Raw genomic sequence first — 57,671 nt, 5'->3', positions numbered from 1 at the left:
GGTGACGGGGCCGCGCTCGAAGAAGCCGATCTCCTTCGGGTGGGAGGAGTCGGTGAAGTCCCACACCGAGACGCCCCCCTGGTACCAGGCCTGGACCATCAGGTCGCGGCCCTTGACCGGGATGATCGAACCGTTGTGGGCGACACAGACCTCGGTGTCGGCCTGCGGACGGTCGATCTTGAAGTAGCTGCGGAAGACGAGCTTGCGGTGGTCACCCTTGCCGACGATGTCGTAGATGCCGTCGGCACCGCGCTTGGGACCGATCTCCTCGTTGCAGGTCGCCGCGCCACCGCCGCCGAGCTCATCGGTGAAGACGACCTTGTCCGCCCGCTGGTTGAACGTGGCGGAGTGCCAGAACGCGAAGTTCACGTTGTCCTGCACCCGGTCGATGATCTTCGGGTTCTCCGGGTCCTTGATGGAGAAGAGCAGACCGTCACCCATGCAGGCACCTGCGGCCAGGTCCTTGGACGGCAGCACGGTGATGTCGTGGCAACCGGTGGTCTTGGAGACGCCCGGGTTGGTGGGACCGCCCGGGTTCCCGCCGTCCGGGAAGAGGACCGGGAAGTTCACGATGCGGGCTTCCTCGGGTGCCTTGCGCGGCACCTTGATGACGGATATCCCGTCGTGCGGCGGCTGGCAGTCGGGGAAGGTCTCGCTCGGCGAGTACGAGGAGACGTACACGTAGACGTTGTTGCGCTCGGGAACCAGCGTGTGGGTGTGCGATCCGCACGAGGTCTCGACGGCGGCGACGTACTTCGGATTGCGCTTGTCGCTGATGTCGAAGACCTTCATGCCCTCCCAGGACGACTTCTCCGTGGCGGGCTGGGTGGTGCTGGTGCACGAGTTGTCGCTGCGCGAGGAGTCCGTGGAGAGGAACAGCAGGTTCCCGGAGACGGAAATGTCGTTCTGCGATCCGGGACACAGCACCTGGGCGACCGTGCGAGGTGCCTTCGGATTACTGATGTCGAAGATCCGGAAGCCGTCGTAGTTTCCGGCGAAGGCGTACTTCCCCTGGAAGGCCAGGTCCGTGTTCAGCCCCTGGAGGGCATCCTTGGGGACATTGGCGAGGTGGGTGATGTTGCTGCTGTGGACGATCTCGTCCACGCCGGGTACCTCACCGCTTGCGATCGCGGCGGTCGCCTCCGCCTCCTGACTCGCGGAGAGTTCGGTTCGGCTCGCGGTCGCGTCACCTGGGTCGGGTGTCGCGGCCGCGGGCCCGGCCATCAGCAGAGTGGCGAAGAGCCCGGCGGCGGCTGCCGCCACGCCCAGACGTCTGCGCCGCACCGGGGTGGTGTGCAACGAGGTCACTGCGTCCTCCCATGGATCCGTATGTAGTTGACCGGTTCACGGACTCCGGCAGTATCGTCCTTGCCATGGGCATCTCAACAGATGGCAACAGAGACGTAATGAAAGTTTTTGATCAAAGCTGTGCGTTGACGTGCTAGGACAGAGCGCAACCACTCCTGTATCAACGGAGGTCGCTTTGTTGATTCGTCGTCAGACCCTGCGGTTCCGCGGATTCGCCCTCGGCGCGGCCGTCGTGGCGGCCGTGCTCACCTCGGCCGGCTGCGACGACGGCAGCGGTGGAAGCGGCTCGAAGTCCGGTGCCCACCAGGCCGGTTCGGTCGTGGCGCCCGGGAAACCGGGCGAACCCGCACGGACGCTCTCCCCGTCGGAGGCCGTCAAGGAGGCCGGGGTGGACACTCCCAACTCGGCCGACGTCCGGTATGTGCAGATGATGATCCAACACCACGCACAAGCGCTGGAGTTGACGGAACTCGTCCCCACCCGGTCCCGCTCGGCCCAGGTCAGGAGACTCGCCGAACGCATCACCGCCGCCCAGCAGCCCGAGATCGGCGCGATGGAGGGCTGGCTCAGCCGCCACGGCCGGCCCGGGCAGTCCGGCGGACACGACCACGCGGCGATGCCCGGCATGGCGACGGCCGGCCAGCTGGAGAAGCTCGGGGCCGCGAAGGGGAAGGATTTCGACCAGTTGTTCCTCAAGCTGATGATCACGCACCACCAGGGGGCGGTCACCATGGCGACCGACGTCCTCTCGGAGGGGAACAACGTGCAGGTGGAGGAGATGGCCGGTGATGTGGTGGCCCAGCAGACCACCGAGATCAGCCGGATGCGCGCTCTCTCCTCCTGAGGCCCGACGACTCCCCCGGACCCCCGACAGCCCCCCATAAGGACGCACCGCCGACAGGAGCACGGGGCGCGCCTCTCCCTCACCGGCCCCTCCGGTGCGATGCTGGAGACACCCTCAGGGAAGAGGTGCGCCGTGCTTCGTGTCGCCGTCGTCGGCTCCGGCCCCAGCGGGGTCTACACCGCCCAGGCCCTGGTCGCTCAGACCGCGGTGCCCGACGTGAGGGTCCATGTCCTGGACCGGCTGCCCTGTCCGTACGGCCTCGTGCGGTACGGCGTCGCACCGGACCACGAGAAGATCAAATCGCTGCAGCAGAGTCTGCGGGCCGTACTGGAGCATGAGCGCGTCACCTTCGTCGGCCATGTGGCCGTGGGCGGGAACGGGGTGCCGCCCGAGCGGCTGGCCGAGCTCTACGACGCCGTCGTCTACTGCGTCGGAGCCGCCACGGACCGCCCCCTGGGCATCCCCGGCGAGGAGCTGCCGGGCAGCCACTCGGCGACCGAGTTCGTCTCCTGGTACAGCGCCCACCCGGATGCGGCGGGCGGCCTCTTCGCGCTCCGTGCCCGTTCGGTCGTCGTGATCGGTGTCGGCAACGTGGCGGTCGACGTGGCACGGATCCTCGCCCGGGGCGCCGATGAGCTGCGGCCCACCGACGTGCCGCAGCCCGCTCTCGGCGTGCTGGCGGACAGCCGGGTGCGCGAGGTGCACATGGCGGGCAGGCGGGGCCCCTCCCAGGCGCGGTTCACCACCAAGGAGCTCCGCGAGCTGGGCTCGCTGCCCGGGGCCCGGATGGTCGTGGATCCCGCGGAGCTCGCCCTGGACCCGGTGTACGGCGGCATCGCACCGGACGCCCCGCCGCTGCCGGCCCTGGTCCGGCGGAACCTCGACGTGTTGCGCGGATGGGCGCGCGAGGCACCCCGGGCCGGTAACGACCGGCCGAGGACCATCGGACTGCGGTTCTTCCTGCGCCCGGTCGAGATGCTGGAACGCGACGGCCGGGTGGCCGGCGTCCGGTTCGCCCGAACGGCTCCGGACGGCAAGGGCGGGGTGCGCGACACCGGGACGTACGAGGAGATCGGCGCCGAGCTCGTCCTGCGGGCGGTCGGCTACCGGGGCATCCCCCTGCCCGGACTTCCGTTCGACGCGGCGCACGGAACGGTTCCCCACCGGGCCGGCCGCGTGCTGCGCGACGGGGTGCCGTCTCCCGGGGAGTACGTCGCGGGGTGGATCAAGCGGGGTCCCACCGGAGTCATCGGGTCGAACCGTTCGTGCGCGAAGGAGACGGTCGCGTCGCTGATCGAGGACGCACCCCTGCTCACGGGACGCGCGTCGGCCCCGGACCCCTTGGCCGTGCTCCGGTCCTGGGGGCTGCGGCCGGTGGAGTGGGACGGCTGGCTGTCGATCGAACGGGCGGAAGCGACCCTGGGACGCTCGCTCGGCCGAGGGCCGGTGAAGATCCCGGACTGGCCGGGGCTGATGGGAGCGGCGCGCGGCGGCAGCCAGGCGTGACCGCGGGACATTGGGCCCGGAGCAGCCTCGGGGCGGGGGCCGGGCCGCAGCGGCTCCGGGCGGTCAGCCCTCGCCGAGGCGGTCCGCCTGGAGGTTCGCCGCTTCGAGCATCCGGTCGAGCAGCCCGGGGAAGAGCGCTTCCAGGTCCTCACGCCGGAGCCCGTTCATCTTGGCCGTGCCGCGGTAGACCTGCTGGACGATGCCGCTCTCGCGGAGCACGCGGAAGTGGTGGGTGCTGGTGGACTTGGTCACCGGCAGGTCGAAGCGGGAGCAGGTGAGTTCGTCCTCGGCAGCGGCCAGTTCGCGGACCACACTCAGGCGCACCGGGTCCGAGAGCGCGTGCAGGACCGATTCGAGCCTGATCTCGTCCCGCGAGGGATGGGCCAGCGTGCGGGCGCCGGCTGCCGGATCGGTGGCGCTGGCAGGGGTCACGGTCGCTCCGCATCGTCGCTTCGTCCGGGGCTCACCATAATACGAGACCCGTCGTAGTTCGATGGTTCAGGACAGAATCCGTCCTAGAGGCTGGTTAGCCTGGCGCAGCAGCCGGGCACGGGCCCGGCCCCTCAGGAGGCGCAGCCGGATGACGGACACCCTGGACACCCCGGAGAACGCACGTCCCTTCGCGCGGGCCGCCCAGCTCGAATCATGGCTGGAGCAGCACCACACCGACCGGACCGGGCTCTGGCTGAAGATCGCCAAGCGCGATTCCGGCGTGGAGTCGGTGAGCGCGGCCGAGGTCATCGACTCGGCTCTGTGCTTCGGATGGATCGACGGGCAGCGCAAGTCCTTCGACGAGGTGTACTACCTCCAGCGGATCACGCCGCGCCGACGCCGGAGCGTGTGGTCGCAGATCAACGTGGAGAAGGTCGAGGCGCTCCTCGCAGCCGGGCGGATGCGTGAGTCCGGCCTCGCCGAGGTCGAGGCGGCACGATCCGACGGGCGGTGGGACGCCGCGTACCCCTCCCAGAGCAGGGCCACCGTCCCGGCCGACCTCGCCGCGGCCCTGGCGGCGGACGAGCCGGCGCGGCTCTTCTACGAGGAGCTCGGCAGATCGGACCGCTATCTGGTGCTCCTGCGCCTCATGACGGCATCGACCCCCGAAGTCAGGGCGGCCCGCCTCCGGAAGGCGGTGGCCTCCCTGGCGGCGGGCCGGAAAGTGCGCTGACGTCGAGTCAGCCGCTCAGCAGCTCCGGGTCCTTGGCGAGTGAGGCGAGCCGGCCGGCCGGATCGGCGACGAGCCTGCGCGTCGTCAGGTCGAGGATGCCCGCCACGCCTGTGATCTCGGCCGCCACCGTGCCGTCCTCCTTGAGGATCTGCTGGGCGACCGTGAACGTCTTGCCCTCTCCGTAGTCGAACCGGCAGGAGACCCGCACCCGCTCCCCGCCCCGCAACTCCCGGAGGAACTTGACCGTGGCTTCCAGCGCGACGGGCCCCACTCCGTCGGCGAGCAGCTTCTCCTGGGGCAGTCCGGCGGCCCGCAGCAGCTCCCAGCGCGCGTGCTCGGCGTACTGGAGGTAGACCGCCTGGTTGAGATGGCCCTGCGTATCGAGCTCGTAGCCCCGAACGGTCACGTCCACGAAAAAGGTCATGGACGTCGAAACAGGCGGCCCCGTTCCCGCATTCCCGCATCCGCCCGGCCGGTGGCGCGTCGGTCAGTCCGTCGCCGCGGCAAGGTGCGGGAACCTCAGCTCGGTGCGGCTGGAGAAGACGTCGTCCGGACGCAGGACGGTGCTGGGGTGGCCGGGCCGGTTGGGCGAGTCGGGCAGGTGCTGGGTCTCCAGGCAGACGGCGCTGTGACGTTCGTGCCGCCCGCCGCCGGGCGCGGCCAGGGTGCCGTCCAACTGGTTGGCGGTGTAGACCTGGATGCCCGGTTCGGTGGTCCACACCTCCATGACCCGCTCCGCCCCGGGGGCGGTGAGCCGGGCTGCCCGGCGCAGGCCGGCCGGCGTGCCGGGCTCGTGAAGGATCCAGCAGTGGTCGAAGCCGCCGGCCCGGCGCAGTTGCTCGTCCGGCAGCGCGAGGCGCTCTTTGATGCCGTGCGGGGCAGTGAGGTCGAACGGGGTCGCGTGTACGGCCGTGGCCGGGCCCTCCGGAATGCCGTCCTCGTCGACGGGGAGGTAGCTGTCCGCGTCCACCTGGAGTGTGTGCCCGAGGATGTCGCCCTGTCCGGTGAGGTCGAAGTAGGCGTGGTTGGTGAGGTTGACGACGGTGGGCCGGTCCGTGGTGGCGGTGTAGTCGAGGGCGAGGGTGCCCGCCCTGTCGAGGGTGTAGGTGACGGCGACGTCCAGCGCGCCGGGGAAGCCCATGTCTCCGTCGGGGCTGTGCAGGGTGAGCCGGAGGGTCGCGGCCGTGTCGGTGGCCTCCCCCTCGGCCTGCCAGACGCGGGTGTGGAAGCCGTCGGGGCCGCCGTGCAGGGCGTGGCCCCGGTCGGTGGCCGGAACCCGGTACGCCGTTCCGTCGAGGGTGAAGCGGCCGTGCGCGATGCGGTTGGCGAAGCGGCCGATGAGGGCGCCGAAGAACGGGTTCTTCCCCGTGTAGTCGTCGAGGGAGACCAGCGACCGCACGACCGAAGCGGGCGCTCCCCCGGCATCCGGCACGGTGAGACGGTGCAGGATGCCGCCGTAGGTGAGGATCTCGGCCCGGACTCCTGTTCCGGAGTCGAGGGTCCAGACATCGACGTCCGTGGGCCCGTGGGCTCCGAACGGTGTGCGGTTCACGGTGGGGCGAGGCATCAGAGATCCTTGGGACGAGCGGACGGCCGGGCGAAGCAGGTACTGCGCCCTGAACACGGCGCCGGGCTCCCCTCCAGGAGAGGGAAGCCCGGCGTCGCGCCTACGCGGGCGGCCGGGGAACGGTGGATTCGCGGACGACGAGCCGGTAGCCGGGCCGGGGGCGCCGGGGTTCGGACACCGGGTTGCCGGAGAGGCGCTCGACGAGGCTGTCGACGGCCAGCCGGGCGATGGCCTCCTTGTCGGGGGCCACCGTGGTGAGTGTGGTGGCCCCGTAGAGGCTCTCCTCGATGTTGTCGAAGCCGACGACGGCCACGTCCTCGGGGATGCGCAGTCCCCGTTCGGAGAGGGTGCGCATCGCGCCGATGGCGATGAGGTCGTTGTAGGCGAACACGGCGTCGGGCCGTTCGCCGCGGTCCAGGAGGGCCGCCATGGCGGTGGCACCGTCCTCGCGGCCGTAGCCGTCGGTGACGACGACGAGCGACTCGTCGGCCTCGATGCCCGCCGCGGCGAGCTCCTCGCGCCAGCCGCGCAGCCGGAGGTGGGCCGGCTGCCGTTCGCGGCCGGTGCGCGAGCCGAGGAAGGCGATCCGGCGGTTTCCCTGGTCGATGAGATGGCGCACGGCCTCGCGGGACGCCGCCACGTTGTCGATGGCGATGTGGTCGTAAGGGGCCTCGTACTCGCGCTCCCCGAGCAGCACCAGCGGCGCGGTCTCGGTGCGCGCCATCAGGTCCTCGGTCTCCAGATGGATCGGACTGAGGATGAGGCCGTCGATCACATGGGACCGGAATCCCTGGCTGACCAGGAGTTCCTTCTCCCGCAGTCCGCCGGTGTGGTCGACCAGCACGGTGTAGTCGTGCCGGGCTGCCGCGTCGACGACCTCTCCGGCCAGCTCCGCGAAGTAGGGGTTGCCGAACTCGGGGACGGCGAGGGCGATGATGCCCGTACGGCCCTTGCGCAGATGGCGTGCGGTGAGGTTCGGCCGGTAGCCGAGCTCGTCGATGGCCTGTTGCACCTTGGCCCGCATCTTCGGTGTGACGTGCTGATAGTTGTTCACCACGTTCGACACGGTCTTGATGGACACGCCCGCCCGTTGCGCAACGTCCTTGAGGCTGACGCCCACGGCACTCCCTGAATCGACTTGTCGCGCGTTGACGCGCGGTGGCCCGGCTCCGCCGGTTCGGCTCTGCCGGTGCCGGGGCCCGCGGCCCCGGCACCGGTTCAGGTGGTTCTGCGGCTGCGCGCCAGATAGCGCTGGGCCACGACGACAACGATAAGGAACCCTCCGCTGACGACCGACTGGTACGAGGAGTTCAGCGAGCCGATCTGGTTGATCAGATTCTGGATGACGGCCAGCAGCAGTACGCCCCAGAGCGTGCCGCTGATCGATCCCGCGCCGCCGATCAGGAGGGTGCCCCCGATGACGACGGCGGAGATCGCGTCGAGCTCCATGCCCACGCCGACGATGGTGACGCCGGAGGAGAGCCTGGCGGCGTTGAGCGCGCCGGCGAGTCCGGCCAGGAGTCCGCTGAGCGTGTAGACGAGGATCTTGGTACGGGCGACGGGCAGGCCCATCAGCGTCGCCGCGTCACTGCTGCCGCCGACCGCGAAGAGCGTCTGCCCGAACGAGGTGCGCTGGAGTATCAGTCCGCCGATGCCGAACAGCACCAGGGCGATGAGGATCGGGTAGCCGAAGCCCCATACGCTGCCCTGTCCGAGCTCGGCGAAGGCGGAGCCCTTGGGGACCAGGTAGGTGGTGGCGCCCTCGTCGGTGAACGCGAGGAGCAGGCCGCGCGCGCCCAGCAGGGTGGCGAGCGTGACGATGAAGGGTGCCATCCCGGCGCGGGCCACGAGGAAGCCGTTGAGCAGTCCGATCGCACCGCACACCACGAGGGGGACGAACAGGGCGGCCAGGAAGCCCCATTGGGAGGCCCAGGCGGCGAGCACACCACCCAGGGCGAAGACGGAGCCGACGGACAGGTCGATGCCGCCGGTGATGATGACCATGGTCATGCCGAGTGCCACCACGGCCAGGAACGAGGCCTGGATGGTCACACCCCGGGCGTTGTCCAGCGTGGCGAACGTCGGGTAGATGAAGGACGCGACGATCACGACGGTCAGCAGGACCGCGAGCACGCCCTGGCGCTGGAGGAGTTCGGCGACGCGCTGCCCGGCCGCGGGGCGGATCGCGCCGCCGCCGGCCGCTGTCGGAGTCGTGCGCGGTGCCTGGGCCACGGGTGCGGGTGCGGGTGAGGTTTCGTTCATCGGGACCGACGCTCCCGGGCGACGTAGACGGCGGCGATGATGATGGCCGCCTGGGCGATCTGTGCGGTGGAGTCGGGCAGGTCGTGCTTGACGAGGGTGGCGCGCAGCAGTTGCATCAGCAGGGCGCCGGCGACGGTGCCGAGGACCCGGATGGAGCCGCCGTTGAGCGGGGTGCCGCCGACCACGACCGCCGTGATGGCGGAGAGTTCCATGAGGGTGCCGAGCGAGGAGGGGTCGCTGGCGGTGAGCCTGGCCGTGGCGAGGATGCCGGCCAGTGCCGCCAGGACCCCGCAGAGCACGTACACACCGATGAGCACGCGCCGCACCGGAAGTCCCGCGAGGGCGGCGGCGGACCGGTTGCCGCCGATGGCGACGACCTGCCGGCCGAAGGTGGTGCGCTGAACCAGGAAGGCGACGGCGACCGCGAGGACGGCGGCGATGAGCACGACCAGAGGGATGCCGAGGAAGGATCCGGTGCCCAGCGACAGCAGGTCGGGGTTGACGATCTGCTTGAGCTGACCGTCCGCCATGACCAGGGCCAGACCCCGGCCGCCGACGAACAGGGCGAGGGTGGCGACGATGGGCTGCAGCCCGACGAGGGAGACCAGCGAGCCGTTGATCGCTCCGACCAGGGCGCCGGCCAGCAGCGCCATGACGAGGGCGGCCACCAGCCCGTACCCGAGATAGAGCGGCAGCAGAGCGGTGGCCAGCGCCATGGTCGAACCGACGGAGAGGTCGACGCCCTCGGTACCGATCACGAGCGCCATGCCGAGAGCGACGATGACGATGGGGGCGACCTGCACGAGCTGGGTGCGGAGGTTGTCCGCGGTCATGAAGTGCTCGGTGAACAGGGCGTTGAAAAGGAGGACGACCGCGACGGCGAGATAGACGCCGTACTCCTGGTACCAGGCGGGGTCGCGGAGCCGGGCCAGCGGCCGGGCTGCGGGGGCGGAGACTGTGGCCTGTGTCATCGGGGGTCCTCCTTGGCGGCCGGGGCCTTCCCTGCGGGCGCCGGTGAGTGGTCGGCGAGCACTTCGAGCAGATGGCTCTCGGCCACCTCGTCGCCCGACAGTTCGCCCGCGACCGCGCCGCCGCGCAGGACGACGATGCGGTCGGCGCCCTCGATGAGTTCCTCGATGTCGGAGGAGATGAGCAGGACGGCGAGGCCCTCGCGGGCGAGGTCGTCGATGAGGCTCTGCACCTCGGCCTTGGCACCGACGTCGATGCCACGGGTGGGTTCGTCGAGCAGCAGGACCTTGGGCTCGAGGCAGAGCCAGCGGGCCAGCAGAACCTTCTGCTGGTTGCCGCCGGAGAGCTCGCCCACCTTCTGTTCGGGGCTCGCGGCCTTGATCCGCAGCCGCTTCATGAAGATGTCGACGACGCGGTCCTGCTTGGCGCGGGAGACGATGCCGGCGCGGGAGAGACGGGGCATCGCGGCCAGCACGATGTTCTCGCGGACCGAGAGGCCGGGCACGATGCCCTCGGCCTTGCGGTCCTCGGGCAGCAGGCTGATGCCTGCCCGGATGGCGCCGGCGGAGGTGAGGCGGCGCAGGGTGCGTCCGCCGATGCTGAGTTCGCCGGAGTCCAGGCTCAGCGCGCCGGACAGTGCCTTCGCGGTCTCGCTGCGGCCGGAGCCGAGGAGCCCGCCGAGGCCGAGCACCTCGCCCGCGTACAGCGACAGGGATATGTCGTGGAGCTGGTGGTCGCGGGAGAGGCCGGTCGCGGTGAGCACGGGGGTCCGGGAGGCGTCGTGTCCTTCGGAACCGAAGCTGGTGACGCCGTCGCGGCGGACCTCGGCCATGTCGCGGCCGAGCATCATCGAGACGAGCTGCATGCGGTCGAGGTCGGCGAGGTCACCGGTGTGGATGTGGCGGCCGTCGCGGAGCACGGTGACGCGGTCGCAGATCCGGTAGAGCTCGTCCATGCGGTGGCTGACGTAGAGCACGGCGATGCCGCGTGCGCGCAGGTCCTCGATGACCCGGAAGAGGGTCTCGACCTCGCGCGGCTCCAGCGAGGAGGTGGGCTCGTCCATGATGACGACCTGGGCGTTGACCGAGACGGCGCGGGCCAGCGCGACCATCTGCTGGGTGCCGATGCCGAGGGTGTGCAGGGGCCTCTTCGGGTCGACGCGTACGCCGAAGCCGTCGAGCAGTTCCGTCGTCTCGCGGTGCATGCGGGCGAAGTCGATCAGGCCGAGCCGGTTCTTGGGCTCCCGGCCGAGGAAGATGTTGCGCGCCACACTCATCAGCGGGACGAGGTTCACCTCCTGGTAGATCGTGGAGATGCCTGCCTGCTGCGCCTCGAACGGCCGGGCGAAGGTGATCTGTTCGCCGGCCAGCCGCAGCTCGCCCTCGTCGGGCCGGTAGACGCCGGTCAGCACCTTGATCAGGGTGGACTTCCCGGCTCCGTTCTCCCCGACGAGTGCGTGGGTCTCCCCGGCGCGCAGGGAGAAGGAGACGTCGTCGAGGGCGACGACGCCGGGGAACCGCTTGCTCACCGAGCGGGCTTCGAGGACGGCCGCGGCCGGTGCGGGGGCCTGCGGTACGCCGGTGACCGGCGCAGCGGCATCCGGCCCACCGGCGCCCGGCGCGGATGTGTCCTGCGCGTCGGCGGCCGGCTGCGGCGGCTGCGGTACTGCTTCGGGTGGTGCCATGGCTGTTCTTGGCCTTCCGCTCTTCCAAGGGTGGGGGCCCGGGGCCGCCGTGACGGGTGGCGACGTCACGGCGGCGGGTGGTCCGACAGGTCCGGTGCGGGCCGGGGCCGCGTACGGATCAGTACGCGGCCGGCGCCGGCCGGCGATCCGGGCGGGTGGGGCTGGGTCCGGTCAGAACGCGCCGCCGAGCGAGGCCTTGGCGTTGGACTCGTCGTAGGCGCGGTCGGTGATGATGACGTTCTCCGGGATCTCCTCGCCGCCGTAGAACTTCTGGGCGGTCGCGAAGGCCAGCGGGCCGAAGCGCGGGTTCGACTCGATGACGGCGTTGTACTCGCCGTTGACCAGGGCCTGGACGGCGTTACGGGTGCCGTCGACGGAGACGATCTTGACGTCCTTGCCGGGCTTCTTGCCGGCGGCCTTCAGCGCGGTGACGGCACCGAGGCCCATCTCGTCGTTCTCGGCGTAGACGGCGGTGATGTCGGGCTTGGACTGGATCAGCTGCTCCATGACCTGCTGGCCCTTGTCGCGGGCGAACTCGCCGGTCTGCTGCGCGACGATCTCCAGTCCGGGGGCCTTGGCCTTGAGCTGGTCGACGAAGCCCTTGGTGCGGTCGGTGGTGACGTTGTTGCCCGAGGCGCCGAGGAGGATGGCGACCTTGCCCTTGCCACCGGTCGTCTTGATCATCGCGTCCGCTGCGCGCTTGCCCTGCTCCACGAAGTCGGAGCCGAGGAAGGCCACGTAGTCCTTGCAGGCGGTCGAGTTGACCTTGCGGTCAATGGTGAGGACCGGCACCTTCTTGGCTGCGGCGGCCTTCAGCGCCGGCTCCAGACCGTCGGAGTTCAGCGGGGCGACGATGAGGAACTGGGCACCCTGGGAGAGCATGTCCTGGATGTCGCTGATCTGCTTCGACAGCTGCGACTGGGCGTTGGTGGTGAGCAGCTTCTTGACGCCGACCTTCTTGGCCTCGTCCTTGATGGACTGGGTCTCGGCGATACGGAACGGGTTGGCCTCCTTCTCCGACTGGGAGAAGCCGACCACCGCGTTCTTCAGGTCCAGCTTCGGCGCGCCGTAGGTCTGCAGCGAGCAGCCCGAACCGGAAGAGGACTCCGGGGACTTAGCCGCCTGCGCGCCCTGGCTGCTGTCGGCGGTCGCGTTGTCCGAGGTCTCCGACTTGGAGCAGCCGGAGGCGGCCAGCGTGGCGGTGGCGGCGAGGAGGCAGGCCACGGCGAGGGTACGGGTTCGGCGCTGGATGATCATGCGCGGGAGCTCCTTGGCGGGGATGACGGCACGCCGATGGGCGTGCGGTCGGGCATGGCTGGACGATGCATCGGCTGCCGCTCGGCGGCTGATGTCACTGCATTACTCACGACCCCGCCACCTGGACGAACTGCGGTCGTGAGAGTCTGCGCGGCCTCTCGGCGGCTCGGTTTACAACGTTATATAGGCGCCGCGGCGCAGGCGGCAAGAGCGTTGTCGATGCGTTTCCAAAATGTGTCGGAGTTGCCCGGCACCGGCGGACTACTCCTGCGGCCCGGTTACCGCCGCACCCCTGGACAGCCGCCCGACACCGTGCTGTCATACCGCCGGTACCCAATTTTCCAACGTTGCAAGCACGGTGTCGCGCCGGCCCTCCGGTCGCGACGGCGTGCCGTGCCGTACGCACGTCCCGCATCCGCCCGGGTGAGGTGAGCCTCATGGCCGGTCCCACCGGGCCGATGGCGAACCCCGAAGTGTCATGTGCCGTCCCCCCAGCCGGAGCCCCGCCCGGCCGGCCCAGAGCAGGAGCCCTTCCATGCCCCTGAACCGCAGACAACTCATGGCCGGCGCGCTGGCCACCGTCGCCGCCACCACGGCCGCCTCCGGCCGTTGGGCCACCACGGCGACGGCGGCCGAGCACCGCGCGAAGCCCGCCCACGGCGGCCACTACTCCCCCAACGCCGCGCCACTGCACCCCACCGCGTTCCTGAAGCTCCCGCCCGGCAAGGTCACCGCGCGCGGCTGGCTGGCCGGACAGCTGAAGCTCCAGCTGGACGGCTTGTGCGGCCGCTACGAGGAGTTCTCGCACTTCCTGGACTTCACCGGCACCGGCTGGGTCCGCCCCGACCTGGGCGGCTGGGAGGAGGTCCCGTACTGGCTGCGGGGATACACCGACCTCGCGATCGTCACGGGTGACGCGAAGGCACTCGCCGCGGTCCGCCGCTGGTTCGACGCGATTCTCGCCACCCAGCAGGCCGACGGCTTCTTCGGACCGAAGGCGCTGCGTACGTCCCTGAACGGCGGCCCGGACTTCTGGCCCTTCCTGCCGCTGATCCAGGCCCTGCGCTCCTGGCAGGAGTACGCGGGTGACACCCGGGTCATCCCCTTCCTGAGCCGGTTCTTCCGCTACATGAACGCCCAGGGGCCCGGTGCCTTCAACACCAGCTGGATAGCCCTGCGTTGGGGCGACGGCCTGGACAGCGTCTTCTGGCTGTTCAACCGCACCGGCGACACCTTCCTGCTGGACCTCGCCGACAAGATCCACGCGAACGGGGCCGACTGGGGCGACAACCTGGTCAACCTGCACAACGTCAACATCGCGCAGGGCTTCCGCGAGCCCGCCCAGTACGCGCTGCGCAGCGGCTCGGCCGACGACACCCGGAACACGTACGGGACGTACGGCAAGGCCATGGACCAGTACGGGCAGTTCCCCGGTGGCGGTTTCGCCGGGGACGAGAACGCGCGTCCCGGGCACGGCGACCCCCGGCAGGGCTTCGAGACCTGCGGGATCGTCGAGTTCATGGCCAGCCACCAGCTGCTCACCCGGATCACCGGGGATCCGCTGTGGGCCGACCGCTGCGAGGATCTGGCCTTCAACTCGCTCCCCGCCTCGCTCGACCCTTCGGGCAAGGCGATCCACTACGTCAGCAGCGCCAACAGCGTGGATCTGGACAACGTCCCCAAGAGCGGCCGGCAGTTCCAGAACGGTTTCGCCATGCAGGCGTTCCTGCCCGGCGTCGACCAGTACCGCTGCTGCCCGCACAACTACGGCATGGGCTGGCCCTACTTCGTCGAGGAACTGTGGCTCGCCACACCCGACGGAGGTCTCGCCGCCGCCATGTACGCGAGCTGCGAAGTCACCGCGAAGGTCGCGGACGGCACCGAGGTCACCTTCGCGGAGGAGACCGACTACCCCTTCACGGACACGGTCACGCTGACCCTGAAGGCACCGAAGCGCCTGGCGTTCCCGTTGGTACTGCGCGTTCCCGCCTGGTGCGACAGCCCGGAGATCAAGGTCAACGGACGTCCGGTCGACGCCCCCGCGGGTCCGGCCTTCACACGGGTCGACCGCACCTGGTCCGACGGCGACAAGGTGACGCTCCGCTTCCCGCAGAAGACCACCGTCCGCACCTGGGAGCACAACCACGCTTCCGTGAGCGTGGACCGCGGTCCGCTCACGTACTCCCTGCGCATCGATGAGGAGTACCAGCGCATCGGCGGCACCGAACAGTTCCCGGAGTACGCGGTGCACGCCACGAGTCCGTGGAACTACGGCCTCGTACTCGACGACCGGGAGCCGGCCGCCTCGCTGCGCCACCACGCGGTACGTCACGTGAAGGACGCCAATCCGTTCACGCTCGAAGGCTCCCCGCTGACCATGACCGCGCAGGCGCGGAGGATCCCGGAGTGGACGGCGGACGACGAGCACGTCGTCATGCCGCTCCAGGACAGCCCGGCCCGCAGCACGGAGCCGGTGGAGGAGGTCACGCTCGTCCCCATGGGTGCGGCGCGGCTGCGCATCACCTCGTTCCCCACGGCCGCTCCGGACGCGGAGCCCTGGCTCTCCGACCGCTGGTACCGCGTCCGCAACCGGCACTCCGGCAAGGTCCTCGGCGTCGACACCATGTCCACGGCCAACAGCGCCCACGTCGTGCAGTTCGGTGACACCGGCACCGACGACCACGACTGGCGGCTCGTCCCGGAGGGCGACGGCTGGTACCGGATCCGCAACCGCCACTCCGGCAAGGTCCTCGGCGTCGACACCATGTCCACCGCCGACAGCGCCCACGTCGTCCAGTTCGACGACAACGGCACCGACGACCACCTCTGGCAGCTCGTCCCCGACGGCGACGGCTGGTACCGGATCCGCAACCGCCACTCCGGCAAGGTCCTCGGCGTCGACACCATGTCCACCGCCGACAGCGCCCACGTCGTCCAGTTCGACGACAACGGCACCGACGACCACCTCTGGCAGCTCGTCTGACCTCTGACCGTTCCACGCACGTCCCGCACCGCTCCCCGCGCCACCCGGCGCGGGGAGTTCCCCGTACCGGGGCAGCACCCGACGAAGGAGACGAACCGAATGAGCCGTTTACGTGTGCCCGGCCGTAGGCCGTGGTGGAGACGAGCGATCGCCACGACCGGACTGCTGGCGCTGGTGTCCTCGGCACTGGTGGGAGTCGGCTCCGCGCCGGCAGGTGCCGCTTCCTGGACGCCGAAGCCGTCCCCCATGACGACGCCGTGGACCGGCCAGGTCCCGGTCGACAAGCCGTTGCCGGAATACCCGCGCCCGCAGTTGACCCGGCCCGACTGGGCCAATCTCAACGGCATCTGGGACTTCGCGGTGACCGGCCGGGACGCCGGACAGCCGTCCTCGTTCCCCGATCAGATCCGCGTGCCCTTCGTCGCGGAGTCCGCGCTCTCCGGCATCCAGCGGAAGATCACCGAGAACGACAAGCTCTGGTACAAGCGCACCTTCACCGTGCCGTCGAACTGGAACGGCCGCCGGGTCGAGCTCAACTTCGGCGCGTCCGACTGGCAGACCACGGTCTGGGTCAACGGCACCCAGGTCGGCGCCCACAAGGGCGGGTACGACTCGTTCGCGTACGACATCACCCCGCAGCTCAACGGGGGTACGAACACGGTCGTGGTCTCGGTGTACGACCCGACGCAGACGGGCGGCCAGGCCGTCGGCAAGCAGCGCATCAATGACGTGCAGCCGCACAACGGCGGCGGCATCTTCTACACCGCGGCCTCCGGCATCTGGCAGACGGTCTGGCTGGAGCCGGTCGCGGCGGCCCACATCACCCGCCTCGACATGACGCCGAACCTCGGCGACAGCACGCTGCGGGTGAAGGTGCAGGGCGCGTCCGCGTCCGGCCGCAGCACCCGGGTCACCGTCTCCAGCGGCGGGAACGTCGTCGGCACGGCCACCGGAACGGTCGGCTCCGAGATCTCCGTCCCGGTGCCGAACGCGCATCTGTGGACTCCGGAGGACCCGTTCCTTTACGACGTGAAGGCGGAGCTGCTCGACGGTTCGGCCGTCACGGACTCGGCCGGCAGCTACGCGGGTATGCGCTCGATCGCCGTGGCGAAGGTCGACGGCGTGCTGCGTCCGGTCCTCAACGGGAAGTTCGTCTTCCAGACCGGCACCCTGGACCAGGGCTACTGGCCGGACGGCATCTACACCGCGCCGACCGACGCCGCCCTGAAGTCGGACCTCCAGGCGCACAAGGACCTCGGTTTCAACATGGTCCGCAAGCACATCAAGGTGGAACCGCAGCGCTGGTTCTACTGGGCGGACAAGCTGGGTCTGCTGGTCTGGCAGGACATGCCGGCCATGGACACCGGCAAGAGTCCCGACACGGCGGCCCGCACCCAGTGGGAGGCCGAGTTCCACGCGATCATCGACCAGCACCGCAGCTCGCCCTCGCTCGTGATGTGGGTCGACCAGAACGAGGGCTGGGGGCAGTACGACCAGGCGAGGATCGCCAACGAGGTGAAGGCGTACGACCCGTCCCGGCTGGTGAACAACATGAGCGGGGTCAACTGCTGCGGTTCGGTGGACGGCGGCAACGGGGACGTGGTCGACAACCACATCTACGTCGGCCCCGGCAACACCGCGCCGACCGCGACGCGCGCGGCCGTGCTCGGCGAGTTCGGCGGCCTCGGCTACAAGGTCCCCGGGCACGAGTGGTTCCCCGGCGGCGGCTTCAGCTACGAGGACCAGGCGAGCGTCTCCGCGTTGAACAACCGGTTCGTCGGGCTGCTCGACAGCATCCGTGTGGGCCAGCTGCCCGCCGGCCTCTCCGCCTCGGTCTACACGGAGATCACCGACGTCGAGAACGAGGCGAACGGGCTGCTCACCTACGACCGTCAGGTCGTCAAGGTGGACACCGCCCGGGTGAAGGCCGCCAACCAGGCCCTCATCAACGCCTCACGCAACCCGGCCCCGCCGGTGACGCTGCCCACCGGGCAGTACAAGTCGCTCCGCGTCACGACGCCCGGGTACACCAACAAGTACCTGCGCCATCAGGACGCGCTCGCCTTCACCGAGGTCGTCGACAGCGGGAGCAGCGCGCTGCTGAAGAACGACGCCACCTGGAAGATCGTCACCGGGCTCGCCAACAGCAACTGCTACTCGCTGGAGTCCCGCAACTATCCCGGTGAGTACCTCCGGCACCGGGACTTCCGGGTCCGGCGGGACGCCAACGACGGCTCGGCGCTCTTCAAGGCCGACGCCACCTGGTGCGCCATCGCCGGCACCGGAGGCGTACGTCTGTCCAGCGCCAACCTGCCCGGCAGCTATCTGCGCCATATCGCCTCGGAGGTGTGGCTGGCCACGCCGGGCGGCGGGCACGCCTGGGACAACCCGGCCACGTTCACCGAGGACACCACCTGGGCGGTGGAGGCGCCCTGGGCACCGTGACCTGACCCCCTGCTCCCCCGCCCACGGCCACGGCCCGGACCCGACGCGCATGCGTCGCGTCCGGGCCGTCGGTCCGCGGGCTCCCGCGTCCGGGCCGTCGGTCCGCGGGCTCCCCGGGCCCGCTCCCCGACCCGGCCCACCCGGACGAAGGGGCCTAGGCCGGCGCCACGTACGTGTGCAGCAGCGCCGTCCGGCCGTCGGCCGTCGTCCAGTCGCCGGGGCGGCTGCCGGCACGGCGCCACCCCGTGCGTTCGTAGAGGGCGACGGCCGCCCTGCCGCCGTCCTCCACCTCCAGGACCAGTCGCCGGCCCTCGGCTGCCGCGGCCGTCGTCACGGTGTCGAGCAGCGCTCGTGCCACGCCGCGCCGACGGGCAGAAGCCGTGGCGAACAGCCGCGCCACCGAGGCCAGTTCCTCCGGCGGCAGTCCCGCGTCCGCCGCCAGGACCTGGTCCGTACGGGTCAGCGCCACGTGCCCCAGGACATCCGGGCCCGCCACGGCGACCCAGACATCGAGGATGTCATCGGGCGTCAGCCAGCCCGCCGGGTCGGCGGGCCACTCGGCGGGGTAGCGGTCCGCCTCGTGCACGGTGGCCAGCGCCGCGACGCACGCGTTCAGGTCGGCGTCGCGGCGGCGCCGGATCTCCCCTTCCTCGAACCCCACGGTGGTCATGCCGGCTCCGTCCGGCCCGGAGCCACGGCTGCTCCTGTCCGTGCGGCCGGTCAAGGCAGGATCTCGACGTACCCGTCGGTTCCGTGCACACGGATCCGCTGCCCGTCCCGGATCAGCCGGGTGGCCCCCTCCACGCCCACGACGGCCGGCAGGCCGTACTCCCGGGCGATCACCGCGCCATGCGTCATCAGACCGCCGACCTCCGTCACCAGGCCCGCGATGCCCACGAACAGGGGCGACCAGCTGGGGTCCGTGAAGGCCGTGACCAGGATGTCGCCCGCTTCGAGATCGGCCTGCGCCATGTCGAGGATGACACGGGCCCTCCCCTCCACGGTCCCGGAGGAGACCGCCAGGCCGATCAGGGCTCCGTCGGGCGCGTCGTCGCGCCGGTACGCGCCAGTGAGGGCCTCACCGTCCGACGTGAGGACCCGGGGCGGCGTGAGCGCGTGGTACGACCGGAACGCGTCCTTGCGCTGCTGGATCAGCTCGTCGTCCACCTCGTTCGAACGCACCACGTCGTGGAGCTCCTGGAACGTGAGGTAGAAGATGTCCTCCTTCTCCGCAAGCACATCGGCCCGCACGAGGCGCTCCGCCTCAGCCAGCAGAGCCTGCTTGTAGACGAAGTAGCGGCTGATGATGCCGTACTTCGGGTACTCCCGGTACCCGATGAAGGTGCGGACACGGTCGATCATGCCCTTGGTCTCGTCCGCCTTCCGGTCCCCGTCCGGCAGGGCACGCAAGCGGGACAGTACGTCCCGCTCCTTTTCCAGGGCCTTCTGCCGCCCCTGCTCGAAGCGCTGCTCGGCGGCGCCCGGCCCGAAGTTCCTGACGTTGTCGAGGATCACGGGCACGAGCGTGGTGGGGCGCTCGCTCCACCGCGGCCTCGTGATGTCGATCTCTCCGACGCAGCGCACGCCGTACCGGTCGAGATAGGCCTCGATCGCATCGCGCGCCCCGCTCCCGCCCGCGACCTTCGCCAGCTCGTCCAGGAACGCCTCGTCCCCGACGTGCTCGACGCCCCGGAGGAACTCCACCACCTCCGGATACGGGCGGATCGCGTCCGCGACGTCGAGCAGCGCCAGTCCCATCTCCGAGGTGATGTTGTCGGGGGCGGACAGCGTGAGCGTGTCAGCCGCGTTCTTCTCGCCCAGCCACTCCTCCAGCTTGTCGTTGAGCCACCAGGTGGCCTCCATCCCGGCCATGATCACTTGCATGCTCAGTGGGTCGCCGAGGACGCGCTTGTGCTCGGCGAAGGCCTCCAGAAGGAAGTCGAACAGTGCCGGTCCGGTCTTCGTCCGGATGTCGCGCTCCAGCGCGGCGACGGACTCCCGGCTGCGTTCGATCAGCTCGGTGACGACGGCCGGATCGGTCGCGATCGGAGCGGGCGCACTGCGGGCCGGCGGTCCGCCGGGTCCCGCGTCCGGAAGCGACGGGACGAAGCCATCGCGGTCCAGGACGGTCTCCAGGGCGTCCCTGACCAGCGGATCGCCCTTCCCCATGACGTCCAGGAGACCGGCGCGGCTCACGGGCGATGCCAGGCGCCCGGTGACGTCGACGAACAGCCTCCCGCCTGCCTCGTGCATCGCCACCATGGCCGTCTGCTGCCACAGGGAGAAGCCCAGGGGCTTCATGGGATCGGTCATCATCTGCTGATGGCCGACGGAGACGTAGACGTGATTCTCCTCGTCGTCGGCCTCGGGCACGGGGAACAGCGTCGTGATCGGCCGGCTCTGCACGATCTGGAACCCGTCGTCGGCCAGGCACCATTCGATGTCCTGCGGGCGGCCGAAGTGTGCTTCGATCCGCCGCCCCAGCCGCACGAGCCGCACGGCCTGCTCGTCCGTCAGCGCGGGCTGCTTCTGCCGCTGCGCGTCGACCGTCACTTCCTGCGTACCGCCGGTCGGCAGGGCGTGCACGGCACGCTGTTTGGCGGAGATCGTCCTGGCGACGACTTCACCGTTGCGCACCTTGAAGACGTCCGGGTTCACCAGGCCGGAGACCAGGGCCTCTCCCAGGCCGAAGCCGGCGTCCACGGTGGCGACCGTCCGGTTGCCCGTGACGGGGTCGGCCGTGAACAGGATGCCGGACGTCTGCGGGAAGACCATCCTCTGCACGACCACGGCCATGTGGACCGCACGGTGGTCGATGCCGTTCCGTCGGCGGTAGGTCACGGCCCGCTCGGTGAACAGGGAGGCCCAGCACCGGCTGATGTGGCGCAGGACCGCCGTCGGCCCGACGACGTTCAGGTACGTGTCCTGCTGGCCGGCGAACGAGGCCGTCGGCAGGTCCTCCGCGGTCGCGCTGGACCTGACGGCGTACGGGGCCTGCTCGCCGTGGCGGGCGAGCGCGCCGGTGATCGCCGCCGCGAGACCTTCCGGGACGGCGATTCCCTCGATGGTCCGACGGATCTGCGCGCTGAGCGTGCGGATCGTCTCCCGGTCGTCCGGGTCCACGCCCGCCAGCCGGTCCAGCCGGTCGCCGACCGACGCGTCCGCCATGATCCTCCTGAACGCGTCCGTCGTGATACAGAAGCCACCCGGCACACGGACGCCTTCGATCCGCGACAACGCGCCCAGGTGCGCGCCCTTGCCGCCGACGACCGCCACCTGCGTCTCGTCGGCCTCTTCCAGATCCCGAACGTACTGCTCCGTCATGGCGATACCTCCGAGGCTGCCGTGCTCCGTCGTCCTGCGACGGCCGGTCGCATCACCGGCGCCGCCCACTCTGTCGAACCGCTTGTCGAGCACGTCCTCATCCCTGGTTCCCTCGCCTCCGACGAGTCGGGCGGCGTCCATCCCCGCAGCACCGCCCCGAGCGCTCGCGGCCGCTCTGCCGGCCGCACCTCTGATTCGACGTCACCGCGTCCCCCGTACACGGGCAACAACACACGCACTCGTGCTCCATTTCCGCAGGTTGTGGCATCGGCCGATGATTCTGCACCGTGACCCGGGCCTTGCGGCAAGCCCCCCGACGCGCTATAAGTTGAGTACGGCAAGGAGAGATCTTTCTCCTTGCCTTTGCCGTTTCAGGTGCCTGGACACCGGCTGAGCCGTTGGGCTCCTGACCCTCGTGCTCACGTTCGACACCAACGAGCACGGATGGGCAGGACCGGTTCCGGCTCACCCGCGAGTGGGGCCGGAGGCCTCGCAGCGGGCGGTACGGAGCCTCGGGGCGGCCCCGGCTCCGCCGGTGGGGCGAGCGCAAAGGCGATCTCACCGGCCTCGACGCGGCGGATCTCGGCCTCCGTCTGCTCGTCGCCCGAACGCCACCGCGGCGTAACCGGGGCGAGGCGGCCGCCTGCCTTACCACCCGTGGTCCTGAGCTGCGGTCCTGCCCGGCCCCGGGCCTCCCGGACCGCCCTTCCCCGCAAGCAGCTGACAGTCGCCCTCGACGGCACAGGCTGCCGGCTTGCGGTCGAGGGCCTCTCCCGTCCGCGGGCACCGGGCCGGATCCACAGATGCCGCTGCCTGCTGCCGCACGGGGCGGCAGCAGGCAGCGGCTCAGTGTTCTGTTCTACGACACGTCACGAACAGCCGACGACTACGGCTGCTCGGTGTCGTGCAGGGCGCTCACCTCGTCGGCGGTCAGTGCCCTGTCGTACACGGCGACCTGATCGACCGAACCGTTCCAGAAGTCGGTGTTCCCGCCGCCCCACTTGGCGCGGCCCACGGACAGGGCGCCACTGCTGACGTCCGCCGATCCGGCCGGCGCGGTCGCGGCGAGCTTGCCGTCGACGTACAGCTTGATCTCGTCACCGCTGCGGACACCCACCACGTGGTACCACCGGCCGAGCTCGGGCGTCATCTCCAGCCGGGCGCGGTGGGCGCCCGGGGTGGAGAAGGCGAATCCGCCCTGACCGTACTGGAGGTAGAACGGGTTCTCCTGGCGCCGGCCGTCCTGGCTGACGACGGTGGCGTAGTTGCCGGGGAGCGCGTCCAGCGACGCCCAGGCGGAGACGGTGTAGTCGCCGGTGGTGTCGACGACCGGGCCGTCGGTCTCGGCGTACTGGCCGTCACCGTCGAACTTGAGCGCCGAGCCGTGCACGCCGGCCGTCCAGGACGTGCCTTCGGAAAGGGTGAGGTTCTTGTGGTTCGGCCCGCTGTCGGCGGCCTCGGTGCCCTTGTTCTCGTCGAGGGACCAGGCGCCGCCGCCCTTGATCTCGTCCCGCTCGCCGGCGGCCGCGCCGGCGGCGATGACCTCCCGGTTGATCGCGCGCACCGGGGCGGGGTCGACCTTGATCTCACGGCGGTCGTACGTCCAGAGACCGTTGAGCTCGTTCTCCAGGTCGGTCACCTGGGTGTAGATGGAGCCGGAGAGTTCGGCGCCGGCCGCTTCCAGGTAGTACTTACGGGTGTTCTCGACGTACTTGGCGGTCAGCGCGGCCTTGTCGGCGACACCGCTGTAGATCGCGGTGGGCGCGCCGGGCCACATGTGCCCGGGCATCCGCAGGGTGAAGCCGCCGTGCTCGCCGTCCATCGCCGCACGCTTGTCGTCCGGGAAGGCCGGGTCGGTGTTGTTGTAGTCGTGGTGGTCGATGATGTCGCCCTTGCCCGAGTCACCCTTGGAGTTGCAGCAGTTGACACCGCTGTGGGCGTTGACGACGCGGGAGGGGTCGGCGGCCTGGACCTGCTCGGTGATCTTGCCGGTCTCGGTGCGGTCCCACTCGCCCCAGCCTTCGTTGAAGACGATCCAGGCACCGATCGAGGGGTAGTTGTGCAGCTGCTTCATCATCTCGGCGCCCTGGTCGAGGAAGGCCTTGTGGCCCTTCTCGCCGGTGAGGTTGCCGGAGACGAAGTCCTGCCACACCAGCAGACCCAGCTGGTCGGCGTGGTAGTACCAGCGTGCGGGCTCGACCTTGATGTGCTTGCGCACGGAGTTGAAGCCGAGGTCCTTCTGCGCCTTCAGGTCGAAGAGCAGGGCGGAGTCGCTGGGGGCCGTGTTCAGGCCGTCGGGGTAGAAGCCCTGGTCGAGCTGGGCGAGAGAGAAGAACGGCTTCCCGTTGAGGACCAGCTTCTGATAGCCGCCGACTTCGGCGACACCGAAGGACCGCATACCGAAGTAGCTGTCGACGGCGTCCTTGGAGCGGCCGTCGTCGAGGGTGACCTTCAGGTCGTAGAGGTAGGGGTCGTCAGGCGTCCACAGGTGCTGCTTCGCGACCGGCAGGCTCAGCTCACGGTTGGCCGGGCCGGTGACCCTGCCGACGACCTTGCCCTTCTTGTCGCGGGCGACGGCTGTGATCCGGGCGGAGGCCGAGGCGTCCTCGGAGTTGACCGTCAGGGCGAGCCGGCCCTTGTCGATGTCCGGGGTGGTCGTCAGGGAGTCGACGGCCGCCGGGGCGACGGGCTCCATCCACACGGTCTGCCAGATGCCGGAGGAGGCGGTGTAGAAGATGCCGCCGGGGTTGGCGGACTGCTTGCCCGTGGGCTGGTCGGCGCCGGTGGTGTCGGTGACCGCGACGACGATCTCCTGCGGGCCGTTGCCCTTGACCGCGTCGGTGATGTCCGCGGTGAAGGCGGTGTAGCCGCCGGTGTGCTCGGCGACCTGCTTGCCGTTGACCCAGACGGTGGCCTGGTAGTCGACGGCACCGAAGTTGAGCTTCAGGCGGTTGCCGTTGCCCTTGCCCTGCTGGTCGCTCTTGACGGCCCAGTTCTTCGGGACGGTGACGAGCTTGCGGTAGAACATGTGGTCTTCGTGGCGCTCGAGACCGGAGAGCTGTGACTCGACCGGGTAGGGCACGGTGATGCGCTCACCGAGCTTCTTGCCGAAGACGGGCTTCTCGCCGGCCTTCGCCCCGGCGAACTCCCACGGGCCGTTGAGGTTCTTCCAGTCGTCGCGCACCTGCTGCGGCCGGGGGTACTCGGGCAGCGGGTGGTTGCGGTCGACCTTGTCGCCGAAGGCCGTGGTCAGCCGGTGCGTGGACAGGTTCGTGGCCGTGCGGCTGATCTGCGGAACGGCCTTGCCACCGGCCAGGAGGCCCGCTTCACCGTCGTACGCGAACCTGACCTGCTGGCCCTTGAGAACGGGCCCGGTCAGGGTGACGGCCAGGGCCTTGGCGTTGCCGGGCACCGGGGCGACGGACTTGACCGGGATCGGCGAGGTGTCGGCCTCGATGGTGAGGTGGTCCTTCAGCGCCGCGTAGTCGGTGACCTTGTCCTCGAACGTCGCGAGGAGCCTCAGGCCGTCGTCCGCGACGCTCAGCCCGATGGGGTAGACCTCGAAGTCCGCCGGCGGGGTGAAGGCCGACTCGGGCACGATCTGCCGGGCGAGCGTCGCGCTGGACCAGCGCAGGAACATGTTGGCGCCGCCGGTGTCCTGGAACATCTCCAGCTTGAACGTGTGCGGCACACCGGCCTTGAGCGCGACCGGCTTGCTGGTCTGCTCGTTGTCCCAGTCCGGCTCCCAGTGGTCGATGACCACCTGGCCGTCGATGAAGAGCCGGAAGCCGTTGTCGCCGCTGGCGGCGAAGGTGTAGTCGCCGTCCTCCGGGGCCGTGATGCTGCCGGTCCAGCGGGCGGTGGTGTTCTCGGTCCGGCCGGTGGTGGACTCGAACGTGCCGGTGAGACCGGGGAAGTTGATCTGCGGGTCGAGGGCGACCCCGCCGAGCTTGTCGAAGTCCCGCGCGCCGGGCGCGGACATGCTGAAGTACTCGCCCTTCAGGCCGTGGGCGGTGGTGGCCGGGTCGCCGGCCTTGAACGTGGTCGCGGTGGCGGCGCCGGCGGCTGCGGCGGGGGTGGCAGCGGCGGCCGGGACCAGAGTGGCCCCGACGGGGATCAGCAGCGCTGCGGCCACGGCCGCCGTTCGGAACAGAGCGCGGGGGCGGGGCATTTGTCGTCTCAAGGCGTCGTCCTGTCGAGAGAGCTGAAGTGCCTCGAACCTGTGAGGCACAGCACACAATCGAACATTGAGCCACAGCATCAAACGCAAAACAACAGTCATGCACAGGGAATTTTCAACGATAGAAAATCTGGTGCCGGAGCCGCGCCGCGTCTGTGCCGGATCGCCGCGTACGAGGAGCGGCGATCCGGCACACGGTCACCGTCCGGCTAGCGCGGCAGCCCCGAAGGTGCAGTGGCCCACGAGGTGTTGGCCGTGGCCGACAGGCGGTAGCCGAGCGAGCCTCCCCTGGTGAGAAGACTCGCGTCCGTCCACGAGCGGTCATGCGCGCGCCCGTCGACCGTCACCGCGTCGATGTACGGATGGGCGGCGTCGGCGGCCGGCGCGGTGATCGTGATGTCCCTGCCGTGCGGCCGGTCGATCACCGCCTTCGGGAACAACGGCGCGCCCAGCAGCAGTTCGCCGCCGCCCGGCGCCTGCGGGTACAGTCCCAGCGCGGAGAAGACGTACCAGGCGGACATGGTGCCCAGGTCGTCGTTGCCCGGCAGACCCCGCGGGCCCGTACCGTAGACCGTGTTCAGGATCTCGCGGACGGTCTCCTGGGTCTTCCACGGCTGCCCGAGCGCGTTGTAGAGCCAAGGGGCGTGGATCCCCGGCTCATTGGTGGGGTCGTAGCGCACCGCGTCCCCGCCCTTCACCGACCAGGACCCGTCCGCCTTGTGGAAGAAGCCGTCCAGGCGCCGGGCCGCGACGTCCCGGCCACCCATCGCCTCCGCGAGCCCCTGGACGTCCTGCGGGACCATCCAGGTGTACGTCGCGCTGGTGCCCTGCGCGAAGCCGCGGTCGCTGCCCGGGCTGAACGGACCGACCCAGGAGCCGTCGACGTTGCGCGCCTGGATGTAGCCGTCGGTGCCCGCCCCGTCCGTGGCCTGCGCGTTGTACACGTTGCGCCACCAGCCGCCGCGCTCCTCGAAGGCCCTGGCCTCCTCGTCACGCCCGAGCAGTTCGGCCCAGCGCCCGAGCGCGGCGTCCGCGACCGCGTCCTCCAGCGTCTCGGCGGCCCCGCCCCAGCAGTGGCAGACGTCCTGCGGCGCGTAGTGGGACTCCAGGTACTGGGCCAGGTTGGGCCGCTGACCTGTGCACTGCCCCGGGCAGCCGGCGTCCGAGAGTCCGTCGCCGACGGGGACGGTCGCCTGTCGCGCCAGCGACGCGTACGCCCCCTCGTAGTCGAAGTTCCGTACCCCCATGGCGTAGAACGTGGCGAGCGTGGCCGCGGTGGGGTCACCGGTCATGACATGGGTGGCGCCGTTGATGTGGACCCAGCGGTCCCACACACCGCCGTTCTGCCGGGCGAAGTTGTACAGCGACTGGGCGAAGTCGCCTGCGATCTCCGGTTTGAGGAGGGCGAGCAGTTGTATCTGGGCCCGGTACTGGTCCCAGCCGGAGAAGTTGCTGTACTGCGCTCCCTGCCCCCGCTCGATCCGGTGCGGTCGGCCGTCCATCCCCGGGTAGCGGCCGTCGGTGTCGCTGACCAGGTTGGGCTGCATCAGGGAGTGGTAGAGCGCCGTGTAGAAGGTGGTGCGCTGGGCCTCGGTGCCGCCGCCCGTGCGTACGGAGTTCAGCTCCCGGTCCCAGGCCCGGCTCGCGGCGGCCGCCACGTCGTCCACCCCCGCGCGCGGGGCGATCTCCGCCTTCAGGTTGGCCTCGGCGCCTGCCTGGCTGACGTAGGAGATGCCGATCCGCATGTGGACGTCGCGGTCGGACGTGGTGTCGAAGCCGACCCAGCCGCCCGATCCGCGGCCGGCCCGGTCCGCTCCCGTGGCGTAGCCCTCGCCTCCGCCGCCGGTGGTCGAGCCGGGGGCGATCGTGCCGTCCTTCCAGGTGCCGGTGGAGGAGAAGGCTCGGTCGAAGGAGGCGCTGAAGTAGAGGCGGTAGTAGCTCTTGCGGTTGTTGGTGCCGCCGTTGGCGCGCCGGCCGCAGAAGGCCCCGGTGAGGACCGATCCGGTGACCTTCCGGTGCGCGGTGTCGATCGCCACCTGGGCGTCCTCGCTGCCGTTGAGCGAATTGGAGACCCGGAAGAGGAGGTTGGCGGGCTTCCCTGCCGGGAAACCGAAGTCGGCCACACCGGCGCGGCGGCTCACCGCGAGGTCGGCGACGGCGCCCGAGTCGAGGCCGAGGGTGTAGCGGCCCGGGACAGCACGCTCGTCGTCGTGCGAGAAGTTCGCCGCGTAGACGGCGTCCTTGGTGTCGGCGGACGGCGAGGTGGTGACGTCGCCCACGAAGGGCATGATCGGGATGTCACCGGCCGCACCGGGGTTGCAGCCGGCGCCGTTGACATGGGTGAGGCTCAGTCCGCGCAGCCGGGTGGCGCCGTACTCGTAGCCGTTCGCGGCGCCGGTGCTGGTCTGGTCGCCCGTGGTGCTCGTCGGCGACCAGGCGATCATCCCGTACGGGAGGGTGGCGCCGGGAAAGGTGTTGCCGCCGTTGGCACTGCCGATCAGCGGGTCCACGTAGGCGGTGGGGCGGGTGACGGGCGCCGCGGCCTGCGCGGCGGGCGGCAGGACGGCGGCGGCCAGCGTGCCGGTGATGACCACGGCGGCTGTTCGCGCGGCGAGGCGCCGAGTCGCGGTCAGCGGTCTGGGGGGCATGTCGCGGTACCTTCCAGGAAAGTCCGGACAACGTTGTCAGAGCCCGGGATCCGGCCGGCAACGTTGATCGATTCGCGGCCGAGCGTAGATCCCCGGGGCGCAGGAGGGAATGCCCCGGCCGGCATCCCGGGTGAACGCGCGGTGAACGGATGCCGCGATCCGGACGGTACGCACGCAACCGCCCTCCCCGCGGGCCCGGAGACGGCCGGGACGCGCGAGGAGGGCGGAGGCGCTTTATGCCTGGGGTGCGAGGGAGAGTGGACGGGGAGCCCGCACCCCATCGCGCACCAGGTCGTCAGGGCGCGCGGTCAGATCGCGTAGCCGTACTGCTCGGGAGCATGGACCGTGCCACTCAGCTCGCGGGCCGCATGGCGCGCCCACGACGGGTTGCGCAGCAGTTCGCGGCCGAGGAGCACGGCGTCCGCGCTGCCCTCGCCGAGGATCTTCTCGGCGTGCTGCGGGTCGGTGATCAGGCCCACGGCCGCGACGGGGAGCGAGGTCTCCCGCTTCACGCGCTCGGCGAAGGGGACCTGGTAGCCGGGGCCGGTGGCGATGCGCGCGCGGGGGGCGTTGCCGCCGGTGGAGACGTCCAGCAGGTCGACGCCGTGGGCGCGGAGTTCCCCGGCCAGGCGCACGGTCTCGTCGGCGGTCCAGCCCTCTCGCTCGTCCTCGGCGTTCTCGGTGAGCCAGTCGGTGGCGGAGATCCGGAAGAAGACCGGAAGGTCCTCGGGCCATACCTCGCGTACGGCGTCGACCACCTGGAGGGCGAAGCGGATCCGGTTCTCGAAGCTGCCGCCGTACGCGTCGGTGCGGTGGTTGCTGTGCGGCGAGAGGAACTGTCCGACGAGGTAGCCGTGCGCGCCGTGCACCTCGGCGACCTGGAAGCCCGCTTCGAGCGCGCGGCGGGCGGCCTCGCGGAAGTCCGCGACGACCGCCTGGATCTCGTCGGCGGTCAGCTCGTGCGGTGCCGGGTATCCGTCATCGAAGGGCAGCGGGCTGGGGGCGACGGGCGTCCAGCCGTGCGCCTCGGGGCCGACGGGTCCGCCGCCGGTCCAGGGAGCGGCGGTGGACGCCTTGCGGCCGGCATGGGCCAACTGGATTCCGGCGACCGATCCCTGCGCCCTGACGAAGTCGGTGATGCGGCGGAACGCGGCGGCCTGGGTGTCGTTCCAGATGCCGAGGTCGGCCGGGCTGATCCGCCCCTCGGGGCTGACGGCCGTCGCCTCGGTGAGGATCAGACCGGTGCCGCCCGTGGCGCGGGCCGCGAGATGCGCGAAGTGCCAGTCGGTGGGCACGCCCGTTTCCGGCCCCTCCGGAGCGGCGCTGTATTGGCACATGGGTGCCATCCATACCCGGTTGGGCACGACAAGCGACCGCAGGGTGAAGGGGTCGAAAAGGGCACTCACGACGGACTCCGTTTCGCCGGGTACGGAAGGATCGCTAGTACGATACATCCCGTACTACGACGTCCGTCAAATTACGATGCCTCTCGTACAAGGGCGGAACGGAGAACCCAGGACACCCCCGCTCAGGTCAGCGGGTACGACGTGCGGCCGGATGCCTCGTCGATCTCGTCGTGGGCCTTGGTCAGCAGCTTCATCGCCAGTTCGTTGAGTGCGCGGGCCCCCGCGATCTCCTCGCCCACCCTGGGCTGTTCGGAGTCGGAGGGGTGTCGGCTTGCATAGCCGTGGGCACGTACCTCGCTCCCGTCGGACAGCCGCACCAGAGCGGCAGCGCGCGTGCGATGGGTGTCTTCCTCGAATTCCAGCTCGATGTGCCATCCGACAGCCGTCTGTGTCATGGCGCTCACCTCCGGAGCCTCCCCTCCAGGGTGCGCCTCGTCCCGCGGCGGTGCGCGGCGGGACGAGGCCGCCGACCGGCATACGGCCCGGCGCGCGAGGGCGACCGGACCGGGATGTCACCGGCCGCGGCGGCGGAGCGTGATGCGGGCGCCGGCGTCGTACAGCTGGTTCCAGCTGCGGCCGGCCCCCGACTTCCAGGTGACGTGGGCGGTGGCCCCGTCGATCCGTACGGCGTCCACCGTCATGGCGCGGTCGCCGTCGCGCACGTCCCCGCGGCGCAGTTCGTCCGCCCTGACCGTGACCGGGTCCGCCGACCGCGCGCTCTCGGCCTCGTCCGCCGCGAGGCCGAGAGCGGTGGCCAGTTCCCGGGCCCGCTCCGGGGTGCAGATCAGGGTGAGCTCCCCCGTCGGTGCGCCGGCCCTGATCTCGACCCCCGTGCCCACGGGGGTCACCTCCAGGTATTCGGCCGGCGCACCGGTGTCGTCGCTACCGCTCTTCATTCGCTCCGCTCTCCTCCTGCCCGGGCCCCGGCCCCCGGGCGCCGGGCTCAGTGCAGCCGGAGGCTCTCCGGCGGGCCCAGATAGCTGGGCTTGAGACCGCCGGTGTCCACCACCAGGTTCTGCAGCACGACCGTGGGGTCGACCATCCAGAATTTCAGCACATGCACTCCGGCGGCGCCGATGTGGTGCACCGTACTGGTGAGGGTGACGTTGTCGGAGGTGTGGCGGGCCCACTGCGCGTTCATGGTCCCGTCATCCGCTCCCGTCACCTTGGTGACGTTCACCGACTGCGGTGCCGCGTCGTCGAAGGAGACCGCGTACGTCAGTCCGTCGGTCGGCAGCGCGTTGTTGCGGGGCGACAGGTACGCGTGCACGGTGACGGGACCGGTCGTGAACAGGCTCATCCGGTACTCCAGCCGCGGGCTGCCGCCGCCGGGGGTCTGCCGGACGGCGGTGACCGGAAAGGGCTCCATCCCGGCTCCGGTCCGGCCGATGTCCGGGATGCGCTGCCAGCTGATGCCACCGCCGTCGACGGCCCGGCTGTAGTGGTCGGCCTCGACGGAGACGTACCCGTTGGCCTCGACGAAGCCGTCGAGCCGCGAGCGGGACAGCGCGGGACGGTCGACGACCGCCGTGACGACCACCTCGGCACCGTCCGGCCCGGTGACGGTGACCGGCACCTCGGTGACCCCCTTCGGGGCCCTGGCCCAGTCGACGCGCAGCGTGATCCGGTCCTGCCCTTCGACGCGGCCCCGGACGCGGTCCGCGATCAGCCAGGAGGCACCGGTGCGCACGCGGTAGTCGAACGGGGCACGGCCCCGGTTGAACACCTCGATGTACTGGGCGGGCTGGCTCTGGTACGGGCTGAAGACCGGTAGTACGGCCGGGCTCTGCTCGTGCGGCCACCATGCGGCCGAGCCGTCGACGGCCACGCCCATCTCGGCGCCCGCGGGCAGGTCGATGCGCTTGACCGCCGGGAAGAGCACGTCCTTGAGCGCGACGTTGTTGATCTCGGGCTGCTGCCAGGGAGCGTTCGGGCCGTAACGCTCCACATCGCCGTAGTCGATGTGGGGCTGGGTCTGGAAGCCCTGCCACTTGCCCCCTGCGACCTGGGCGTTGAAGCGGTCGGCCAGGGCCAGGTCGTCGGCGAGCCGGGCCTCGGCGGCGGCCGCCAGGTCGTTGGTGAGCGCCCTGCCCTGTCCGGCGTAGTGCAGGTTGGTGAACTCTGCCGCGCGCAGGGCGTACAGATTGGCGGTGGCCTGCACCGCGTACCCGACGAGTTCGTACCAGGCGTCCTGGGCGGAGGCGGGCAGCCGGCGCCCGACCCGTTCGGCCTCGGCGCCGAGCGTGCGCCATTCCTCGGTGACCCGCTCCAGTTCGCGGTAGTCGACGATGCTGAACGGAGTCGCCCGGTCGTCGTAGACGATCGCCGAGCTGTCCGTGGCGGGGTCCTTGACCGGGTCGAGGGTGATCCTCCGGTTGAGCAGTTCGGGCTTGCGCCGCGACTGGAGCCGGGCGTACGTGCGCAGCACGCCGGCCACCGCGGCCGCCTCCTTCTCGCCGAAGTTCTGCCGCGCGTACCGCTCCTCCCACTCCGGCAGCCGGTCCAGCGTCCAGCGCCCGGGGTTCCAGGCGTACTCCAGGAAGAACTGGGTGGGCAGTTCGTTTCCCTTGAGGTCGCCGACGTTGGTGATCCACAGGCCGTGGTTGCCGTAGGCGACGGACTGGTGGAGCTGGTCCCACATGTTGGGCAGCGAAGTGGTGTCCACCCACTTGTAGTTGCGACCCACCCCGACGTAGTCGAAGTGGTAGTAGAGGCCGTAACCGCCTTCGCGCGCATCGTTCTTGAGGTCGGGGAGCTTACGAATGTTGGCCCAGTTGTCGTCGGTGAGGACGACGGTGACGTCGTCGGGCACCCGCAGGCCGCGGTCCCAGTAGCGCTGGACCTCCTTGTAGAGCGTCCAGACCTGCGGGATCGTGGTGACGTCCTTGCCTGAGACCTCGGCCAGGATCTGCCGCTGGGTGGCGATGATCTCGGTCATCAGCTCGATGCCGTCGCCGTCGGGGAGGCTGACGTCGCCGTTGCCGCGCATGCCGAGGGTGACGACGCCCTCGAAGTCCTCGTCCTTCATCCGCCGGATGCCGTCGGCCCAGTACGCCTTGATCGCCTCGGCGTTGCGCCGGAACGACCACTCGCCGGTGCCGCCGTAGGGGTCGTGTCCGGGGGTGGTGATGTTGCCCGCGCCGTCCCGGACGGCGGCGACGGCGTGCCGGTTCCACTCCTCGATACCACGCATCATCGGTGCCTCGTGCGAGGTGCCCATGACGACCCCGTACGCCTTCGCGGTGGCGTGGTTCTTCGGGTCGTCCTCGGCGAACGCGCGGCCCCAGACCGCCGGCCAGAGGTAGTTGGCCTTGAGGCGCAGCATCACTTCGAAGATCTTGGCGTAGAAGTCGGCGTTGAAGCCGCCCTCGAAGCCAGGGGCCTTGCCGGGGCCGAAGAACGCCGGTGCCCACGTGCCGAGCGCCGGGTTCTCGTCGTTGATGAAGAACCCGCGGTACTTCACGGCCGGGGTGCCCTGGGTGTGCCGGCCGGGCAGCACATGGATCTCGTCGCGGCGCACAGGGGCGACGTCGTCCCACCAGTACCAGGGCGAGACACCGATGCCGCGCGAGACGTCGTACGTGCCGAAGATCGTGCCGCGCTGGTCACTGCCCGCGATCACGAACGCCCGGTCGACACCGGGCAGCGGCTTGTCGACGACGGTCTGGAGGCTGGTCTCCCACCTGCCCCGGATCGCGGAGACGTCGAGCTTGCCCCGGGCGACGAGTCCGTCGATCAGCGGGCTGCGGCCCACGGTGCCGATGATCGTGATCTCGCGCCCCTTGGGTGCCGCGCCGTGCGAGAGCGTGGGGCGCACGCCGGTGACCCGTTCGATGTCGCTCTGCAGGTCGCCGGCCACCCGGACGACACCGGCCCAGTCGCGGTCGCTGACCAGGATCGGGGCCGCACGCCCGTTCCTGACGAGTGCGAACGCGCCCCGCCGGGGAGTGAACGAGATGTACGCGCCGGGGTCGGTCGGCCGCACGGCGGGGCCGTGGCTGCTCGCGGACGCCTCACCGGCCAGACCGAGGAGGGAGCCGAGGGGGGTCGCGGTGAGCGCGGTGAGGCCCAGTCCGAGCCCCAGTACCGCTCTGCGGCCGGTGTACTGCGGGACGTTGTCGTCCATACTGCTCTCCTATTTGTTCATATACATGACAAATTGGGCGGATGGCTGCCCGGGCAGTTCTCCGTGCGGCAACCGGACGGGTCAGCCGGTGGAGCCGGGCACGGCGGGCTGCGCCTGCGGCGCCGCGGCCGGCTCCTCGTCGCCGTCGGGGCCCGAAACCGCGGCGGTAATCGCGTCGGCCGTCTCGTCGGGTTCGGGGGCGGCCAGCCCGACGACGACGTACACCACCAGCGAGGTCACCAGCGGCGTGACGATGACGAGGGTCTGGTCGGCGCTGTCGAGGACGAACTTCACGAGGACGTAGCCGAGCAGCCCGAGCCCCCAGGAGGACAGCGCCGCCCGCGGGCCGCACCTGCGGAACAGGGGCAGCAGACCGAGCAGCATCGGGATGGAGATCGGCCCCATCACGGCGGCGACCAGGCCGACGATGATGCCCAGTACTCCGCCGAAGTGATCGGCCTCGATGGCGACGACCATGCTGATGGTGATGAAGACGACCGTGCAGATCCGGGCGATGAGCAGCCCCGTCGCCGGGGGCAGGTTCCTCGCGCCGCGCACGAGCGCCGGGATGATGTCGCGGGTGACGACGGCGGAGACCGCGTTGGCGTCGGAGGATGCCATGGCCATCGTGTGGGAGAACATCCCCGCCAGGGTGAGCCCCACCAGGCCCGCCGGCAGATACGACTCCGCCATCAGCGCGTAGACCTTCTGCGGGTCGGTGATGTCCGGCAGGAGTACGGCCGCCGCGAGCGGCGGGAACAGCAGAACAGCGGGCCACACCACGTACAGCACCGCGGAGAGTCCGGCCGACCTGCGGGCGGCCTTCGGCGTGTCCGTGGCCATGTAGCGCTGGGCCAGATTCCACATGCCGCCGTTGTACTCGAAGAGCTTCACGACGACGTACGCGCCCAGGAAGGTGGCGGTGTACGGGCCCACGAGCGGGTGGCCGTGCCCCTCCGGCAGCCGGTGCCAGATCGTCCCGAGGCCGGATATGCCGTCGCCGAGCCGGTCGAGCACGACCCAGACCATGGCCAGGGCCGCGAAGCCCTGGATGACGAACTGGCCGAAGTCGGTGAGCGCGTCGGCCCACAGCCCGCCGACGGTGCAGTACAGCAGCGTGACCACACCGGTGATCAGGATGCCGGCCGTCATGGACATACCGGTGAACACGTTGAGCAGGACCGCCACCGATGCCCATTTCGCGGCGACGTCGAAGACCTTGAGCAGGGCTCCGCTCCACGCGAGCGCCTGCTGGGTGGGGACGTTGTACCGCTTGGCGAGGTACTCCAGCGGCGAGGCCACGGCGTACCGACGCCGCAGCCGGTTCCAGCGCGGGGCGAACAGCCAGGCACCGACGCCGGTGCCGAGGGCGAGCGGCAGGAACGCCCAGACGTAGACGGTGATCCCGTAGCTGTAGGCGATGGCCGCGTAGGCGACGAACACGGCGGCGCTGTAGCCGGACATGTGGTGGGAGATGCCGGACAGCCACCAGGGCATCCGGCCGCCGCCGGTGAAGTAGTCGCTGACGTCACCGACGCGCCTGTGCGACCAGAGACCGATGAGCAGCATCACCAGGAAGTAGCCGCCCAGGGCGGCCCAGTCGAGAGTGGCCATGAGAGATCCTCGATGTCCTGCGAAGGGGTACGGAGAGGGGGCCGCGGAGCCGTGAGCCGGCTCCGCGGCGAGGCCGGCGGCTCACCAGCGCGGTGACTTCTTCTCATAGTCCGGGTCGATCCGCCGCATGTAGCCGGTGTCGTCCCGGTTGCGCAGACCGCAGCCGAGGTACTGCTCGTGCAGCCGGGCCAGCGCGTCCCGGTCGAGCTCCACACCGAGCCCCGGCCCGGTGGGGACCCGGACCGACCCGTCGGCGAACTCGAGCACCCCGGGCTCGACGACCTCCTCCGTCTTCCACGGCCAGTGGGTGTCGCAGGCGTAGGTGAGATGGGGCGTGGCGGCCGCCAGGTGGGTCATCGCGGCCAGGCTGATGCCGAGATGGGAGTTGGAGTGCATGGACAGCCCCATGCCGAAGCTGTCGCAGATCCCGGAGAGCAGCTTCGAGCGGTGCAGTCCGCCCCAGTAGTGGTGGTCGGAGAGCACCACCTGTACGGCACGCTGCTCGACGGCGGGCGCCAGATGTTCGAAGGCGACGACACACATGTTGGTGGCGAGCGGGATCGGTGTCTGCCGCGCCACCTCCGCCATGCCCGCGAGTCCGGGGGTCGGATCCTCCAGATATTCGAGGACCCCCTCCAGCCGGCGGGCCACCGCGACCGAAGTCGGCACGCTCCAGGCCGCGTTGGGGTCGAGCCGGAGCGGCACGCCGGGGAAGGCCTCGCGCAGGGCGAGGACCGCCTCGATCTCCTCCTCGGGCGGCCGGACGCCGCCCTTGAGTTTGACCGCCGTGAAGCCGTACTCGGTGATCATGCGCCGGGCCTGGGCGACGACGGCGGCCGGGTCCAGCGCCGCGCCCCAGTCGTCGGGCTCGGCGCCGGGATGCCCGGCCCACTTGTAGAAGAGGTAGGCACTGAACGGCACGGAGTCGCGCACCGCGCCGCCCAGCAGATCGCTGACCGGACGGCCGGCGGCCTTCCCCTGGAGGTCCAGACAGGCGACCTCGAACGGGGAGAAGACCCGGTCGACGGCGCTGCTGGTGGTGATCATCCCGGTGAGTCCGGACCCGCCGGTGCCGTCGTCCCCGGCGAGGGCCTCCGCCACCTTGCGGTGCATGGCGCCGAGTGCGTACACGTCCATCCCGGTGACGGCTTCCGCGGCCGCGCGCAGGCGGCGCAGATGGCCCTCGTCGGCGTAGGTCTCGCCGAGGCCGACGAGTCCTTCGCCGGTGTCCACCTCGACGATCGCCCGCAGCGCGTACGGTTCGTGCACGCCCACCGCGTTCAGCAGCGCCGGGTCCCGGAAGGCCACCGGGGTGATGGTCACTCCGGTGATCCGGAGGCTGTCAGTCATGTCGGCCCTCCTCCGTGCCTGTTGTCATCGCGGTTCGTCAGCCCCGGCCCGCGGCGAGCTTCAGGTCGTCGCGCAGCGCGCTGTAGGCGGGCTTGGCCGTGTAGTTCTCGTCGAACAGGTTGGCCGCGCCCTCACCCTCGAAGGTGCCGGGCACCCACGAGTACGTGTCGGTGAAGCCCCACACGGTGAAGTCGGTGCAGTGCCGGGTGAGCAGGCAGCCCCGCAGCAGGACGTCGTAGCCCTCGGCCTGTGCCTCCTGCTTGGTGCTGTCCGAGGGCATCGGGATGCGGACGTCGGCCTCGGTGATCGCGGTCTCCAGGCCGAGGTCGTCGAACCGCTTCATGTTGTCGGCGATGTCGTGCGGAGCGTTGTACTGGACGGAGAGGTGTCCCTGGATGCCGACGCCGTCGATCGGTACGTGCTGCTTGCGCAGCTCCACGACCAGGTTGTACAGCGCGGTGCTCTTCGCGTTGACGCCTTCGATGTTGTAGTCGTTGATGAAGAGCTTGGCCTTGGGGTCGGCCTGGTGGGCCCAGCGGAAGGCGTCCGCGATGTAGCCGGGTCCGAGCTTCCGCAGCCAGATGCTGTCGCGCAGGGTGCCGTCGTCGTTGAAGGCCTCGTTGACGACGTCCCACTGCCAGATCCGGCCCTTGAAGTGGCCGGCCTCGTCGGTGATGTGCTGACGGAGGATGGCGCGCAGCTCGTCGGCGCCGAAGTCGCCCTCGGTGAGCCAGGCGGGCAGCTGGTTGTGCCAGACCAGGGTGTGACCGCGCACCAGCTGTCCGTTGGCTCCGGCGAAGTCGACGAGTTCGTCGGCGGCGGCCCAGTCGTAGGTGCCCCGCTCCTTCTCGACGACCTCCCACTTCATGACGTTCTCTGGCGTGACGGAGGTGAACTCGCCCGCCGCCTTGGCCCGGTAGGGCGCGTCCGCGGCCAGGGCCGCCATGTCGACCGCCGTGCCGATGCGCAGGCCGGCCCGCTTGCCGAGGCTGCCCAGGGTGTCTGCGACGGGGGGCCTGGGCTTCCCGTGGGAGCCGGGATGTTCCGGCGCGGCCGATGCGCTGAGGCTGAAGGAGGAGACGAGCAGGGCCGCGGCGGCGCTGCCGACCAGGGCGGCTTGGGTTGTCTTGCGCATGACATATCCCTTGTGAGAGGCGCGTCGCCCCCGAAAGTTCGGCTGGGATCGACGCGCATTCGATGAAGATTCTTCGAAAGTTTCGTGAACCTCCCCGCAGCCGGCGGGAGGCCGCAGTGGCGGCGGAGAGGTTCACGGGAGGGATGGTGCGGCTGTGCGGACGGTGCCGGTCAGCGCGCGGCCGGCTCCGGTACGGGGGCGGGCTCGACCGAGGTGCCGCAGACAAGCTGTCGCCGGTGGTCGACGATGCGCTCGGGTCCGGTGAGCCGGATCCGCACGGTCCGGCGCACGTCGGCCTCGTCGCTGGAGGCGGCGAGCCGCAGTTCGAGCTCGCCGGGCTCGACGACCCGACGGCCGCCGATGCCGGTGAAGGACGCCAGGTCCGCGTGGAAGCGGAACCGGACCCTGGCCGCCTCGCCTGCGGCGAGCGGGACCCTGGCGTAGCCGATCAGCCGTGCCTGCGGCCGGGTCGTCTGGGCCACCGGGTCGTGAAGGTAGAGCTGCACCACTTCCGCGCCCTCGCGCTCCCCGGTGTTGCGGACCGTGACCTCGACGTCGGTGGAGCCGTCGGTGGCGATCTCGGCCGGCGCGGGATCGCCCGGCTCCCAGTCGAAGGTCGTGTACGACAGGCCGTGTCCGAAGGCGTAGAGCGGTGTGGGGTCCAGGTTGCTGACCCCGCTCACCAGCCCGAGCGGCGGCTGCAGATACGTCCACGGCTGACCGCCCGGACCCTGCGGAACGCCCACCGGCAGCCGGCCGGAGGGATTGACGCGGCCGGAGAGCACCCCGGCCAGCGCGGGACCGCCCTCCTCACCGGGGAAGAAGGCCTGCACGACGGCCGCCGTCCGGTCCGCCCAGCGGCCCAGCCCGTACGGGCGGCCCGTCAGCAGCACCAGGACCACCGGGGTGCCGGTGGCCAGCAGGGCGTCGAGGAGCTCGCCCTGCACACCGGGCAGCGACAGATCCGCCGCGTCGCAGCCCTCGCCGGACGTACCGCGGCCGAAGAGACCGGCCCGGTCTCCGAGCACGGCAACGCAGACGTCGGCGTCACCGGCGAGCCGGACGGCGTCCGCGATCCCGGAGGTGTCGGTGCCGTCGACGTCGCAGCCGGCGGCGAAGTCGACGCCTGAGCCGGGGAACTCCCCGCGCACGGACTCCAGCACCGTCGGCACGTCGATGCCCATCGCGAACTCGGGATGCGAGACGCCGACGTGGCTGGGGAAGGAGTAGCAGCCGAGCATGGCGAGTGCGTCGTCGGCTCGCGGCCCGACCACGGCGATCCGCCCCGCGTCGCGCAGCGGCAGCGTGCCGCCGGGGTTGGCGAGCAGCACACAGGCCTGTTCGGCGAGCTCGCGGGCCAGGGCCCTGTTCTCCGGCGGGTCGAGGTCGACGGTGTCACGGGCCTGCTCGGGGTCCGCACCCTTCAGCGCGACGGGCAGCGGCGACCAGTCGGGGTCGAGCAGCCCGAGTTCGCACTTCTGGAGCAGGACGCGGCGCAGCGCGCGGTCGACGAGCGACTCGTCCACCGCCCCGTCCCGGACGGCGGCGACGAGGACGTCACCGTAACTGCGCACGGTGGGCAGTTCCACGTCGACGCCGGCTCCCAGTGCGAGCCGGGCGGCGTCCGCACGGTCGGCGGCGACCTTGTGCAGGGTCTCCAGGAAGCCGATGCCGAAGTAGTCGGCGACGACGGTCCCGGTGAATCCCCAGGTGTCCCGGAGGAGGCCGGTCAGCAGGGCCGGGTCGGCGGCCGCGGGCACACCGTCGACCTCGGCGTACGAGTGCATCACCGAACGCGCCCCGCCTTCCCGCAGCGCCATCTCGAAGGGCGGCAGGATCACGTCCGCCATCTCTCGGGCCCCGGCCCGCACCGGCGAGAGGTTGCGGGCGCCGGCGGAGGCCGCGTATCCGGCGAAGTGCTTCAGCGTGGAGACGATCCCGGCGGACTCCAGGCCGCGGACGTAGGCGGTGCCGATGGTGGCCACCAGATAGGGGTCCTCGCCGATGGTCTCCTCGACCCGGCCCCAGCGCAGGTCGCGCACCACGTCAAGGACGGGAGCCAGTCCCTGGTGGACGCCGACGGCACGCATGTCGGCCCCGATCCGGTGGGCCATCTCGGTGACCAGGTCCGGGTTCCAGGCCGCGCCCCACGACAGGGGTACGGGGTAGGCGGTGGCGCCCCAGGCGGTGAACCCGGCCAGGCACTCCTCGTGGGCGAGGGCCGGGATGCCGAAGCGGCCGGCCTCGACGATGCGGCCCTGGGCGCGGGCCAGGGCGAGGGCACCGACGCCGGGGTCGACGGGGGCGGTGCCGAAGGGCCGGGTGAGCTGGCCGAGGCCGCGGGTGGTCAGGTCGTCCCAGTCCACCGGGTCGACCATGTCGTTCTGGTGCGGGGCGACCCCGTCGCCGTCGGAGTCGGCACCCACCCAGATGCCGTACAGCTGGGCGGCCTTCTCCTCCAGGGTCATCCGGGGGACCAGATCGGCCACCCGCTCCTCGGGAGTGAGGGAGGGGTCGCGCCACGGGCCGTCGACGGCCGGGGACGCTCCGGTGCTGCGGGCGTGCGGGACAGCGGGGATTGCCATGGGGGCAGGGGTTCCTCTCATGAGTGCGGTGGTGCGGGGCGGCGTGGAGCGCTACTTGCCGCCCACCCCCATCAGTCCGTTGACCAGCGCCTTCCGCGCCACCAGGTACACGGCGAAGATAGGCACGACGGAGAGCACGATCGCGGCCAGGATGGCCGGCACGTTGACTCCGAACTGGGACATGAAATTGAAAAGGCCCAGCGTGAGCACCCGGTTCTCCTCCGACTGGGTCAGGATCAGCGGGAACAGGAAGCCGTTCCACGCCTGGAGCGCCGTGTAGATGGCCACGGTGCTGATGCCCGCCTTGGACATGGGGATCGCCAGCTGCCACAGCATCCGCAGAGGGCTCGCGCCGTCGAGTGCCATCGCCTCGTACATCTCCTCGGAGACGTCACGCATCGTGCCGCTGAGGATCAGCACGGCCACCGGCATCGCGAACGCGGCGGTCGGCAGGATGATGGCCGGCAGGCTGTCGTACAGACCCATCTTGCTGATCAGCAGGTAGAGCGGCACGATGACCGCCTGCGCGGGGATGGCCACGCCGAGCAGGAAGGTCCGGAAGGCGAGCGAGGACAGCCGGCTGCGGGTCCGTACCGCGACGTACGCGACGGGCACCGAGAGCAGCAGGACGATGGCCACCGTGGCCACGGCGACGATGGCCGTGTTGGTGAGCATCGTGGAGAAGCCGCTGTCGAGCACGGTGCGGTAGTTGTCGAGTGTCGGGTCGGTAGGGACGGCCAGCGGATCGCCGTTGAGAGCCTCGTCCTGGTGCATGAGCGACGAGGAGACCAGCGTGTAGAGCGGGACGATGACGAGCAGCAGCCATACCAGCGAGCCCAGGCCGGCCAGGGGGTTGCCCCACTTCCGGCGGCGCCGGGCGGCGGCCTGCCGGCTCCGGGTCACGGGCGACGTGGGGCGTGCCACGGGGCGGGTGTCGATTGACATCTCGTCACATACCTTCCCGGGTGGACCGCATGTTCCCGAAGCCGCTGAAGCGGACCAGGATCAGCGACAGGGCGGTGGCCACCACGACGAGGGCCGTGGCGATCGCCGCGGCGTAGCCGAGGTCGTAGGTCTGGAAGCCGGTCCGGTACATCAGATACGGCAGCACGGTGGTGTCCGTGCCAGGACCGCCCTTGGTCATGATCAGCACGGTGTCGAAGTACGTCAGCGAGCCGACGATCATCAGGACCGAGGAGGTCGTGATGGTGTTGCGCAGTTGCGGCAGGGTGATGTGGAAGAACTGGCGGAGCATGCCGGCGCCGTCGATCTCCGCGGCCTGATACAGGACCTGGGGAATCTGCCGGGTGCCGCCCTGGTAGATCAGGGTGTGGAACGGCATGAACTGCCAGCCGCCGACGAAGGCCACGGTGAGCAGTGCGCCGGTGGACGAGCCCATGATGTTCGGATCGATGCCGAACCAGGGTCCGATCGTCTTGATGACACCGAAGTTGGGGTCGAGCAGCGCGTGGAACAGCATGGCGATGGCCGTGGTGGAGAGCAGCAGCGGGATGAAGAAGACCGCCGAGAGCACGGCCCGGCTGCGCTGCCTGCCCGCCGCCCAGACGCCGAGCAGCAGCGCCACCGGGGTCTGGAACGCCCAGCTGATCGCGGTGAGGAGCAGGCTGAGCCACGCGGCCTGCCGGAACTCCGGGTCCTTGAACAGCCGGGTCCAGTTGTCCACGCCGACGGGTGTCGGGGAGTTCAGCCCGTCCCAGTGGCAGAAGGAGAGGTAGACGGCGATCGCGAGTGGGACGATCGCGAAGAGGGCGAAGAAGAGGATGCCGGGCACCGCCCAGGCGACCGGGGGGCGGCCGACGTTACCGGCGGCCGCCTTCCTTCCTCCGCGCACCCTTTTGTACGAAGAGACAGGGGACATTGTTACTTGACGGCCTTCATCGCGGCGACGAACTGCTCCGGGGTCGACTTACCGGCGAACAGCTTGCTGATCTCGGTGAGCAGCGGGGTGGCGTACCGGGACTCCAGTGCCTGGTCCCAGGAGAGGGTGAAGTCCGGGGCCTTCTGGACCATGTCGTACTGGTCGGTGGCGAACTTCGGGTTGGGCGAGCCGCTCAGCATCGAGGCGGCGTTCGACGTGGTCGGGACGTCACCGTTGTCGACGAGAGCCTTGCTGTAGGACTTGGCCGCCATGGCCTTCAGGAAGGCTATGGCCGCGTCCTTGTGCTTGGTCCGGGCGTTGACCGACCAGTAGTTGGTGGGGTTGCCCACCACGTTAGCCGCGTCACCGACGCCGCCGGACACGGTCGGGAACGCCGTCCAGCCGAGGTCCTTCTTGGCGAACTCGGGCGCCTTGCCCAGCTGGGTCGAGTACTCCCACGAGCCCATCAGGTGCATGGCGGCCTTGCCCTTGTTGAGCAGGGTGGGCGCGCCTCCGTTGCCGTAGTCGACGGAGTTGAAGTTCTTGCCGAAGGCGCCGTCGTCGATGAGCTGCTTGACGGTCTGGGCCGTCTTGAGCACGGCCGGGTCGCCCCAGCCGGAGGTGTCGCCGTTCTGGATCTTCCGGAAGACGTCGGGGCCGCCGATCCGGTCCAGCAGGTACTCCATCCACATCAGCTCGGGCCACTTGTCGGAGCCGCCCAGGGCGAACGGGGTGATGCCCTTGCCCTTGAAGGTGGTGATGGCCTTCTGCAGGTCCTCCCACGTCTTGGGGGGCTCGACGTGGTTCTCGGCGAAGAGGGACTTGTTGTAGAAGAGCATCACGGGCTGCATGCCGCGCATGGGAATGCCGTAGGTCTTCCCGTCGAGGCCGCCGGCGGTGACGATCGACGGCAGGAAGCCGTCCTTGAGCGTGGCGTCGTTCTTCACCGTCGACGTGAGGTCGACCAGCTGCTTGGCGTCGACGTACGGCTTGATCGAGCCGCCGCCCCAGTTGAAGAAGATGTCGGGGGCGCTCGGGGAGCCCATGGCGCTCCGCAGCTTGTTGACGTATTCGGTGCCCGGAACCGGAACGAGCTTGACCTTGACCTTCGAGGTCTTGTTGAACTCCGTGACCGCGGCTTCCTGCACCTTGACCGCGTCGTCGCCGTAGACGTACGCCGTGATGGTGTCGCCACCGCCGCCGCTGCCGCCGTCCGATCCGCAGCCCGCCAGCACGCCCGCCATGACCATCGCCGCACCAGCCGCGGTCCATCTCGCCGCACGCGTACTCTGAGTGAAAATTCCCGACCCCATGACCGCACCTCTGTCGAATGTTTCGGCCCTGCTTGCGAATGTTGCCGGAACCGTACGGTCGTGTTTCGGGCCAGTCAAGAGGTCCGGGCGAGGGAATTTTCCTCGGAGCCCCACCCCTCGCTGTCGGCGGCGGGCAGTTACGATTCCCTGTATGAGCCCCGCAAACGTCCAGTCACATCAGGAGAATGCGCCTGCCGGCGAGTCGTCGGACGGCACCGCCACCCTGGCGGAAATCGCCCGAGCGGCCGGAGTCTCGGCTCCGACAGTTTCGAAAGTGCTGAACGGGCGTGCCGACGTCGCCCCTGGCACGCGCACCAAGGTGGAGGAGCTGCTGCTCCTGCACGGCTACCGCCGCAGACGAGGCTCCACGACCCAGTCGCAGCTGATCGATCTCGTCTTCCACGAGCTGGACAGCGCATGGGCCATGGAGGTCGTGCGAGGGGTGGAGAACGTCGCGCGCGAGGAGGGCCTGAGTCTGGTGCTCTCGGAGAGCGCGGGGCGCCTCACCCCGGGGCAGACCTGGGTGGACGGCGTGCTGGCCCGCAGGCCGGTCGGGGTGATCCTGGTCCTGTCGGACCTCACCGCCGCCCAGCGCGCGCAGCTGACCAGCCGCAGCATCCCGTACGCGGTGGTCGACCCGGCCGGCGATCCCGGGGACGACGTCCCGTCCGTCGGGACGACGAACTGGCAGGGCGGGCTGGCCGCCACCCGCCATCTCACCGGGCTCGGGCACCGCAGGATCGGGGTCATCAGCGGCCCGTCGCGCATGATGTGCAGTCGCGCCCGGGTGGACGGCTACCGGGCCGCGCTGGAGACGGCGGGCCTGCCGATCGACCCGGGGCTGGTCCGCGAGGGCGAGTTCCAGCACGAGGCCGGTTACGCCACGGGCATGGAGCTGCTGCGCATGGCCGACCGGCCGACCGCCATCTTCGCCGGGAACGACCTGCAGGCGCTCGGTGTGTACGAGGCCGCGCGCGAACTGGGACTGCGCATCCCCGAGGACCTCAGCGTGGTCGGCTTCGACGACCTGCCGCTGACCCGGTGGATCGGGCCGCCGCTCACCACGGTGCGCCAGCCGCTCATAGAGATGGCCGAGACCGCGGCCCGGCTGGTGCTCGACCTCGGACGCGGCCGGCAGCCCGCGACCACCCGGGTCGACCTGGCCACCAACCTGGTGGTGCGCAGCAGCACGGCCGCCCCCGCGGGCGCCTAGGGCGTGTTTTGAAAGTAGCGTCGTCCGCCCGGAGGGCGGGGCTCGCGGCGTCCGGTGCGGTGCATCGCAAGGCGGAGGGTCGCCCGCGTACTGGACGTACTCGGGCGACCCCGACAACGCGGCGAGGTGCCGTGCCAGGCGGCGCGAGCCAGACGGGACTCTCACAACACGCCCTAGGGGCGCTGACCCGTCCGGACCGTCCGCGCGAGGGCTCCCGTCGCGCGGAACCGCCGCCCGCCGCGGAAGCGGCGGTGTCCGGAGCTGTCCTGCGCGCCGCTGTCAGTGACCGGGTGCAGACTGGCTCCTGTCCGGCACAACGGCGTTTCGGGAGGTTCGTCATGACCGATGTTCTGCTCACCGTCGGCACCCGCAAGGGGCTCTTCATCGGCCGCAGACGCGACGGGGCATGGGAGTTCGGCGATCCGCATTTCCATGCGCAGGCCATCTACTCGATCGCCATCGACAAGCGCGGCGGTGTTCCCCGGCTCCTGGTGGGCGGCGACAGCGCGCACTGGGGGCCGTCCGTCTTCCACTCCGACGACCTGGGCACGACCTGGGTCGAGCCGGCGCAACCGGCCGTGAAGTTCCCGGAGTTCACCGGGACGTCGCTGGAGCGGGTGTGGCAGTTGCACCCGGCGGGCCCCGAGGCACCCGATGTCGTGTACGCGGGCACCGAGCCGGCCGCCCTGTTCCGTTCGCGGGACAGGGGCGAGTCCTTCGAGCTCGTGCGCCCGCTCTGGGAGCACCCCACCCGCTCGAAGTGGGTGCCGGGCGGAGGCGGCGAGGGGCTGCACACGGTCCTGACCGACGAGCGGGACCCGCGGGCGGTCACGGTGGCCGTCTCCACCGCCGGGGTCTTCAGGACGGCGGACGGCGGCGAGAGCTGGGCCCCGGCCAACAAGGGAGTGTCGGCGGTCTTCCTGCCCGACCCCGATCCGGAGTTCGGCCAGTGCGTCCACAAGGTCAGCCGGGACGCCGTCGATCCCGACCGGCTCTACCTCCAGAACCACTGGGGAGTGTTCCGCAGCGACGACGCCGGCGGCCACTGGACGGACATCGGCGCGGGCCTGCCCTCCGACTTCGGCTTCGCGGTGGCCGCACACCCGCACCGCGCGGACACGGCGTACCTCTTCCCGATCAACGCCGACGCCGACCGGGTGCCGGCCGAGCACCGCTGCCGGGTCTTCCGGACCACCGACGCGGGCCAGAGCTGGGAACCCCTGACATCGGGCCTGCCGGACGGCGCGCATTACGGCACGGTGCTGCGCGACGCCCTCTGTACGGACGACGCCGATCCGGCCGGTGTGTACTTCGGCAACCGCAACGGCGAGGTCTACGCGAGCGCGGACGACGGGGACAGCTGGCAGCAGCTCGCCTCGCACCTCCCGGACGTCCTGTGCGTCCGGGCGGCGGCCATCGGCTGAGCGCGAGCGGCGCCCCGGCGGCGGAAGGCCCGCCCGCCCTTAAGGAAGGCGCCAGTCCACCGGCTGCGCCCCCTGGCGGGCCAGCAGCTCGTTGGCCCTGCTGAAGGGGCGCGAACCGAAGAAGCCGCGGTCCGCCGACATCGGGGACGGGTGGGCGGACTCGATCGCCGGGAAGCTGCCCAGCGAAGGCAGCAGATTGCGTGCGTCGCGGCCCCACAGGACGGACACCAGCGGGGTGCCCCGCGCGACCAGTGCCCGGATGGCCTGCTCGGTGACCTCTTCCCAGCCCTTGCCCCGGTGGGCGGCGGGCTTGCGGGGTGCGGTCGTCAGCGCCCTGTTCAGCAGCAGCACGCCCTGCCGCGTCCACGGCGTCAGATCACCGTTCGACGGGCGGGGCAGCCCCAGGTCCGTGTGCAGCTCGCGGTAGATGTTCTCCAGACTGCCCGGAAGCTGTCGGACCTCGGGCGCGACCGCGAAGCTGAGCCCGATGGCCATGCCCGGTGTGGGGTAGGGGTCCTGACCGACGATCAGTACGCGCACCTCGTCGAAGGGCTGCTGGAACGCGCGCAGCACGTTCGCTCCCGACGGCAGGTACGTACGCCCGGCCGCGACCTCCGCACGCAGGAAGTCCCCCATCTCGGCGATGCGTCCCGCCACGGGGGCCAACGCCCGAGCCCAGCCGGGCTCCACAACTTCGTTCAACGGTCGCGCTGTCACATGGATCACCCTACCGGCGCAACGGCGGGTCTCCCCCGGCTCCCCCGCCCCTCGGTGAGCACGCCCGCCGGTACGGTCCTCAGCGGCACCACGGACGACCGGCGAAGGACCTGGGGATAGGCTGCCGCCGTCATTCCTCTGCTTACGGGAGCCGCTCCATGGAGTCACACCGGCACGCGCCCGGGGAGTACGTCCTCGGGGTCGACTCCGGCGGTTCCGGGCTGAGGGTGGCGCTGGGCACCGTGGACGGGGACGCGCCCCTGGACACGGCGATGTGCGCCGAGCCGGTCCGGACCGGGCCCCTGGGTATCGACGCCGCCCACCTCCTCGAACAACTGCTGCCCACGGCCCGGCAGCTGCTCGCCCGGCACGGCGGCGGAGGCCGGATCGCAGCCGCGGCGATCGGGGCGGCGGGCATGGCCACGCTCGGCGAGCAGTTGCGCGCCGAACTGCCCTCGGCCCTGGCGGACGCGCTCGGGCTGCGGCAGCTGGCGCTCGCCGCCGACGCGGTGACCGCCTACGCCGGGGCGGTCGGACAGCGGCCCGGCGCGGTCGTGGCGGGCGGCACCGGGCTGATCGCGCTGGGTACGGATCTGACGCAGTGGCGGCGGGCCGACGGCTGGGGCCACCTGCTGGGCGACAGCGGAGGCGGCGCCTGGATCGGGCGGGCCGGACTCGACGCGGCGATGCGCGCCCACGACGGGCGCCGCGGCGGCTCCCCGGCCCTGCTGGCCAGGCTGGAAGCGGTGTTCGGCCCGGCGCCGGAACTGCCCGGCCGGCTCTATCCGCGTACCGACCGGCCCGCGGTGCTCGCCTCGTTCGCTCCTGAGGTGGCCGCGTGTGCCGCCCACGATCCCGTCGCCGAAGGAATCCTCCGCGACGCGGCCGAACACATTGCCGCAGCGGCCGCGGCGGTGTGCCCGAAGGCCGGGGCGGACGACGCGGAGTGCGAAGTGGCGCTGACGGGTGGCTTGTTCCGGATGGGCGAGCCGCTGCTCGTACCGTTGCGCGAGGAACTGGCGCGGCAGCTTCCGCACGCGCGGGCGGTCCCCGGTTCGGGTGATCCGCTGACCGGTTCGCTGCGCATCGCGCAGGCGCTGGCCACGGAGCGGCTCCGGCTGCCGCTCCATCCCACGCTGCTCCGGGTCACCGTATCCACCCCGGAAACCGGCCATGCCGTGAGGTGACAGAGCAGGGCAGTCAACCAGTAAGCCGCTCATCGGATAAATGCGGACAGACAACGCGCGACCGGACCCTCCCCGAGCAGCGGGCTACCCAAAACCAGTAGCATGCGGCGCCATGAGCACCCCCACTGGGCCCGCTTCCGGCCTGCCTGTACGAATGCCGCGACCTCGCCAGTCCGGACGGCACCGCCGCCCGGAGCCCGTGGTCGCACCTGAAGGCGCTGCCGCGCTCGTTCTCGCCGTTCCCGGTACCCCTTCTTCGGCCAGCCGCAGTCTGGCCGAAGAGGTGATCAGCATCGCCCGCTCCGAGCTGCCCGGTCTGAACGCCCTGATCGGTTACCTCGACGGCGACGACGCCGAGTACCCCACCGTTGCCTCCGCCGTCGCGCATGCCTCCGCCGAGCGCGTCGCGCGCTTCGAGCAGGCCAGGGCCGCCGGCCATGAGGTCGCCGAGCCCGAGGGCCCGGCCGCCGTCGTGGTGCCGCTGCTCGCGGGACCCGACAGCTCGCTGGTGCAGCGGATACGCCTCGCGATCGAGGAGAGCCGGGCCCAGGCCGAGCTGACCGATGTGCTCGGCCCGCACCCGCTGCTCGCCGAGGCACTGCATGTACGCCTCTCCGAGGCGGGTCTCGCGCGTGCGGACCGCGCCAGGCTGTTCACCGTGGCCACGGCTGCCGACGGCATCGTGCTGGCCACCGTGGGCGGCGAGGAGGCCGTGCAGGCCGCGGGGATCACCGGCATGCTGCTGGCCGCACGGCTCGCGGTGCCCGTGATGGCCGCCGCCCTCGACGTCGAGGGCTCGGTCGCCTCGATCGCCGAGCAGCTGAAGGGCTCCGGCTCGCTGCAGCTGGCCGTGGCCCCCTACCTGGTGGGCCCCGAGGTGGCCGACGGCCTGCTGGACGCCGCGGTGAAGGAGGCCGGCTGCGCGAGCGCCGAGCCGCTCGGCGCGTACCCGGCGATCGGCAAGCTGGTGCTGTCGATGTACATGAGCACGCTGGGCATCGCCCCGGCGATGGCGCAGGGGGCCCAGGTCCACTGATCCCGGACGCGAGCCGGGTGCGCCGTCCGTCGCGGGAGCGGGGCGGCCGGCACACCCCGCCCACGCGTGACGCACGGACGCCCCGGGGCCCTTCGCGGGCCCCGGGGCGTCTCGTCGGTCGTGCGGTCAGGCGAAGATCACACAGGAGGCCGCAGGGGCCTCCAGAGAACCCTCAGGGACCGGGACACCGGTCTCCGGGTCCACGGCGAACCAGCTGACGTTCCCCGACCTCTCGTTGGCCGCGTAGAGCCGCCGGCCGGTGGGGTCGAGGGCGAGGTCGCGCGGCCAGTGCCCGCCACAGCTCACGGTCGTGACCAGGGACGCCCGCTCCCCCGTGGCGTCGAGGGCGAGGACGGAGATGCTGTCGTGCCCGCGGTTGGCCGCCCAGAGGAACCGGCCGTCGTGCGCGACGACGACCTCGGACGGATAGCTCGCCGGGCCTGCGGCGTCGCCGCGCGCCTCCTCAGGCAGCACGGACGTCTCGCCCACGGCTTCCAGGACCCCGGCCGCGGCGTCCCACCGGCACACCGTGACGGTGGGCTCCAGCTCGTTCAGCACATAGGCGTGACCACCCGCGGGGTGGAACGCGAGATGGCGCGGCCCGGTGCCGGCCCGCAACACCGTCTTCCCGTGCAGGCGCAGCTTCCCGGTGTCCGGGTCGAGCACGCAGATCCGTACGGAGTCGGTGCCGAGGTCGACGCTGAGCACCCAGTTCCCCGACGGGTCGGGGAGGACCTGGTGGGCGTGCGGCCCCTCCTGGCGTTCGACGACCGGGCCGCCTCCCTCGTGCGCGAGCACGCAGCCGGCCGCGCCGAGTGCGCCGTCCGCGAGCACGGGCAGGACGGTGACACTGCCGGAGCCGTAGTTGGCGGTGACGACATGGCCGGCCGCGAGTGCGAGGTGGGTGGGGCCGTTGCCGTCGACCGGCCGGGGCTCCCCGAGGGGCCGCGGGATGTCGCCACTGATGTCGAGGGCCACCGCCGCACCCTTCTCCGTCTCGCTGACCGCGTAGAGGACCGCGCCGCCGGGACCGGTGCCCCGGCCGAGCGCGAGGTAGGAGGGGTCGGGTACGGCGTCCGTCGCACCGAGGACGGTGAGCGCCCCGGTCTCCTCGTCCACGGCGGCGACGGTGATACCGCGTCCGCCCGCCGAGGTGAACGACCCGATGTATGCCCGCCCGGCACTGTTGTTGCTGTCCACCGCACTGCCTCTCTCACGCCGACTGATCGCGACGGCGGCGGCCGCCGTGATCTTCCGCGGCGACCGTAGCAGTGCCCGCCCCTGGTCTGGACCAGGGGTGCGGGTCGGACCCTGGACCAGGGGTACGCGGTGCGGACGGGAGGGCGGTTCGTCGGTCCGTACGCCGGCAGCCGCGGGCCGGCCTCAGACTGCGGCCTCGGCGGTGGGATCCGGGATGCTGTGCCGCGTGAGCGCCCAGAGCACGAAGGCGAGGCAGCTGATCGCGGCGCCCAGCACACATACGGCGCCCCAGCCGGCCGCCGCGTAGAGGGAGGTCGCGGCGATGGCGCCGGTGGCGCTGCCGATCGAGTAGAAGACCATGTATCCGCCGATCAACCGGCTGCCCGCGTCCGGGTGCAACGCATGGATCAGGGTCTGGTTGGTGACATGGACCGCCTGCACGGCGAGATCGAGGAGGACCACGCCGACGACCAGGGCCCAGAGCGAGCTGCGGGTGAAGGCCAGGGGCAGCCACGAGGCAGTGAGCAGCGCCAGGGCGGTGCCGGTGGTCCGCCGGGAGAGTCCGCGGTCGTTCAGGCGGCCCGCGACGGTCGCGGCCAGGGCGCCGACGGCTCCGACCAGCCCCAGTGCGCCGATCGCGGTGTGGGACAGGGAGTACGGGGGCTTGCTGAGGGGCAGCGCGATGCTGCTCCACAGGGTGCTGAAGGCCGCGAAGATCAGCAGGCCGAGCAGGGCCCGGAGCCGCAGGAGCGGTTCCCGCGCGAACAGGGTGACCGTGGAGCGCAGGAGCTGCCCGTAACGCAGGGATGCCGGCGGGGCGTCGGTGCGGCGCGGCAGCACCCGGTGCAGGACCAGGGCGAGCAGAGCCGTGAGCACCGCTGAAGCGAGGTAGACGGAGCGCCATCCCGCGAGGTCGGCCATGAGGCCGGACGCGGTGCGGGCGAGCAGAATCCCGACGACGACCCCGCTGGTCACCAGGCCGACGACGCGTCCACGCCGGTCGGCAGGGGCCAGTGACGCCGCGAAGGCCACCAGCGTCTGCGTGACCACCGCGAGGAGCCCCATCGCGGCCATGCTCGCGAGCAGGATCGCCGAGGTGCGGGCGGTGGCGACCGCCGCCAGCGCCACCACCAGGACGAGCAGCTGGGTCACGATGAGGCGTCTGCGGTCGGCCACATCGCCCAGCGGCACGAGGAAGAAGAGTCCCAGCCCGTATCCGACGTGCGTGAGGGTGACGACGCTGCCGACAAGTGCCGGGCTCATCGCGAGGTCGTGGCCCACGGTCACCAGGAGCGGCTGGGCGAAGTAGACGTTGGCCACCGCGGTTCCACAGGCGATGGCGAACAGCAGGACGACGCCGCGGGACAGGACGAACCCGGAGCCTCCACCGCCACGGACCGCGGCCCGTGATCTCGCTGCCTCACGGTCGTCGAGCATTCAGCACCCCTCCGCACACCTGGTTTCAACTTGCTACCAGTGGGGACCGTAGCGTCATTTGGTAGCATCTTGCAACCAGAGTGGGAGTGGAGGACGGCATGGTGACAAGGACGCGTTTCGACGACAGCGACTGCCCCGTCGCGCGGTCAGTGGACGCGATCGGCGACTGGTGGTCGCTGCTGATCGTGCGAGACGCCTTCGACGGGAGCCGTCGATTCGGGGAGTTCCAGCGCAGCCTCGGGGTGGCGAAGAACATCCTCACCGCACGCCTGCGCGCCCTGGTCGCCGGCGGCGTCCTCGAATCCGTCCCCGCTTCGGACGGCAGCACCTACCGCGAGTACGCGCTGACCCCGAAGGGCAAAGCCCTCTTCCCCGTCATCGTGGCGCTGAGGCAGTGGGGTGAACAGAACTTCTTCGCCCCCGGCGAACCCCACTCCCGGATGGTCGACAGCCGACAGGGGCAGCCCCTTCGCGCTCTGGAAGTCCGGTCGGCGGACGGGCGACCGCTGAAGCCCGATGACACGACCGTCCACAAGGTGTCCCACCCCGGGTGATCCGAGCCGGAGAGACGGTGCCGGCTCACCGCTCCGCCCGATTTCAGCGGTCCCGTGCCGACGAACGCCGCTTCCGACCGGGCCGTACGAAGCCGTGGAGGCGGCCTCGGCGTCCCTCGTGGCGCCGTGCCGCATGGCGCCCCCGGCTCGCCCCACCCCGCCGTGCCCGTCGGCTCAGGCGCCGGCCGGAACGCGGCCGGCCCTCCGCAGGGGTACGGCGAGGTCGAGCAGCGCTCGCTCCAACGCGTGAAGGTGAGTAAACATCTGTTCGGTGCCCGTCGGCTCCGCGGCCGTCGCGCTGTCGAGTCGGAGACGCCGCCCGACGGCCGGCGCATCCGTGAGAGCCTCCACTGCGGCCTCCACACGCCAGCAGGCCGCGGCGAGCCGGACGTCGTGCGAGGCCTCCGGGTCGGCGGCGACGGAGGCCAGACCCCGCACCTCGCGCGCGCAGTCGTCGAGCAGCGCGAGCACCTGCCGGGCCCGTCGCTTGCGTGCCTTCATCGGGTTGAGCGGATGCACCAGCGGCGCGAGCGACAGGCGCACCCGGCCGAGGATCGCCTCCAGTTCGGCCACGTGCCGGTGAGGATCGGCGTCCTCGCTTCCGGCGAGCCGGGCAGCGGCCCGCTCCGTACACGTGTGCACGCACCGCAGCGCCCGCTCCACCCACGCCTCGGTCACCGAGTGCGTCGTCACCGGCAACACGAACAACACGGCCAGTACGGCACCGAGCGCCCCGGCCGCCGTCTCGGTCACCCGCAGCACGAGCAGATCCGTGTCGAGCACGCCGAGAAGCCCGTACAGCATGCTCGCCATCACGGTCACGGCCAGCATCATCCAGGTGTAGGAGACGGCCGCGGTGTAGAAGATCCCGAACACGCTCACCGCCACGACGACGGCGGCCACGACCGGCTCGTGGTGGAGCGGCACGGCCACGGCGAAGCCCAGACCGATGCCGAGCACCGTCCCCAGGAACCGCCTGAACCCGCGCACGACGGTCTCGCCTCGCGAGGTCGTGGCCACGAACACCCACCAGGTGGCGCCGACCGCCCAGTACCAACGCTGATCGGAGAGCACCTGCCCCACGGCGAGGGCGAACCCCGCCCCCGCCGTGGCCTGCACGGCCTGCCGCGTCGTGATCCTCGCCAGCCCGGCCGCCCCGGCCGGGAGAGCGGCTGCCACGGGGACCGCGAGCCGCCGCTCGTAGCACCACAGCCCGAACCTCACCAGGGACGACGCGGCAAGCGCCAGCAGCACGGCCCCGTACAGCTCGGGCAGCTGACCGGGCACGGTGTGCAGGAACTGGGCCGAGAAGAAGGCCATGAAGGCGAACACTCCCAGCGAGTGCCCGCGAGGTCCCCACCGCCGCGCGTACACTCCCGCCCCCACGACGGCGAGGAACGCCAGGTCGCGCGCGACGGGCACACCGTGCAGCGCGGCGGCCAGCGTGAGCACCGGGAGACCGACGACGGGGAGAAGCGCGGTCGTGACCGCCTGCCCGCGCACCGTCGGATCGGTCACCGTGAACAGTGCGAGCAGGGCCGCCAGGCCACCGGTGATGGCCGCGGCCAGCGAGTGCCCGGCTGCTCCGCACAGGGCGACGGCGAGCCCGATGCCCAGGACGGCCCGGGACGCGAACCGCAGCCGGATCCGCCCAGGATCGTGTGCGACGAACGCCGTCTTCAGCAAGTTGTCCCGCCCTCTTCGCCTGTGGCCCGGCCGGACTCGTCGCGTACGGACCAGCCCGGACATGAGAAAGGCGCCGCAGAGATCCCGGGGGAGCCCGCAGCGCCATTGATAGACCTATTTCAGCACCTGGTGGTCGGATGGTTCAAATCAATCCGAGCTCATTGAGCCAATGGCTCATCATGACTCACCTTTCCCGACCACAGCAGAGCCAACGGACCATGCCCGCGCCCGCGTGGTCACCGGGCGTGCGGCTGCACGTCAACCCTCGTGAAGAGATCGCGCTCCGTAGCGCCCCGCGCCCGGAGACAGCCGGGCACGGCACCACGGCGGCTGCGGACCGCAGAAGCGCGCGGTGGAGGTGTCCGGGAAACGGGAGCCGACGCGCCCCCGACGGCCGACGCGGCACGCCAGGGCCCGAGCGGCTCCGCGCAGGCCCGCCGTCAGCCTCGGGCCAGAGCCCCGCGCAGCTTCTTCCGCGAGCTGACGTCCAGCTTGGCGAAAACCTTCCGCAGGTGCCATTCCACCGTGCGCGCGCTGATGAACAGCTCGGCACCTATCTCGGGGTTCGTCATCCCGTCGGCGGCCAGCCGGGCGATCTGCGCTTCCTGCGCGGTGAGGGCATCACGAGCGTCGACCGCGCGTTGGCGTACGGACTCGCCGGTGGCCAGGAGTTCGCGACGGGCACGCTCGGCGAAGGCCGCCGCTCCGAACCCCTGCAGCATCTCGTATGCGGTGCGCAGATGCTCACGCGCGTCGGGGATCCGGTTCACGCTGCGCAGCCACTCGCCGTACACCAGGTGGGTGCGCGCGAGGTGGATCGCGATCCTGCATCGTTCGAGGCGCTCGATGGCCTCGCGGTACAGCAGGTCGGCGGCCGGGCCCTCGCAGAGCAGCGCTCTCGACCGGGCCAGGACGCCAAGAGCCCAGTCCGAGCCGCCGGCTTCGGCCAGCTCCTCGAGCCGGCGCAGGGCCGCTGAGGCCGCCTCGTGGGCACCGCTGCGAGCACCCGCCTCGACGAGCTCGAAGACGGTGAATCCGGCGACCCCGAGGTCCTCGTACTCCATGGCCGGTTCGGCGCTGGCCAGGGCGTCCTCGTACCGGCCGAGGCCGTTGTACAGCACCGCGAGCAGATAGTGGCCCCCGCCGATCGCCCGTCCCTCGCCCCAGGAGGTCGCCTGCAGGACACCGGCCTCGATCAGCTCCGCCGCCTGGGGGTCCTCGCCCCGCCAGGCGAGGAGGAGAAGCATCGAATAGCCGAGCGGCGCGTTGCCGGTCACCTCTGTGAGGGTGGTGGCCTCGCCGATCAGCGTACCGGCCATGTCGAACTCTCCGGCGTGTATGTGCACGGCGGCACGGTAGGAGAGCGCCAGCGGAAGGAAGTTGAGTGCGCCGGCCTCCCGGGCCGACCGGACCGCGTGCCTGCTCAGTACGTACCAGGTCTCGTCGTCCCACAGGTCACCGGCCGCCAGCCATGTCAGCCAGAGCCAGCGCATGATGTCGTCCTCGTTGCGTTCGGCAGCTCGCCTGAACTCCGCCAGCGCGGAGTGCAACAGCGCCGCACCCACGACGCAGCCTTCGGTGAACCATGCCGCCAGGCCGTCGAGAAGAACGTCCGTCAGCTGCGGCGGCCGCGGTCCTTGCGGCGCGGCGCGGGCGATCTCGGCCACCTCCCGCACCCCGAGAGACACGCCCAGGCAGCCTGCGTAGACCGCTGATCCCATGGCTTCCAGGTACGCCTCACGCGCCTGTCCGACATCGAAGCGCTCCAGTCGGCCCGCCGCGTCGAGCAGCAACGGCAGCGCCTCACCGCCGCGCCTGCGCGCGAGAACGATCTGGGCGCGGAGCCGGGCCATCCGAGTCTGCTGGGCCTCGTCCAGCGGGCCCGTCTCCGTGCCGGCGAGGAGCGCGAGTGCCGTGTCGGGGGCGCCGGACTCGAAGGTGGCCTGTGCCGCGGCCGTCGCCCTCGTCCCGCGTCTGACCGGATCGGGCGTCAGCTCGGCGGCGCGTCTCAGGAACGCGGCCGCCGCCGCGATCCCGCCGCGGGCCTGGGCCCGGTCTGCCGAGCTCTCCAGGTCGACCGCCAGGGCCTCGTCCGGCTCGACCGCCGCATAGGCACGGTGCCAGGCCTGCCGGTCCAGGTCGAAGCCGGGATCGGTCGCCTCGGCCAGCGCACGGTGCACGTCCCTGCGTTCTCCGGGACCGGCCGCACGGTAGGCCGCCGAGCGCACCAGAGGATGGCGGAACCGTACGCGTGCACCGAACTCGATCAGTCCCGCCGCCTCGGCCGCCCCCGCGGCGTCCGCCCCGATGTCGAGCCGCTCCGCCACCCGCCTCAGCAGCGGCGCGTCCCCCACCGGCTCGGCCGCCGCCGCGAGCAGCAGCCGCTGCGCGTCGTCCGGCAGCGACCCGATGCGCCGCAGGAAACTCTGCTCGATCTGGTTCGCGAGCGGACGCGCGTCCGGGCGCCCGAACCCGCCGGCCAGCTCATCCGCGGTGAGCCCTCTCGTCAATTCCAGCAGAGCCAGCGGGTTTCCACGCGTCTCGGCGACGATCCGGTCCCGGACGCGCTCGTCCAGCCGGCCCGGAACCACCGAGTCCAGGAGCGCGCGAGCGTCGTCGTCGCGCAGGCCCCGGACCACAAGCTCCGGCAGAGCCGACAGCGGGTCATCACCCGGCGCACGGTTCGATGTGCGCACCGCGAACCCCAACGCCACCCGCTCCGCGAGCAGTCGGCGTGCGACGAAGGCCAGCGTCTGCGCGGAGACCCGGTCGAGCCACTGCGCGTCGTCGATCACACAGACGAGCGGCTGCTCCTCCGCCGCCTCGGCCAGCAGGCTGAGCACCGCGAGCCCGACCATGAACCGGTCCGGAGCATGGCCCACACTCAGACCGAACGCGACGGCCAGGGCATTGCGCTGCGGTTCGGGAAGCCGGTCGAGCCGGCCCATCACCGGCATGCACAACTGGTGCAGCCCGGCGAACGCCAGCTCCATCTCCGACTCGACACCGGCCGCCCGCAGGACCTGACACCCGGTCGCGCTCTCCACCAGGTACTCGACGAGGGCGGATTTGCCGACTCCGGCCTCACCGCGGAGAACCAGTACCTGGCTCCGGCCCTCTCTGGCGCCGGCGACCATGTGGTCCAGGGCCCCGCACTCGCCGTGCCGCCCTCGCGGCGCACGCCGAGGAGTACCACTGCCCGACATGCCCACCACCACAGATCAAGGTCCAGACCCTGATCAGCCCGGGGTCGTCCCCATCATGCACCAGCGCGTACAGCCCGGACAAACAGCTGTACAACCCCGCTGCACCGGCCGGAACCCCGGCAGAACCGCCGGCGAACGGGGCTGCCGCCCGTGGCGATCACCGGGAAGGCGTCCGGCTCCGATCCCCCTGTGCCGGCCTCCGGGTCGCGCGCGCACCCACGGGGTGGGGAGCGCTCCCAAGGGCCCGACCCGCTTCGCCGAACCGGCGGCGCCGCGGTTCACCGGGATGCCCGCACGCCCGAACCTGCGGCCGGGCCGGCGCTGTCGGGGGTGAGGAGTGTTTCGAGGGAGGCGATGTTCCCGGTGCGGGCTGCGCTGACGAAGGCTTCGAGGAGGTGTCGGTGTTCGGTGGCGTCGACGCTTTCGCGCTGGTCCTCCAGGAGGTGTTTGCGGGCGCGGCT

39 protein-coding genes and 2 pseudogenes (1 of these 41 running past the window's edge) are annotated in these 57,671 nt (G+C 70.9%); 11 read left to right on the top strand and 30 right to left on the bottom strand.

Translation table 11 applies throughout. The features are described 5' to 3' along the window. Nucleotides 1–1,308: the 5' portion of an LVIVD repeat-containing protein gene (locus ACGFZA_RS39530; protein WP_393685653.1), read on the bottom strand. 183 nt of this gene lie to the left of the window's left edge; only the first 1,308 of its 1,491 coding nucleotides appear in the window; the start codon lies at nt 1,306–1,308; its stop codon lies beyond the left edge, outside the window. A gap of 175 nt (nt 1,309–1,483) precedes the next feature. Between ACGFZA_RS39530 and ACGFZA_RS39525 the strand changes: the two genes are divergently transcribed. Continuing rightward, on the top strand, nt 1,484–2,152 hold the full coding sequence (locus ACGFZA_RS39525; protein WP_393685651.1) for a DUF305 domain-containing protein: 669 nt from the start codon (nt 1,484–1,486) through the stop codon (nt 2,150–2,152). A 132-nt stretch (nt 2,153–2,284) separates the two neighbouring features. Then, entirely contained in the window at nt 2,285–3,658 is a 1,374-nt protein-coding gene (locus tag ACGFZA_RS39520; protein WP_393685649.1) for an FAD-dependent oxidoreductase, read from the top strand. A gap of 63 nt (nt 3,659–3,721) precedes the next feature. On the opposite strand, the gene ACGFZA_RS39515 is transcribed toward ACGFZA_RS39520, so the two are convergent. Next, the gene (locus ACGFZA_RS39515; RefSeq protein WP_393685647.1) at nt 3,722–4,090 is read right to left on the bottom strand and encodes an ArsR/SmtB family transcription factor; all 369 of its coding nucleotides are present in this window, start codon (nt 4,088–4,090) and stop codon (nt 3,722–3,724) included. A 148-nt stretch (nt 4,091–4,238) separates the two neighbouring features. On the opposite strand from ACGFZA_RS39515, the gene ACGFZA_RS39510 reads away from it, so the two are divergent. Then, nucleotides 4,239–4,823: a YdeI family protein gene (locus ACGFZA_RS39510; protein WP_385282351.1), complete on the top strand. Its 585-nt coding sequence runs from the start codon at nt 4,239–4,241 to the stop codon at nt 4,821–4,823. A 7-nt stretch (nt 4,824–4,830) separates the two neighbouring features. Here ACGFZA_RS39510 and ACGFZA_RS39505 read toward each other — a convergent pair whose 3' ends face one another. The 7 genes from ACGFZA_RS39505 to ACGFZA_RS39475 all read right to left on the bottom strand — a co-directional run bounded on the left by ACGFZA_RS39505 (nt 4,831) and on the right by ACGFZA_RS39475 (nt 12,562). Then, nucleotides 4,831–5,247 carry an acyl-CoA thioesterase gene (locus ACGFZA_RS39505; RefSeq protein ID WP_385282354.1) on the bottom strand — a complete coding sequence of 139 codons (417 nt, stop codon included), beginning with the start codon at nt 5,245–5,247 and terminating at the stop codon, nt 4,831–4,833. Nucleotides 5,248–5,310: 63 nt separating this feature from the next. Then, on the bottom strand, nt 5,311–6,390 hold the full coding sequence (locus tag ACGFZA_RS39500; RefSeq protein ID WP_393685644.1) for an aldose epimerase family protein: 1,080 nt from the start codon (nt 6,388–6,390) through the stop codon (nt 5,311–5,313). A gap of 100 nt (nt 6,391–6,490) precedes the next feature. Then, nucleotides 6,491–7,510: a LacI family DNA-binding transcriptional regulator gene (locus ACGFZA_RS39495; RefSeq protein ID WP_385282359.1), complete on the bottom strand. Its 1,020-nt coding sequence runs from the start codon at nt 7,508–7,510 to the stop codon at nt 6,491–6,493. Between the two features lie 98 nt (nt 7,511–7,608). Continuing rightward, nucleotides 7,609–8,652: an ABC transporter permease gene (locus ACGFZA_RS39490; protein WP_393685642.1), complete on the bottom strand. Its 1,044-nt coding sequence runs from the start codon at nt 8,650–8,652 to the stop codon at nt 7,609–7,611. Continuing rightward, nucleotides 8,649–9,623, bottom strand: coding sequence for an ABC transporter permease (locus tag ACGFZA_RS39485; RefSeq protein ID WP_393685640.1), 975 nt, complete (start codon nt 9,621–9,623; stop codon nt 8,649–8,651). Before ACGFZA_RS39485 ends, ACGFZA_RS39490 begins: the two co-directional genes overlap by 4 nt. Next, the gene (locus ACGFZA_RS39480; RefSeq protein ID WP_385282366.1) at nt 9,620–11,305 is read right to left on the bottom strand and encodes a sugar ABC transporter ATP-binding protein; all 1,686 of its coding nucleotides are present in this window, start codon (nt 11,303–11,305) and stop codon (nt 9,620–9,622) included. The genes ACGFZA_RS39485 and ACGFZA_RS39480 overlap by 4 nt, the downstream gene beginning before the upstream one ends. Nucleotides 11,306–11,476: 171 nt before the next feature. Then, nucleotides 11,477–12,562 (bottom strand): ABC transporter substrate-binding protein, encoded by a 1,086-nt coding sequence (locus ACGFZA_RS39475; RefSeq protein WP_385282369.1) that lies wholly within the window; start codon nt 12,560–12,562, stop codon nt 11,477–11,479. 535 nt (nt 12,563–13,097) lie between these two features. Here ACGFZA_RS39475 and ACGFZA_RS39470 point away from each other — a divergent pair. Both ACGFZA_RS39470 and ACGFZA_RS39465 read left to right on the top strand, forming a co-directional pair. After that, complete coding sequence (locus ACGFZA_RS39470) at nt 13,098–15,545, top strand: RICIN domain-containing protein (protein ID WP_393685638.1); 2,448 nt, start codon at nt 13,098–13,100, stop codon at nt 15,543–15,545. A gap of 174 nt (nt 15,546–15,719) precedes the next feature. Beyond that, nucleotides 15,720–17,990 (top strand): AbfB domain-containing protein, encoded by a 2,271-nt coding sequence (locus tag ACGFZA_RS39465; RefSeq protein WP_385282462.1) that lies wholly within the window; start codon nt 15,720–15,722, stop codon nt 17,988–17,990. A 154-nt stretch (nt 17,991–18,144) separates the two neighbouring features. Here ACGFZA_RS39465 and ACGFZA_RS39460 read toward each other — a convergent pair whose 3' ends face one another. After that, entirely contained in the window at nt 18,145–18,660 is a 516-nt protein-coding gene (locus ACGFZA_RS39460) for a GNAT family N-acetyltransferase (RefSeq protein ID WP_393685636.1), read from the bottom strand. Between the two features lie 50 nt (nt 18,661–18,710). Then, nucleotides 18,711–21,314 (bottom strand): rifamycin-inactivating phosphotransferase, encoded by a 2,604-nt coding sequence (gene rph, locus ACGFZA_RS39455; RefSeq protein WP_393685674.1) that lies wholly within the window; start codon nt 21,312–21,314, stop codon nt 18,711–18,713. A gap of 472 nt (nt 21,315–21,786) precedes the next feature. On the opposite strand from rph, the pseudogene ACGFZA_RS39450 reads away from it, so the two are divergent. After that, nucleotides 21,787–21,919 (top strand): annotated as a pseudogene (locus ACGFZA_RS39450) (MerR family transcriptional regulator); the annotation flags it as partial. Nucleotides 21,920–22,200: 281 nt separating this feature from the next. On the opposite strand, the gene ACGFZA_RS39445 reads toward ACGFZA_RS39450, so the two are convergent. The 13 genes from ACGFZA_RS39445 to ACGFZA_RS39385 form a co-directional block, all read right to left on the bottom strand. Then, nucleotides 22,201–25,485 carry a LamG-like jellyroll fold domain-containing protein gene (locus ACGFZA_RS39445; protein ID WP_393685634.1) on the bottom strand — a complete coding sequence of 1,095 codons (3,285 nt, stop codon included), beginning with the start codon at nt 25,483–25,485 and terminating at the stop codon, nt 22,201–22,203. Nucleotides 25,486–25,703: 218 nt separating this feature from the next. Then, nucleotides 25,704–28,142, bottom strand: coding sequence for a GH92 family glycosyl hydrolase (locus ACGFZA_RS39440; protein WP_393685632.1), 2,439 nt, complete (start codon nt 28,140–28,142; stop codon nt 25,704–25,706). A gap of 308 nt (nt 28,143–28,450) precedes the next feature. Next, nucleotides 28,451–29,548: an NADH:flavin oxidoreductase/NADH oxidase gene (locus tag ACGFZA_RS39435; RefSeq protein ID WP_393685630.1), complete on the bottom strand. Its 1,098-nt coding sequence runs from the start codon at nt 29,546–29,548 to the stop codon at nt 28,451–28,453. Nucleotides 29,549–29,670: 122 nt separating this feature from the next. Further along, a complete protein-coding gene (locus ACGFZA_RS39430) occupies nt 29,671–29,943 on the bottom strand; it encodes a DUF1876 domain-containing protein (RefSeq protein WP_219572999.1) in 273 nt (90 codons plus the stop codon). 117 nt (nt 29,944–30,060) lie between these two features. Then, complete coding sequence (locus ACGFZA_RS39425) at nt 30,061–30,444, bottom strand: hypothetical protein (protein ID WP_385282381.1); 384 nt, start codon at nt 30,442–30,444, stop codon at nt 30,061–30,063. A 47-nt stretch (nt 30,445–30,491) separates the two neighbouring features. Beyond that, entirely contained in the window at nt 30,492–33,674 is a 3,183-nt protein-coding gene (locus ACGFZA_RS39420) for a glycosyl hydrolase 115 family protein (protein WP_393685628.1), read from the bottom strand. Nucleotides 33,675–33,755: 81 nt separating this feature from the next. Next, nucleotides 33,756–35,288 carry a sodium:solute symporter family protein gene (locus ACGFZA_RS39415; RefSeq protein WP_393685626.1) on the bottom strand — a complete coding sequence of 511 codons (1,533 nt, stop codon included), beginning with the start codon at nt 35,286–35,288 and terminating at the stop codon, nt 33,756–33,758. A gap of 81 nt (nt 35,289–35,369) precedes the next feature. Then, the gene (locus tag ACGFZA_RS39410) at nt 35,370–36,638 is read right to left on the bottom strand and encodes a glucarate dehydratase family protein (protein ID WP_393685624.1); all 1,269 of its coding nucleotides are present in this window, start codon (nt 36,636–36,638) and stop codon (nt 35,370–35,372) included. A gap of 37 nt (nt 36,639–36,675) precedes the next feature. Then, complete coding sequence (locus tag ACGFZA_RS39405; RefSeq protein WP_393685622.1) at nt 36,676–37,773, bottom strand: endo-1,4-beta-xylanase; 1,098 nt, start codon at nt 37,771–37,773, stop codon at nt 36,676–36,678. A gap of 170 nt (nt 37,774–37,943) precedes the next feature. Then, nucleotides 37,944–40,358 (bottom strand): glycoside hydrolase family 3 N-terminal domain-containing protein, encoded by a 2,415-nt coding sequence (locus ACGFZA_RS39400; RefSeq protein WP_385282395.1) that lies wholly within the window; start codon nt 40,356–40,358, stop codon nt 37,944–37,946. 51 nt (nt 40,359–40,409) lie between these two features. Further along, nucleotides 40,410–41,303, bottom strand: coding sequence for a carbohydrate ABC transporter permease (locus tag ACGFZA_RS39395; RefSeq protein WP_393685619.1), 894 nt, complete (start codon nt 41,301–41,303; stop codon nt 40,410–40,412). 4 nt (nt 41,304–41,307) lie between these two features. Continuing rightward, on the bottom strand, nt 41,308–42,237 hold the full coding sequence (locus ACGFZA_RS39390) for a carbohydrate ABC transporter permease (protein WP_393685617.1): 930 nt from the start codon (nt 42,235–42,237) through the stop codon (nt 41,308–41,310). A gap of 2 nt (nt 42,238–42,239) precedes the next feature. After that, nucleotides 42,240–43,487, bottom strand: a complete 1,248-nt coding sequence (locus tag ACGFZA_RS39385) for an extracellular solute-binding protein (RefSeq protein WP_393685672.1) — start codon at nt 43,485–43,487, stop codon at nt 42,240–42,242. A gap of 214 nt (nt 43,488–43,701) precedes the next feature. Between ACGFZA_RS39385 and ACGFZA_RS39380 the strand changes: the two genes are divergently transcribed. Together ACGFZA_RS39380 and ACGFZA_RS39375 are read left to right on the top strand one after the other, a co-directional pair. Further along, entirely contained in the window at nt 43,702–44,763 is a 1,062-nt protein-coding gene (locus ACGFZA_RS39380) for a LacI family DNA-binding transcriptional regulator (RefSeq protein WP_385282403.1), read from the top strand. A gap of 338 nt (nt 44,764–45,101) precedes the next feature. After that, a complete protein-coding gene (locus ACGFZA_RS39375) occupies nt 45,102–46,187 on the top strand; it encodes a WD40/YVTN/BNR-like repeat-containing protein (RefSeq protein ID WP_393685614.1) in 1,086 nt (361 codons plus the stop codon). A gap of 39 nt (nt 46,188–46,226) precedes the next feature. Here the strand turns inward: ACGFZA_RS39375 and ACGFZA_RS39370 are convergent, their stop codons facing one another. Then, nucleotides 46,227–46,904 (bottom strand): uracil-DNA glycosylase, encoded by a 678-nt coding sequence (locus ACGFZA_RS39370; RefSeq protein WP_385282409.1) that lies wholly within the window; start codon nt 46,902–46,904, stop codon nt 46,227–46,229. Between the two features lie 158 nt (nt 46,905–47,062). Between ACGFZA_RS39370 and ACGFZA_RS39365 the strand changes: the two genes are divergently transcribed. Then, nucleotides 47,063–48,091 carry an N-acetylglucosamine kinase gene (locus ACGFZA_RS39365; RefSeq protein ID WP_385282412.1) on the top strand — a complete coding sequence of 343 codons (1,029 nt, stop codon included), beginning with the start codon at nt 47,063–47,065 and terminating at the stop codon, nt 48,089–48,091. Between the two features lie 112 nt (nt 48,092–48,203). Continuing rightward, complete coding sequence (locus ACGFZA_RS39360; RefSeq protein ID WP_385282415.1) at nt 48,204–49,127, top strand: sirohydrochlorin chelatase; 924 nt, start codon at nt 48,204–48,206, stop codon at nt 49,125–49,127. A gap of 126 nt (nt 49,128–49,253) precedes the next feature. Here ACGFZA_RS39360 and ACGFZA_RS39355 read toward each other — a convergent pair whose 3' ends face one another. Together ACGFZA_RS39355 and ACGFZA_RS39350 are read right to left on the bottom strand one after the other, a co-directional pair. Then, complete coding sequence (locus tag ACGFZA_RS39355) at nt 49,254–50,327, bottom strand: lactonase family protein (protein ID WP_393685611.1); 1,074 nt, start codon at nt 50,325–50,327, stop codon at nt 49,254–49,256. 183 nt (nt 50,328–50,510) lie between these two features. Then, the gene (locus tag ACGFZA_RS39350; RefSeq protein ID WP_393685609.1) at nt 50,511–51,764 is read right to left on the bottom strand and encodes an MFS transporter; all 1,254 of its coding nucleotides are present in this window, start codon (nt 51,762–51,764) and stop codon (nt 50,511–50,513) included. Between the two features lie 98 nt (nt 51,765–51,862). On the opposite strand from ACGFZA_RS39350, the gene ACGFZA_RS39345 reads away from it, so the two are divergent. Continuing rightward, nucleotides 51,863–52,318: a winged helix-turn-helix transcriptional regulator gene (locus ACGFZA_RS39345; RefSeq protein ID WP_385282424.1), complete on the top strand. Its 456-nt coding sequence runs from the start codon at nt 51,863–51,865 to the stop codon at nt 52,316–52,318. Between the two features lie 174 nt (nt 52,319–52,492). On the opposite strand, the gene ACGFZA_RS39340 is transcribed toward ACGFZA_RS39345, so the two are convergent. The 3 genes and pseudogenes from ACGFZA_RS39340 to ACGFZA_RS39330 all read right to left on the bottom strand — a co-directional run. Beyond that, entirely contained in the window at nt 52,493–54,004 is a 1,512-nt protein-coding gene (locus ACGFZA_RS39340) for an FUSC family protein (RefSeq protein ID WP_393685607.1), read from the bottom strand. Between the two features lie 440 nt (nt 54,005–54,444). Then, entirely contained in the window at nt 54,445–57,210 is a 2,766-nt protein-coding gene (locus ACGFZA_RS39335) for an ATP-binding protein (RefSeq protein WP_393685605.1), read from the bottom strand. A 278-nt stretch (nt 57,211–57,488) separates the two neighbouring features. Then, a pseudogene (locus tag ACGFZA_RS39330) lies at nt 57,489–57,671 on the bottom strand (RNA polymerase subunit sigma-24); the annotation flags it as partial.

Source organism: Streptomyces sp. NPDC048211, from assembly GCF_043202315.1.
GTDB lineage: Bacteria > Actinomycetota > Actinomycetes > Streptomycetales > Streptomycetaceae > Streptomyces.
Note: the sequence above shows the minus strand (reverse complement) of the source record. Positions and strands in the feature narration are given on the sequence as shown.

Bases quoted from the DNA above. Each gene is read 5' to 3' on its own strand.
- ACGFZA_RS39415 (WP_393685626.1), bottom strand. From the start codon at position 35,288: ATGGCCACTCTCGACTGGGCCGCCCTGGGCGGCTACTTCCTGGTGATG.
- ACGFZA_RS39410 (WP_393685624.1), bottom strand. From the start codon at position 36,638: ATGACTGACAGCCTCCGGATCACCGGAGTGACCATCACCCCGGTGGCC.
- ACGFZA_RS39405 (WP_393685622.1), bottom strand. From the start codon at position 37,773: ATGCGCAAGACAACCCAAGCCGCCCTGGTCGGCAGCGCCGCCGCGGCC.
- ACGFZA_RS39425 (WP_385282381.1), bottom strand. From the start codon at position 30,444: ATGAAGAGCGGTAGCGACGACACCGGTGCGCCGGCCGAATACCTGGAG.
- ACGFZA_RS39430 (WP_219572999.1), bottom strand. From the start codon at position 29,943: ATGACACAGACGGCTGTCGGATGGCACATCGAGCTGGAATTCGAGGAA.
- ACGFZA_RS39375 (WP_393685614.1), top strand. From the start codon at position 45,102: ATGACCGATGTTCTGCTCACCGTCGGCACCCGCAAGGGGCTCTTCATC.
- ACGFZA_RS39470 (WP_393685638.1), top strand. From the start codon at position 13,098: ATGCCCCTGAACCGCAGACAACTCATGGCCGGCGCGCTGGCCACCGTC.
- rph (WP_393685674.1), bottom strand. From the start codon at position 21,314: ATGACGGAGCAGTACGTTCGGGATCTGGAAGAGGCCGACGAGACGCAG.
- ACGFZA_RS39480 (WP_385282366.1), bottom strand. From the start codon at position 11,305: ATGGCACCACCCGAAGCAGTACCGCAGCCGCCGCAGCCGGCCGCCGAC.
- ACGFZA_RS39505 (WP_385282354.1), bottom strand. From the start codon at position 5,247: ATGACCTTTTTCGTGGACGTGACCGTTCGGGGCTACGAGCTCGATACG.
- ACGFZA_RS39420 (WP_393685628.1), bottom strand. From the start codon at position 33,674: ATGGACGACAACGTCCCGCAGTACACCGGCCGCAGAGCGGTACTGGGG.
- ACGFZA_RS39445 (WP_393685634.1), bottom strand. From the start codon at position 25,485: ATGCCCCGCCCCCGCGCTCTGTTCCGAACGGCGGCCGTGGCCGCAGCG.
- ACGFZA_RS39345 (WP_385282424.1), top strand. From the start codon at position 51,863: ATGGTGACAAGGACGCGTTTCGACGACAGCGACTGCCCCGTCGCGCGG.
- ACGFZA_RS39365 (WP_385282412.1), top strand. From the start codon at position 47,063: ATGGAGTCACACCGGCACGCGCCCGGGGAGTACGTCCTCGGGGTCGAC.
- ACGFZA_RS39360 (WP_385282415.1), top strand. From the start codon at position 48,204: ATGAGCACCCCCACTGGGCCCGCTTCCGGCCTGCCTGTACGAATGCCG.
- ACGFZA_RS39510 (WP_385282351.1), top strand. From the start codon at position 4,239: ATGACGGACACCCTGGACACCCCGGAGAACGCACGTCCCTTCGCGCGG.
- ACGFZA_RS39475 (WP_385282369.1), bottom strand. From the start codon at position 12,562: ATGATCATCCAGCGCCGAACCCGTACCCTCGCCGTGGCCTGCCTCCTC.
- ACGFZA_RS39390 (WP_393685617.1), bottom strand. From the start codon at position 42,237: ATGTCCCCTGTCTCTTCGTACAAAAGGGTGCGCGGAGGAAGGAAGGCG.
- ACGFZA_RS39440 (WP_393685632.1), bottom strand. From the start codon at position 28,142: ATGCCCCCCAGACCGCTGACCGCGACTCGGCGCCTCGCCGCGCGAACA.
- ACGFZA_RS39500 (WP_393685644.1), bottom strand. From the start codon at position 6,390: ATGCCTCGCCCCACCGTGAACCGCACACCGTTCGGAGCCCACGGGCCC.
- ACGFZA_RS39485 (WP_393685640.1), bottom strand. From the start codon at position 9,623: ATGACACAGGCCACAGTCTCCGCCCCCGCAGCCCGGCCGCTGGCCCGG.
- ACGFZA_RS39395 (WP_393685619.1), bottom strand. From the start codon at position 41,303: ATGTCAATCGACACCCGCCCCGTGGCACGCCCCACGTCGCCCGTGACC.
- ACGFZA_RS39335 (WP_393685605.1), bottom strand. From the start codon at position 57,210: ATGTCGGGCAGTGGTACTCCTCGGCGTGCGCCGCGAGGGCGGCACGGC.
- ACGFZA_RS39400 (WP_385282395.1), bottom strand. From the start codon at position 40,358: ATGGCAATCCCCGCTGTCCCGCACGCCCGCAGCACCGGAGCGTCCCCG.
- ACGFZA_RS39380 (WP_385282403.1), top strand. From the start codon at position 43,702: ATGAGCCCCGCAAACGTCCAGTCACATCAGGAGAATGCGCCTGCCGGC.
- ACGFZA_RS39490 (WP_393685642.1), bottom strand. From the start codon at position 8,652: ATGAACGAAACCTCACCCGCACCCGCACCCGTGGCCCAGGCACCGCGC.
- ACGFZA_RS39385 (WP_393685672.1), bottom strand. From the start codon at position 43,487: ATGGTCATGGCGGGCGTGCTGGCGGGCTGCGGATCGGACGGCGGCAGC.
- ACGFZA_RS39460 (WP_393685636.1), bottom strand. From the start codon at position 18,660: ATGACCACCGTGGGGTTCGAGGAAGGGGAGATCCGGCGCCGCCGCGAC.
- ACGFZA_RS39350 (WP_393685609.1), bottom strand. From the start codon at position 51,764: ATGCTCGACGACCGTGAGGCAGCGAGATCACGGGCCGCGGTCCGTGGC.